The sequence below is a fragment of the Bacillus sp. 9.4 genome (assembly GCF_055486415.1).
The window spans coordinates 1-55,968 of the sequence record NZ_JBVFMU010000008.1 but is presented as its reverse complement, the minus strand read 5'-3'; the positions used below and the strand labels follow the sequence as shown (position 1 = coordinate 55,968).

The 55,968-nt window shown below is 42.5% G+C and carries 71 protein-coding genes, 1 rRNA gene, 1 pseudogene and 2 other annotated features (1 of these 75 only partly in view); all 73 genes and pseudogenes read right to left on the bottom strand.

Annotated elements, in window-relative coordinates:
- Positions 1–457, bottom strand: the 5' portion of a protein-coding gene (gene cwlD, locus ACZ07B_RS21635; RefSeq protein ID WP_004399672.1) for an N-acetylmuramoyl-L-alanine amidase CwlD. It extends 257 nt beyond the left edge of the window; the window shows 457 of its 714 coding nt (coding positions 1–457); the start codon lies at positions 455–457; its stop codon lies beyond the left edge, outside the window.
- A 59-nt stretch (positions 458–516) separates the two neighbouring features.
- On the bottom strand, positions 517–960 hold the full coding sequence (locus ACZ07B_RS21630) for a YbaK family protein (RefSeq protein ID WP_003235118.1): 444 nt from the start codon (positions 958–960) through the stop codon (positions 517–519).
- Between the two features lie 185 nt (positions 961–1,145).
- A complete protein-coding gene (locus ACZ07B_RS21625) occupies positions 1,146–1,913 on the bottom strand; it encodes a class I SAM-dependent methyltransferase (RefSeq protein ID WP_024571498.1) in 768 nt (255 codons plus the stop codon).
- A gap of 462 nt (positions 1,914–2,375) precedes the next feature.
- The gene (rpsI, locus tag ACZ07B_RS21620; protein WP_004399691.1) at positions 2,376–2,768 is read right to left on the bottom strand and encodes a 30S ribosomal protein S9; all 393 of its coding nucleotides are present in this window, start codon (positions 2,766–2,768) and stop codon (positions 2,376–2,378) included.
- A 20-nt stretch (positions 2,769–2,788) separates the two neighbouring features.
- Positions 2,789–3,226, bottom strand: a complete 438-nt coding sequence (gene rplM / locus ACZ07B_RS21615; RefSeq protein WP_003241966.1) for a 50S ribosomal protein L13 — start codon at positions 3,224–3,226, stop codon at positions 2,789–2,791.
- Positions 3,227–3,387: 161 nt separating this feature from the next.
- Positions 3,388–4,131, bottom strand: a complete 744-nt coding sequence (truA, locus tag ACZ07B_RS21610; protein WP_004399657.1) for a tRNA pseudouridine(38-40) synthase TruA — start codon at positions 4,129–4,131, stop codon at positions 3,388–3,390.
- 9 nt (positions 4,132–4,140) lie between these two features.
- Entirely contained in the window at positions 4,141–4,938 is a 798-nt protein-coding gene (locus ACZ07B_RS21605; protein ID WP_004399656.1) for an energy-coupling factor transporter transmembrane component T family protein, read from the bottom strand.
- On the bottom strand, positions 4,935–5,804 hold the full coding sequence (locus tag ACZ07B_RS21600; protein WP_003235106.1) for an energy-coupling factor ABC transporter ATP-binding protein: 870 nt from the start codon (positions 5,802–5,804) through the stop codon (positions 4,935–4,937). Before ACZ07B_RS21600 ends, ACZ07B_RS21605 begins: the two co-directional genes overlap by 4 nt.
- Positions 5,780–6,625 (bottom strand): energy-coupling factor ABC transporter ATP-binding protein, encoded by an 846-nt coding sequence (locus ACZ07B_RS21595; RefSeq protein WP_046159978.1) that lies wholly within the window; start codon positions 6,623–6,625, stop codon positions 5,780–5,782. Before ACZ07B_RS21595 ends, ACZ07B_RS21600 begins: the two co-directional genes overlap by 25 nt.
- A 127-nt stretch (positions 6,626–6,752) precedes the next feature.
- On the bottom strand, positions 6,753–7,115 hold the full coding sequence (rplQ, locus tag ACZ07B_RS21590) for a 50S ribosomal protein L17 (RefSeq protein ID WP_003225836.1): 363 nt from the start codon (positions 7,113–7,115) through the stop codon (positions 6,753–6,755).
- A gap of 77 nt (positions 7,116–7,192) precedes the next feature.
- Entirely contained in the window at positions 7,193–8,137 is a 945-nt protein-coding gene (locus ACZ07B_RS21585; protein ID WP_003225835.1) for a DNA-directed RNA polymerase subunit alpha, read from the bottom strand.
- 176 nt (positions 8,138–8,313) lie between these two features.
- On the bottom strand, positions 8,314–8,709 hold the full coding sequence (gene rpsK, locus ACZ07B_RS21580) for a 30S ribosomal protein S11 (RefSeq protein WP_009966385.1): 396 nt from the start codon (positions 8,707–8,709) through the stop codon (positions 8,314–8,316).
- A 20-nt stretch (positions 8,710–8,729) separates the two neighbouring features.
- Positions 8,730–9,095: a 30S ribosomal protein S13 gene (gene rpsM, locus ACZ07B_RS21575; protein ID WP_003235095.1), complete on the bottom strand. Its 366-nt coding sequence runs from the start codon at positions 9,093–9,095 to the stop codon at positions 8,730–8,732.
- 22 nt (positions 9,096–9,117) lie between these two features.
- Positions 9,118–9,231: a 50S ribosomal protein L36 gene (gene rpmJ / locus ACZ07B_RS21570; protein WP_003156543.1), complete on the bottom strand. Its 114-nt coding sequence runs from the start codon at positions 9,229–9,231 to the stop codon at positions 9,118–9,120.
- Between the two features lie 33 nt (positions 9,232–9,264).
- Complete coding sequence (gene infA / locus ACZ07B_RS21565; protein WP_003156508.1) at positions 9,265–9,483, bottom strand: translation initiation factor IF-1; 219 nt, start codon at positions 9,481–9,483, stop codon at positions 9,265–9,267.
- Positions 9,461–9,729, bottom strand: a pseudogene (locus tag ACZ07B_RS21560) (ribosome-binding protein ybzG). Before ACZ07B_RS21560 ends, infA begins: the two are co-directional and overlap by 23 nt.
- A gap of 65 nt (positions 9,730–9,794) precedes the next feature.
- Positions 9,795–10,541: a type I methionyl aminopeptidase gene (gene map / locus ACZ07B_RS21555; RefSeq protein WP_003225828.1), complete on the bottom strand. Its 747-nt coding sequence runs from the start codon at positions 10,539–10,541 to the stop codon at positions 9,795–9,797.
- Positions 10,538–11,191, bottom strand: a complete 654-nt coding sequence (locus ACZ07B_RS21550) for an adenylate kinase (RefSeq protein ID WP_004399686.1) — start codon at positions 11,189–11,191, stop codon at positions 10,538–10,540. The genes map and ACZ07B_RS21550 overlap by 4 nt, the downstream gene beginning before the upstream one ends.
- A 54-nt stretch (positions 11,192–11,245) precedes the next feature.
- The gene (secY, locus tag ACZ07B_RS21545; protein WP_024571501.1) at positions 11,246–12,541 is read right to left on the bottom strand and encodes a preprotein translocase subunit SecY; all 1,296 of its coding nucleotides are present in this window, start codon (positions 12,539–12,541) and stop codon (positions 11,246–11,248) included.
- A gap of 1 nt (position 12,542) precedes the next feature.
- Positions 12,543–12,983, bottom strand: coding sequence for a 50S ribosomal protein L15 (gene rplO / locus ACZ07B_RS21540; protein ID WP_003225819.1), 441 nt, complete (start codon positions 12,981–12,983; stop codon positions 12,543–12,545).
- Positions 12,984–13,013: 30 nt separating this feature from the next.
- The gene (rpmD, locus tag ACZ07B_RS21535) at positions 13,014–13,193 is read right to left on the bottom strand and encodes a 50S ribosomal protein L30 (protein ID WP_003156497.1); all 180 of its coding nucleotides are present in this window, start codon (positions 13,191–13,193) and stop codon (positions 13,014–13,016) included.
- Between the two features lie 13 nt (positions 13,194–13,206).
- Positions 13,207–13,707 (bottom strand): 30S ribosomal protein S5, encoded by a 501-nt coding sequence (gene rpsE / locus ACZ07B_RS21530; RefSeq protein ID WP_003328273.1) that lies wholly within the window; start codon positions 13,705–13,707, stop codon positions 13,207–13,209.
- A 24-nt stretch (positions 13,708–13,731) separates the two neighbouring features.
- Complete coding sequence (gene rplR / locus ACZ07B_RS21525) at positions 13,732–14,094, bottom strand: 50S ribosomal protein L18 (protein ID WP_003225816.1); 363 nt, start codon at positions 14,092–14,094, stop codon at positions 13,732–13,734.
- Between the two features lie 32 nt (positions 14,095–14,126).
- A complete protein-coding gene (gene rplF / locus ACZ07B_RS21520) occupies positions 14,127–14,666 on the bottom strand; it encodes a 50S ribosomal protein L6 (RefSeq protein ID WP_004399690.1) in 540 nt (179 codons plus the stop codon).
- A gap of 29 nt (positions 14,667–14,695) precedes the next feature.
- A complete protein-coding gene (rpsH, locus tag ACZ07B_RS21515) occupies positions 14,696–15,094 on the bottom strand; it encodes a 30S ribosomal protein S8 (RefSeq protein ID WP_003241998.1) in 399 nt (132 codons plus the stop codon).
- Between the two features lie 31 nt (positions 15,095–15,125).
- Complete coding sequence (gene rpsN / locus ACZ07B_RS21510) at positions 15,126–15,311, bottom strand: 30S ribosomal protein S14 (protein WP_003156488.1); 186 nt, start codon at positions 15,309–15,311, stop codon at positions 15,126–15,128.
- Between the two features lie 22 nt (positions 15,312–15,333).
- Positions 15,334–15,873 (bottom strand): 50S ribosomal protein L5, encoded by a 540-nt coding sequence (rplE, locus tag ACZ07B_RS21505; RefSeq protein ID WP_003225809.1) that lies wholly within the window; start codon positions 15,871–15,873, stop codon positions 15,334–15,336.
- Between the two features lie 26 nt (positions 15,874–15,899).
- Positions 15,900–16,211 carry a 50S ribosomal protein L24 gene (gene rplX, locus ACZ07B_RS21500; RefSeq protein ID WP_003156486.1) on the bottom strand — a complete coding sequence of 104 codons (312 nt, stop codon included), beginning with the start codon at positions 16,209–16,211 and terminating at the stop codon, positions 15,900–15,902.
- 36 nt (positions 16,212–16,247) lie between these two features.
- Entirely contained in the window at positions 16,248–16,616 is a 369-nt protein-coding gene (gene rplN, locus ACZ07B_RS21495; protein ID WP_003225805.1) for a 50S ribosomal protein L14, read from the bottom strand.
- A 40-nt stretch (positions 16,617–16,656) separates the two neighbouring features.
- Entirely contained in the window at positions 16,657–16,920 is a 264-nt protein-coding gene (rpsQ, locus tag ACZ07B_RS21490) for a 30S ribosomal protein S17 (protein ID WP_003225804.1), read from the bottom strand.
- Between the two features lie 22 nt (positions 16,921–16,942).
- Positions 16,943–17,143 carry a 50S ribosomal protein L29 gene (gene rpmC / locus ACZ07B_RS21485; protein WP_003156482.1) on the bottom strand — a complete coding sequence of 67 codons (201 nt, stop codon included), beginning with the start codon at positions 17,141–17,143 and terminating at the stop codon, positions 16,943–16,945.
- Positions 17,133–17,567, bottom strand: coding sequence for a 50S ribosomal protein L16 (gene rplP / locus ACZ07B_RS21480; RefSeq protein ID WP_003225801.1), 435 nt, complete (start codon positions 17,565–17,567; stop codon positions 17,133–17,135). Before rplP ends, rpmC begins: the two co-directional genes overlap by 11 nt.
- A 1-nt stretch (position 17,568) precedes the next feature.
- Positions 17,569–18,225 (bottom strand): 30S ribosomal protein S3, encoded by a 657-nt coding sequence (gene rpsC, locus ACZ07B_RS21475; RefSeq protein ID WP_003242001.1) that lies wholly within the window; start codon positions 18,223–18,225, stop codon positions 17,569–17,571.
- Between the two features lie 3 nt (positions 18,226–18,228).
- On the bottom strand, positions 18,229–18,570 hold the full coding sequence (rplV, locus tag ACZ07B_RS21470; RefSeq protein WP_003156475.1) for a 50S ribosomal protein L22: 342 nt from the start codon (positions 18,568–18,570) through the stop codon (positions 18,229–18,231).
- Positions 18,571–18,586: 16 nt separating this feature from the next.
- Positions 18,587–18,865 (bottom strand): 30S ribosomal protein S19, encoded by a 279-nt coding sequence (rpsS, locus tag ACZ07B_RS21465; protein WP_003156472.1) that lies wholly within the window; start codon positions 18,863–18,865, stop codon positions 18,587–18,589.
- A 57-nt stretch (positions 18,866–18,922) separates the two neighbouring features.
- On the bottom strand, positions 18,923–19,756 hold the full coding sequence (rplB, locus tag ACZ07B_RS21460) for a 50S ribosomal protein L2 (protein WP_003225795.1): 834 nt from the start codon (positions 19,754–19,756) through the stop codon (positions 18,923–18,925).
- A 31-nt stretch (positions 19,757–19,787) separates the two neighbouring features.
- Positions 19,788–20,075 (bottom strand): 50S ribosomal protein L23, encoded by a 288-nt coding sequence (gene rplW, locus ACZ07B_RS21455; RefSeq protein WP_003156467.1) that lies wholly within the window; start codon positions 20,073–20,075, stop codon positions 19,788–19,790.
- Complete coding sequence (gene rplD / locus ACZ07B_RS21450; RefSeq protein WP_004399658.1) at positions 20,075–20,698, bottom strand: 50S ribosomal protein L4; 624 nt, start codon at positions 20,696–20,698, stop codon at positions 20,075–20,077. The genes rplW and rplD overlap by 1 nt, the downstream gene beginning before the upstream one ends.
- Before the next feature lie 27 nt (positions 20,699–20,725).
- A complete protein-coding gene (gene rplC / locus ACZ07B_RS21445; RefSeq protein WP_004399671.1) occupies positions 20,726–21,355 on the bottom strand; it encodes a 50S ribosomal protein L3 in 630 nt (209 codons plus the stop codon).
- Positions 21,356–21,394: 39 nt separating this feature from the next.
- Positions 21,395–21,703: a 30S ribosomal protein S10 gene (rpsJ, locus tag ACZ07B_RS21440; protein WP_003156464.1), complete on the bottom strand. Its 309-nt coding sequence runs from the start codon at positions 21,701–21,703 to the stop codon at positions 21,395–21,397.
- A gap of 236 nt (positions 21,704–21,939) precedes the next feature.
- Positions 21,940–22,896 carry an alpha/beta fold hydrolase gene (locus ACZ07B_RS21435; protein ID WP_137200532.1) on the bottom strand — a complete coding sequence of 319 codons (957 nt, stop codon included), beginning with the start codon at positions 22,894–22,896 and terminating at the stop codon, positions 21,940–21,942.
- A gap of 98 nt (positions 22,897–22,994) precedes the next feature.
- Positions 22,995–24,185, bottom strand: a complete 1,191-nt coding sequence (tuf, locus tag ACZ07B_RS21430) for an elongation factor Tu (RefSeq protein ID WP_017695827.1) — start codon at positions 24,183–24,185, stop codon at positions 22,995–22,997.
- A 119-nt stretch (positions 24,186–24,304) separates the two neighbouring features.
- A complete protein-coding gene (fusA, locus tag ACZ07B_RS21425) occupies positions 24,305–26,383 on the bottom strand; it encodes an elongation factor G (protein WP_003235056.1) in 2,079 nt (692 codons plus the stop codon).
- 53 nt (positions 26,384–26,436) lie between these two features.
- On the bottom strand, positions 26,437–26,907 hold the full coding sequence (gene rpsG / locus ACZ07B_RS21420) for a 30S ribosomal protein S7 (RefSeq protein ID WP_003225784.1): 471 nt from the start codon (positions 26,905–26,907) through the stop codon (positions 26,437–26,439).
- 41 nt (positions 26,908–26,948) lie between these two features.
- Positions 26,949–27,365: a 30S ribosomal protein S12 gene (gene rpsL / locus ACZ07B_RS21415; protein ID WP_003225781.1), complete on the bottom strand. Its 417-nt coding sequence runs from the start codon at positions 27,363–27,365 to the stop codon at positions 26,949–26,951.
- A 113-nt stretch (positions 27,366–27,478) separates the two neighbouring features.
- Positions 27,479–27,727: a 50S ribosomal protein L7ae-like protein gene (locus tag ACZ07B_RS21410; protein ID WP_003225778.1), complete on the bottom strand. Its 249-nt coding sequence runs from the start codon at positions 27,725–27,727 to the stop codon at positions 27,479–27,481.
- A 178-nt stretch (positions 27,728–27,905) separates the two neighbouring features.
- Positions 27,906–31,505 carry a DNA-directed RNA polymerase subunit beta' gene (gene rpoC / locus ACZ07B_RS21405; protein WP_004399688.1) on the bottom strand — a complete coding sequence of 1,200 codons (3,600 nt, stop codon included), beginning with the start codon at positions 31,503–31,505 and terminating at the stop codon, positions 27,906–27,908.
- Positions 31,506–31,566: 61 nt separating this feature from the next.
- Positions 31,567–35,148: a DNA-directed RNA polymerase subunit beta gene (gene rpoB, locus ACZ07B_RS21400; protein WP_009966326.1), complete on the bottom strand. Its 3,582-nt coding sequence runs from the start codon at positions 35,146–35,148 to the stop codon at positions 31,567–31,569.
- Positions 35,149–35,393: 245 nt separating this feature from the next.
- Positions 35,394–35,999: a class I SAM-dependent methyltransferase gene (locus ACZ07B_RS21395; RefSeq protein ID WP_003235045.1), complete on the bottom strand. Its 606-nt coding sequence runs from the start codon at positions 35,997–35,999 to the stop codon at positions 35,394–35,396.
- Between the two features lie 89 nt (positions 36,000–36,088).
- Positions 36,089–36,460 carry a 50S ribosomal protein L7/L12 gene (rplL, locus tag ACZ07B_RS21390; protein ID WP_003156436.1) on the bottom strand — a complete coding sequence of 124 codons (372 nt, stop codon included), beginning with the start codon at positions 36,458–36,460 and terminating at the stop codon, positions 36,089–36,091.
- Between the two features lie 45 nt (positions 36,461–36,505).
- Complete coding sequence (gene rplJ / locus ACZ07B_RS21385; RefSeq protein ID WP_003235042.1) at positions 36,506–37,006, bottom strand: 50S ribosomal protein L10; 501 nt, start codon at positions 37,004–37,006, stop codon at positions 36,506–36,508.
- A gap of 65 nt (positions 37,007–37,071) precedes the next feature.
- Positions 37,072–37,212: a sequence feature (ribosomal protein L10 leader region), on the bottom strand.
- Between the two features lie 45 nt (positions 37,213–37,257).
- Complete coding sequence (gene rplA / locus ACZ07B_RS21380; RefSeq protein ID WP_003235040.1) at positions 37,258–37,956, bottom strand: 50S ribosomal protein L1; 699 nt, start codon at positions 37,954–37,956, stop codon at positions 37,258–37,260.
- A gap of 94 nt (positions 37,957–38,050) precedes the next feature.
- Entirely contained in the window at positions 38,051–38,476 is a 426-nt protein-coding gene (gene rplK / locus ACZ07B_RS21375) for a 50S ribosomal protein L11 (RefSeq protein ID WP_003156430.1), read from the bottom strand.
- Positions 38,477–38,643: 167 nt separating this feature from the next.
- Positions 38,644–39,177: a transcription termination/antitermination protein NusG gene (nusG, locus tag ACZ07B_RS21370; RefSeq protein ID WP_003225764.1), complete on the bottom strand. Its 534-nt coding sequence runs from the start codon at positions 39,175–39,177 to the stop codon at positions 38,644–38,646.
- 178 nt (positions 39,178–39,355) lie between these two features.
- The gene (gene secE, locus ACZ07B_RS21365) at positions 39,356–39,535 is read right to left on the bottom strand and encodes a preprotein translocase subunit SecE (protein WP_004399676.1); all 180 of its coding nucleotides are present in this window, start codon (positions 39,533–39,535) and stop codon (positions 39,356–39,358) included.
- Between the two features lie 33 nt (positions 39,536–39,568).
- The gene (gene rpmG / locus ACZ07B_RS21360; RefSeq protein ID WP_003156421.1) at positions 39,569–39,718 is read right to left on the bottom strand and encodes a 50S ribosomal protein L33; all 150 of its coding nucleotides are present in this window, start codon (positions 39,716–39,718) and stop codon (positions 39,569–39,571) included.
- 92 nt (positions 39,719–39,810) lie between these two features.
- The gene (gene sigH, locus ACZ07B_RS21355; RefSeq protein ID WP_003225758.1) at positions 39,811–40,467 is read right to left on the bottom strand and encodes an RNA polymerase sporulation sigma factor SigH; all 657 of its coding nucleotides are present in this window, start codon (positions 40,465–40,467) and stop codon (positions 39,811–39,813) included.
- 62 nt (positions 40,468–40,529) lie between these two features.
- A complete protein-coding gene (rae1, locus tag ACZ07B_RS21350) occupies positions 40,530–41,042 on the bottom strand; it encodes a ribosome-dependent mRNA decay endonuclease Rae1/YacP (protein WP_003235032.1) in 513 nt (170 codons plus the stop codon).
- Positions 41,043–41,048: 6 nt separating this feature from the next.
- A complete protein-coding gene (gene rlmB / locus ACZ07B_RS21345; protein WP_014478620.1) occupies positions 41,049–41,798 on the bottom strand; it encodes a 23S rRNA (guanosine(2251)-2'-O)-methyltransferase RlmB in 750 nt (249 codons plus the stop codon).
- Positions 41,782–42,213: a mini-ribonuclease 3 gene (locus tag ACZ07B_RS21340; RefSeq protein WP_004399685.1), complete on the bottom strand. Its 432-nt coding sequence runs from the start codon at positions 42,211–42,213 to the stop codon at positions 41,782–41,784. The genes rlmB and ACZ07B_RS21340 overlap by 17 nt, the downstream gene beginning before the upstream one ends.
- 3 nt (positions 42,214–42,216) lie before the next feature.
- Complete coding sequence (cysS, locus tag ACZ07B_RS21335; RefSeq protein WP_464877667.1) at positions 42,217–43,617, bottom strand: cysteine--tRNA ligase; 1,401 nt, start codon at positions 43,615–43,617, stop codon at positions 42,217–42,219.
- The gene (cysE, locus tag ACZ07B_RS21330; protein WP_003225749.1) at positions 43,614–44,267 is read right to left on the bottom strand and encodes a serine O-acetyltransferase; all 654 of its coding nucleotides are present in this window, start codon (positions 44,265–44,267) and stop codon (positions 43,614–43,616) included. The genes cysS and cysE overlap by 4 nt, the downstream gene beginning before the upstream one ends.
- Positions 44,268–44,335: 68 nt before the next feature.
- Positions 44,336–44,566 (bottom strand) — a binding site (T-box leader).
- 2 nt (positions 44,567–44,568) lie between these two features.
- Positions 44,569–46,020 (bottom strand): glutamate--tRNA ligase, encoded by a 1,452-nt coding sequence (gene gltX, locus ACZ07B_RS21325; RefSeq protein ID WP_464877666.1) that lies wholly within the window; start codon positions 46,018–46,020, stop codon positions 44,569–44,571.
- 90 nt (positions 46,021–46,110) lie between these two features.
- On the bottom strand, positions 46,111–46,587 hold the full coding sequence (gene ispF / locus ACZ07B_RS21320) for a 2-C-methyl-D-erythritol 2,4-cyclodiphosphate synthase (RefSeq protein ID WP_003225745.1): 477 nt from the start codon (positions 46,585–46,587) through the stop codon (positions 46,111–46,113).
- Positions 46,580–47,278, bottom strand: a complete 699-nt coding sequence (gene ispD, locus ACZ07B_RS21315; RefSeq protein ID WP_014478616.1) for a 2-C-methyl-D-erythritol 4-phosphate cytidylyltransferase — start codon at positions 47,276–47,278, stop codon at positions 46,580–46,582. Before ispD ends, ispF begins: the two co-directional genes overlap by 8 nt.
- Before the next feature lie 14 nt (positions 47,279–47,292).
- Entirely contained in the window at positions 47,293–48,393 is a 1,101-nt protein-coding gene (locus ACZ07B_RS21310; RefSeq protein ID WP_003235014.1) for a PIN/TRAM domain-containing protein, read from the bottom strand.
- 115 nt (positions 48,394–48,508) lie between these two features.
- Positions 48,509–49,591: a DNA integrity scanning diadenylate cyclase DisA gene (gene disA, locus ACZ07B_RS21305; RefSeq protein ID WP_003225736.1), complete on the bottom strand. Its 1,083-nt coding sequence runs from the start codon at positions 49,589–49,591 to the stop codon at positions 48,509–48,511.
- Between the two features lie 3 nt (positions 49,592–49,594).
- Entirely contained in the window at positions 49,595–50,971 is a 1,377-nt protein-coding gene (radA, locus tag ACZ07B_RS21300) for a DNA repair protein RadA (RefSeq protein ID WP_015252992.1), read from the bottom strand.
- A 91-nt stretch (positions 50,972–51,062) separates the two neighbouring features.
- Positions 51,063–53,495, bottom strand: a complete 2,433-nt coding sequence (gene clpC, locus ACZ07B_RS21295; RefSeq protein WP_014475592.1) for an ATP-dependent protease ATP-binding subunit ClpC — start codon at positions 53,493–53,495, stop codon at positions 51,063–51,065.
- Entirely contained in the window at positions 53,492–54,583 is a 1,092-nt protein-coding gene (locus ACZ07B_RS21290) for a protein arginine kinase (protein ID WP_003235007.1), read from the bottom strand. Before ACZ07B_RS21290 ends, clpC begins: the two co-directional genes overlap by 4 nt.
- Positions 54,583–55,140 (bottom strand): protein-arginine kinase activator protein McsA, encoded by a 558-nt coding sequence (mcsA, locus tag ACZ07B_RS21285; protein ID WP_015252993.1) that lies wholly within the window; start codon positions 55,138–55,140, stop codon positions 54,583–54,585. The genes ACZ07B_RS21290 and mcsA overlap by 1 nt, the downstream gene beginning before the upstream one ends.
- Before the next feature lie 13 nt (positions 55,141–55,153).
- Entirely contained in the window at positions 55,154–55,618 is a 465-nt protein-coding gene (ctsR, locus tag ACZ07B_RS21280; RefSeq protein WP_003225724.1) for a transcriptional regulator CtsR, read from the bottom strand.
- A 241-nt stretch (positions 55,619–55,859) separates the two neighbouring features.
- Positions 55,860–55,968 (bottom strand): 5S ribosomal RNA (gene rrf / locus ACZ07B_RS21275); the annotation flags it as partial.

Sequence of the window (55,968 nt, the reverse complement as noted above, 5' to 3'; positions counted from 1 at the left end):
TTTCCGCATATTTCCCGTAATAAAAGCTTTGGGCTCCGCTCCATTTTTGTGACGGAATCGCATTAAGATGAATGCTGATATAGAGCTCCGCCTCTGAATGGTTTATTAATTTGACTCGTTGTCTTAGATCCTCAGCTTTTCGTCGGCTATAGCCTTTTGTTCCTTCTGGAGCGAGATCAGTATCACTTTCTCTGGTCATGATAACAAGCGCTCCTTGTTCTTGAAGATAATCCCTGACTCTAAAGGCCACTTCCAGGGTAACATCCTTCTCTAACAGCTTTCCGCCGACTGCTCCGCCGTCAGGCCCGCCATGACCTGGATCTAGATAAATGATTTTACCGCTCAAGGGCAGGCTCCACGGCTTCCAAGAGTCGTTATTGCTGAACTGATACTTGAACAGAAATAGTAATATGATGAAGCCTAGCAAAAAACTGAGCCATTTAAGCTTTTTCCTCATCCCTTCCCCTCCCGCTTGTCCGTTATTACATAACTATGGGACAGGGCCGGGAAATATGATTACCGCATGCGAAGCTTACACTGTTTTTCTCTTTGAACAAACCCTGCTGTCCACCAATCCTTAATGAACTTGCGTGCCGCTTCATAAACAGTGTTTTTATCAAATGTTGCGTATTGCTCGTGTATCCAATTATAGAGATAATCAAAAAACTCCATACGCAGCTCTTCTTCTTCTCTTGCAGAGCGGGCACTGATACTCTGCATGGATTCTCCGTAATAGCCGAATATCCCAAAACGCCCGCCTAACAAATAGGCTTCTATAGCAAAATCAATACAGCCTTCGGTAATAATATCTCGTTCATCATGTAAAAATGGAAATAATGGTTCCAAACAATCCTTAACAGACTGGATAATTTGTCTCAGAGAGAGTTCTTTGAGCAAGTTCTTTTCTAATTCAAAATCCTTTTGGCGTTTCACATCCATAAAAGACAGTACTTCTGCCATATAAATTCACTCTCCTTTTACCGATTATTTTGAGGTTTGGATGATGAAACAATGCCCGAATTCGGTTGGAAATTCGCCCAAATGAAGGTGTAAAATTGATAAAAAATCAGCTTTCCGCAGGATCCGGAACAAATGTTCTGTAAGTAGTTATGAAAAAAGCAGCCCCTCTAACAGGTCGCTGCTTTTCATACTTTCATGCTTCTTGTTGCAGAATATGTATGGATATATTGGTCTAATACAAACCCGCCTTTATCTTCATAAAAACCAGTAACGATAAAACCGGCATCAATTTGGCCTTTGATTTGGTCTTCTAAGGAATGGCCGAATTCCAGAGCCTCATTATTTTCGATCAGTTTTTTCACTTTATGTTTCGGAAGATCTTCTGGGTCAGCGTATGGAATGGAGTGTTTTACTTTTAAAACACCTTGCTGTTCTAATTCTGTATCAAACAGAAATACAACAGGATTGACAAAACCCGAGATTAGAATGCCGTTCCTTTTCAACACACGGTGCGCTTCCTTCCATACCGGGAGGACATTCTCAACAAAAACATTGGCAACAGGATGTACAATGACATCAAATGATTCATCATTAAATACACTTAAATCGTCCATGCTTCCTTTGACAGTGTGTATCGTGAGACCATCTCGCTCAGCAATCATTCTATCCTGATTCAGCTGTTTTTCTGAGTTATCTAGTACGGTGACATCCGCGCCTGCGGCTGCCAAAACTGGACCCTGCTGGCCGCCGCCTGATGCTAAACAGAGTACTTTCAGTCCTTCGACAGGCGGAAACCAATCCTTCGGTACATCTTTCATTGGTGTTACCCTTATATCCCAATTGCCTTTTTTTGCTTGTTCGATAACCTGCTGCTCAACAGCAACAGTCCATTCATTGCCTGTTTCTACTTTTTTATCCCAGGCTTTGCTATTATGAGCTACTAACGCATTCATGAATCTTCTCCTTACTTTAATGTATAGAGTATAACAAATATTTCTAGATTGATATCGCTTTCCCTTTGCATATTTAGAAAAAAGTTCATAAAAACGCAAAAAAATCACAAAGGAGATATGTGATTTATATCATCAGATTTACTTTTACTTCGTTACATAAAGCCATTAGCAATGAGAGCTATTGTTTCTCCGGGTTAAGAATCAGCAGTGAACTTTAACGGATGAGATACAGTGGTTAGATGGAGCTGGGCTGATCACATAACGATAATAAACATTGACCGAACTTCCAATTGAATAAGAATGAAAGCTATCATGATTATTACAGTGAGACTGTTTATAAACAAACAATTTGCTTAACCCCGTCAAGCGTCCATTCAGTGTTATTTTTATGCGAAGCTGCCACGTTTTATTGAAAGAAAAAAGCTCCCAACCCAAGGTCGAGAGCTTTTTGAAAACGTAAAATTAACGTTTTGAGAACTGAGGTGCACGACGAGCGCCTTTAAGACCGTATTTTTTACGTTCTTTCATACGAGCGTCACGAGTCAGAAGACCTGCACGTTTAAGAGTTGTACGGTATTCTGGATCTGCTTCAAGCAAAGCACGAGCGATACCGTGACGGATTGCTCCAGCTTGACCAGATAAGCCGCCTCCATGTACGTTTACTAAAACATCATAAGTGCCAGCTGTTTCAGTCAAAGTTAATGGTTGTTTGATATCTTCGATTAAAGCTGCAGATGGGATGTGTTCGCTGATTTCACGATTATTAACGACGATACGGCCTTCTCCTGGAACTAAACGCACACGCGCTACAGAGCTTTTACGACGGCCAGTACCGTAATATTGAACCTGTGCCAAATTGGTAACCTCCTTTTTAATTAACCGCGAAGTTCGTAAACTTCAGGTTTTTGTGCTTCGTGTGGATGCTCAGAACCACGGTATACGTTCAATTTTTTGAACATTTGACGACCTAGAGAACCTTTTGGAAGCATGCCTTTGATAGCAAGCTCAAGCATTTTCTCAGGGTAGTTTGTACGCATTTCAAGAGCAGTTCTTGATTTTAATCCGCCTGGATGTTGAGTGTGACGGTAGTAGATTTTGTCAGTTAACTTTTTACCAGTTAACTCGATTTTTTCAGCGTTGATGATGATCACATGATCTCCAGTATCAACGTGTGGTGTGTAAGTTGGTTTGTGTTTTCCGCGAAGGATAGCTGCAACTTCTGAAGAAAGACGACCTAAAGTCTTGCCAGCAGCATCAACAACTAACCACTTGCGTTCAATAGTACTTGCGTTAGCCATAGGTGTTGTACGCATTGAATTTCCCTCCTAAATGATCTGTCATTTTCAATAAACTTCGATTACGTTCTATTTCACAACACAATAAGTTCCGGGGCTTATCGTGGGGTTGAAATACATACCATATGATATCTTATAACTTTATGCAGACTCTGTCAAGAAAATATTATACACCTGGTTTAGTTGTCATAGTAAACGTTCCATAAATATAGCCCGTGCCCCGGCGCTGTGCGCCCTGCCGCTTCGCGATCCTTCGCTTCCAGCATGGATTTCACCTCATCGGGAGAAATTTTTCCAATACCTGCATCAAGCAAAGTACCCGCAATAATTCTGACCATATTATATAAGAAACCGCTGCCTGTGATCCGCATTTGCAGGCCGTCAGCCGTCTCAGTCCAATCAAGTTCGTATATCGTTCTTACCTTGTCCTGCACTTCTGTTTTAGCCGCGCAAAAGCTCGTAAAATCATGTGTCCCTATAAGATGCTTTGCCGCTTCTCTCATGTCCTGCACATTAAGGCGATATGAAAAATGGTAAGCGTAATGCCGTTTAAATACGTCCGGGTGTTTCTCCGTGTATACAAAGTAGCGATATTCTTTTTTGACTGCGCTAAATCGTGCATGGAACCCATCATCCGCAATTTCTGCCTGTTTGACTGCGATATCGTCCGGAAGCAGTGCATTTAAGGCATATGGCCATCTCTCAGCCGGGATAGACAGCGGAGTGTCAAAATGAATCACCTGTCCGGCTGCGTGAACCCCGCTGTCTGTTCTTCCAGACGAAACGACCGGAATTCTGTCTTTTGACTTATGCAGGACAGCCAATGCCTTCTCCAGTTCATCCTGAACCGTTCTTTTGCCCGGCTGAACCTGATAACCGTTAAACAAATGTCCGTCATAAGAAATCGTGCATTTCAGTCTCATACAGCACCTCTAAGCCCTTAAGAAAAATAACAAAGCAGCTAATACAATTAAGCTGACAATGACAGAAGTGTCTTTTCCTGTCCATACAAGCTTTCTATATTTCGTACGTCCTTCTCCGCCTTGATAGCCTCTTGCTTCCATTGCCACCGCAAGCTCTTCGGCGCGTTTAAATGCGCTGACGAAGAGCGGGACAAGAAGCGGGACAATAGCCTTCACTCTTTCTTTGACAGGCCCGCTTGTAAAATCAACGCCTCGCGCCATCTGAGCCTTCATGATCTTATCTGTCTCCTCCATCAGTGTCGGAATAAACCGTAAAGAAATTGACATCATAAGAGCCAGCTCATGAACAGGAAGCTTTAATTTTTTCAATGGGTTCAGCAGCTGCTCCATTCCATCGGTAATCTCAATCGGTGTAGTCGTAAGCGTTAATAAGGTTGTGATTAAAATCAAATAGACGAATCTAAGAGAAATGAATATCCCCTGAACCAGACCGCCCTCATAGACTTTGAAAAAACCTATTTGAAAGATAATCGGTCCTTCATGTGTCATAAGAATGTGAAGAAGGAACGTAAAAAGGACAATCCAGATGATTGGCTTCAGCCCTTTCATTAAAAAAGAGAAAGGAACTCTTGTTAAAGAAACGACGCCAATTGTAAATAAACCAAGCAACGCATATGTCTGAACATTATTGGCTAAGAATACAATGCAGACAAATAAAAAGATCGTGATCAGTTTTGTTCTGGGGTCAAGCCGGTGCACAAGTGAAGTCCCCGGTACATACTTGCCGATAATCATGCTGTCCATCATAAAGTCTTCTCTCCCTGAAAAAGAGCACGGATTTCGGCAGCAGCATCTTCGATTGTGAGCATAGGCTCATTAAATCTCACACCCAGTGCAGCTTCAAGGTGTCTTTGGAATTTTATTGTTTCAGGAAGATCCAGCCCCCAGCCGGCCATCTCTTCACCCTTTAAAAACAGATCACGCGGACTGCCTGATGCTTGTATCGTTCCTTTATGCATAACAATCATTTCATCAGCGTATGCAGCTGCATCCTCCATGCTGTGTGTCACAAGGATCGTCGTCAAGTTCCCACGTTGATGAAGCTCATAAAACATGTCCATAATCTCTTTTCGCCCTCTTGGGTCCAATCCTGCAGTCGGTTCATCCAGAACAAGCACTTCAGGGTCCATTGCAAGTACGCCGGCAATTGCAACTCTGCGCATTTGTCCCCCGCTTAATTCAAAGGGTGACCTGTCCAAAAGCTCTTCTGATAAACCTACAAGCTGCAGCATCTCTCTCGCTTTTTGTTCAGCATCTTCTTTTTTAACACCAAAGTTCATCGGTCCGAATGAAATATCTTTAAGAACTGTTTCTTCGAATAATTGATGCTCAGGAAATTGGAAAACGATTCCGACTTTTTTACGAAGTTTTTTCAGATCTTTATTCTTTTTCCCTGCCTGAATGACAGTGCTGCCTAGTGATATCTGTCCCTTCGTCGGCTTCAGGAGACCATTTAGGTGCTGTAGAAGAGTGGACTTGCCAGAGCCTGTATGCCCGATAACGGCTACGTAGCTTCCTTCTTTAATCGATGCATTGATATCATACAGTGCTAGGCGCTCAAACGGCGTCTTCATCTGATAGCGATGCTCTACATCTTTGATTGTAATGTCCACAGCTCTTTCACCAGCCCTTCCTGAGTCAAATGGTTTTCTTCCAAAGCCAGTCCATTTTCTCTTAAAAGCTGGCTAAGCTGGAATGAGAAGGGTAAATCAAGCCCGATTCGAACAAGTTCTTTATTCAATTTAAAAATCTCTTTGGGCGGCCCTTCAGCATATTTTTTACCGCCATTCATGACAATGATCCTGTCTGCTTTTGCTGCCTCATCCAGATCATGTGTAATGGATATGACAGTCGCCATGCCCTGCTCTTTTAAATGTCTTACCGTTTCAAGCACTTCTTCTCGCCCGATCGGATCAAGCATGGATGTTGCTTCATCTAAGATAATAATATCAGGACGTGCGGCAATAACCCCCGCAATCGCAACTCTCTGCTTTTGGCCTCCGGAGAGATGGTGCGGCTCTTGATCGAGAAAATCTTGCATATTCACCTGTTTTACTGCCCAGTCTACTCTCTCAATCATTTCTTCCCGCGGTACACCATTGTTTTCTAAACCAAAAGCCACATCATCGCGAACAGTCGTTCCGACAAATTGGTTATCCGGATTTTGAAAGACCATACCTATCTTCTTACGCACTTCCCAAACGGATTCCTCTGTCAATTGAATCCCGGCAACCTCAATGTCGCCTGATTCAGGAAGAATTAAACCATTCAATGCCCGGGCCAGTGTTGATTTCCCTGAACCGTTATGACCTACGATTGCAAGCCATTCACCCTCATACACCTGCAGGGAGACGCCGTCTAGTGCTCGTCTTTCTGCGTCCTTCCGATATCGAAATACGATATCCTCTACCGATATCAACTGATTTTGATTCATGGAAAACCGGCCTCCTCTCAGCTAATGCTCTGCTTTTCTCTCTATTAAAAGTTGCAGTATCTAAAAAAAGGGCATAGATCCAGTTAGAAACTGTCCCGCCCTTCTTTAGATACACAAAAATATGTGATTAAACCAATTCGATAATTGCCATTGGTGCTCCGTCACCACGGCGAGGACCAAGCTTCATAATACGTGTGTATCCGCCTTGGCGCTCCTCGTAACGAGTTGCAATGTCAGAGAATAATTTTTGAAGTGCATCTTGGTTATTTTCTTCGTTTGCAACCTCGTTGCGGATGTATGCAGCAGCTTGACGGCGAGCGTGAAGATCACCGCGTTTGCCAAGCGTGATCATTTTTTCAACTACAGAGCGAAGTTCTTTCGCACGTGTTTCAGTTGTTTCGATTCTTTCGTTGATGATCAAATCAGTTGTAAGATCACGAAGCATAGCTTTACGCTGTGCACTCGTACGTCCTAGTTTTCTGTATGACATGTGATGTCCCCTCCTTTATTGGAATGCTGTTTCTGAATAATAAACACACGAAAATCCTAGTTCACAAGGGAAACTAGTCAATCGTCTTTGCGAAGTCCGAGTCCAAGTTCTTCTAGTTTCGCTTTCACTTCTTCAAGTGATTTGCGTCCTAGATTTCGAACTTTCATCATATCTTCTTCCGTCTTGTTCGCAAGCTCTTGAACCGTGTTAATACCCGCACGCTTTAAGCAGTTGTAAGAACGAACAGAAAGATCCAATTCTTCAATTGTCATTTCAAGAACTTTCTCTTTTTGATCTTCTTCTTTTTCAACCATGATTTCAGCATGTTGAGCTTCGTCAGTTAAACCAACGAATATATTAAGGTGTTCAGTTAAAATCTTTGAACCAAGCGCAATTGCTTCTTTCGGTCCAGTGCTTCCATCAGTCCAAACATCAAGTGTAAGTTTATCATAGTTTGCAACTTGGCCTACACGAGTGTTCTCTACCTGATAAGATACACGAGAAACTGGCGTATAGATAGAATCGATCGGAATCACGCCGATTGGCTGATCGTCTCTCTTGTTTGCGTCAGCAGGCGTATACCCACGTCCTCTTTGAGCAGTAAGGCGAACTCGGAAACTCGCATTCTCACCAAGAGTCGCGATATGAAGATCAGGATTTAAGATCTCTACATCACTATCGTGTGTAATATCAGCTGCCGTTACAGTTCCTTCACCCTGTACATCAATTTCTAGCGTCTTCTCTTCATCAGAGTAGATTTTCAATGCAAGCTTTTTAATGTGTAAGATAATCGTTGTAACATCTTCCACAACGCCTTCAATTGTCGAGAATTCGTGCAGTACACCATCTATCTGGATTGATGTTACAGCGGCACCAGGGAGTGAGGATAAGAGGATACGACGTAAGGAGTTACCCAGAGTTGTACCATATCCACGCTCAAGTGGCTCTACGACAAACTTACCAAATTTGGCATCGTCGCTGATTTCAACCGTTTCGATTTTTGGTTTTTCAATCTCGATCATTACTTAAAACCCTCCTTCAAAACGTCGAAACCTCGAATAGAATCATATGAGATTCCATCCGAAATTCCCCATTGTTTAGTCCCGTATGTGCTCAGGCAACGAGTCGGTGCATTCGTTTCATAAATAACTGTATCATAACCCATTATTGACAGGGACACAAAATCTATACAAACAAATTACACGCGGCGACGTTTTGGTGGACGGCATCCGTTATGAGGAACAGGAGTTACGTCTCTGATAGCAGTGACTTCTAGTCCAGCAGCTTGAAGTGCACGGATTGCAGCTTCACGGCCTGAACCAGGTCCTTTAACAGTAACCTCTAGAGTTTTAAGACCATGTTCGATTGAACCTTTAGCAGCTGTTTCTGCAGCCATTTGCGCAGCAAAAGGAGTAGATTTACGAGAACCTCTGAATCCTAAAGCTCCGGCACTAGACCAAGAAATAGCATTACCATGAGTGTCAGTGATCGTAACGATCGTGTTATTGAAAGTTGAACGAATATGAGCAATTCCAGACTCAATATTCTTTTTCACGCGACGTTTACGCGTGTTAGATTTACGAGCAGCAGCCATTGTTTAAGAACCTCCCTTACTTATTTTTTCTTGTTAGCTACAGTACGACGCGGACCTTTACGAGTACGCGCGTTGTTTTTAGAGTTTTGTCCGCGAACAGGTAATCCTCTGCGATGACGGATTCCGCGGTAGCTTCCGATTTCGATCAGACGTTTGATATTAAGAGAAACTTCACGGCGAAGGTCACCTTCTACTTTCAGTTTGTCAATAATATCACGGATTTTACCAAGTTCTTCTTCAGTAAGATCGCGCACACGAGTATCTTCTGAAACTCCAGCTTCTTTTAAAACTTGCTGAGCCGTTGTGCGGCCAATTCCGAAGATGTATGTTAAAGAAATAACAACACGTTTGTCACGTGGGATATCTACACCAGCAATACGAGCCATTCTCTGGGCACCTCCTTATAAATTATCCTTGTTTTTGTTTATGCTTTGGATTTTCACAGATCACCATTACTTTTCCTTTTCTGCGAATAACTTTACATTTTTCGCAGATTGGTTTAACTGATGGTCTCACTTTCATGTGTTTCCAACCTCCTTCAGTTTCCGGAGTGCTTTATTTGTAACGGTACGTAATCCTGCCACGAGTTAAGTCATATGGAGATAATTCTACCGTAACTTTGTCTCCAGGTAAAATGCGAATGAAGTGCATGCGGATTTTACCAGATACATGAGCCAAAACAGTGTGGCCATTTTCAAGTTCAACTTTGAACATCGCGTTTGGCAGTGTTTCGACTATAGTACCTTCCACTTCAATTACATCGTCTTTCGCCATTCAAGTGTTCTCCCTTCTTCAAATCAGTAACTTGCTTTCTGACAAATTTCAAAAGAAGTTTGTCACACGCCCTGTTTCGTTTATACTGTTCTGAACTTCCGGAGATACGCAATCATAAAGGGTTAAATGATTGATATTCTTTTTCTTAGGAGAATGAAATGTACGCTTTTCTCCGTCTGCTGTTAGTACATTGATGATGGTTAAAATTCCAACGACAAGCAGCAAGATGAATTCGGTCTTGCCAATGTTCACCCAAGCTTTCTGCCCTATCAAGCTTGAAAAACATCTGTCTTCGGAATTATTTTCATCATCTAGACTCTCGTCAGTATATCAAAACCCGTTTCCGTAATCGCAATCGTATGTTCAAAATGAGCACACTTTTTCCCATCTACCGTTACAACCGTCCAGTTATCAGCCAATGTTTTCACGTAGCGGCTGCCAGCGTTCACCATAGGTTCAATAGCGAGAACCATGCCAGGTTTAAGCCGTGGTCCTTTGTTGGGCGGACCGTAATGAGGAATTTGCGGGTCCTCATGCAAGTCTTGACCAACACCATGTCCGACATACTCCCTAACAACTGAAAACTGCTCATTTTCGACATACGTTTGTATTGCGTGGGAAATATTCGACAAACGTTCACCTGGTTTTGCTTCCTGCAAGCCTTTATATAAAGACTCCTCTGTCACTTCCAGAAGTTTTTTGTCATCATCGCTGATGTTTCCTACCGGATATGTCCATGCAGAGTCACCATGATAACCATTTAATTTAGCACCGATATCAATACTGATGATGTCACCGTCCTTCAGCACCCTGCTGCCAGGTATGCCGTGAACGAGTTCTTCATTAACTGATACGCAAATGCTCCCGCGAAACCCATTATACCCCTTAAAAGATGGGATTGCACCCTGCTTCTTAATAAAACGTTCGGCAATTTGATCCAATTCTTTTGTCGAGATTCCTGGTTTAATGTGCTTTTTTAACTCTTCATGAGTTAAAGCCACGATTCGCCCTGCTTCCCGCATGATACCAAGTTCACGTGGGGTTTTACAGATAATCATTTTTTTAATCCTCCAAGAAGATCCTTCACATCTGCATACACGTCTTGAATGTCCTGCTGGCCATTCACGTTTGCAAGATAACCTTTCTCTGAATAGAAATCGAGTAAAGGCTGAGTTTGCTTCATGTTTACCTCAAGCCGTTTAGAGACGGTTTCCTCATTATCATCTGCCCGTTGATAGAGTTCGCCTCCGTCTTTATCACAAATACCCGGCGTTTTCGGCGGATTAAAGACTAAATGATAGGTTGTGCCGCAAACACTGCAAATTCTGCGTCCAGTCAGACGTTCCATCAGAACATCTTTGTCGACTTCAATGTTAATGACATAATCAATCGGCTTGCCGTATTCCTCAAGAATTTCTTCAAGAGCTTCGGCTTGAGCGACTGTTCGCGGAAATCCGTCCAGAAGAAAACCTCTTTCACAATCATCTTTGCCAAGTCTCTCTTTTACAATTCCGATTGTGACTTCGTCAGGTACGAGCTCTCCCTTATCAATATAAGATTTTGCTTCGAGTCCGAGTGGTGTTTCTTCTTTCATAGCAGCACGGAACATATCTCCTGTTGAGATATGAGGAATCCCATAATCCTCAACAATTCGTTCGCCCTGTGTGCCTTTACCGGCACCAGGAAGCCCCATTAAGACTAAGTTCATTCGGATTTCCCCCGTCCTCTCTTTATTAAGAGGGAATGGATAAATCCATTTCCTCTAGTTTTTCATAAATCCACGGTAGTTTCGTTTCACCAACTGGCTTTCTAGTTGTTTCATTGTCTCCAAGGCTACCCCGACAACAATTAACAAAGATGTTCCGCCAATTTGTGCACTTTGAGGCAATCCAGCGAATTGAATGAAAAAGATAGGAAGAATGGAAATCACGGCTAAGAATATAGAACCCACAAACGTAAGTCGATACAAAATGCTCGTAATTCTATCTTGAGTCATTTTCCCTGGACGAACCCCCGGGATATAGCCACCCTGTTTTTTAAGGTTATCAGCCATTTGTTCAGGGTTTACCTGTACAAATGCATAAAAGTACGTAAAGGCAATAATCAACGCAACATATATCGCCATACCCACCGGATGCGTATTATCAAAGTTGTTTTGAATCCACTTTGTCACATCGTTTGTTCCAAAGAATGACGCGATCGTCCGCGGCGTTATCAAAAACGCAACCGCAAAGATTACCGGAATAACCCCTGCAGGATTCACTTTCAATGGAAGGTGTGTAGACTGACCTCCGCCAGCAGGTGAACGACCTGTGCCTTTAGCATATTGAATCGCAATTTTCCGTACGGCTTGCTGAATGAAAATAACTCCAACAATAACTGCTAAAATCGCAATCACAAGAAGTGCGATTTTCACAATATGAATAAACAACTGATCGTTGCTACCGACAAATTGAGTCTCATATATTTGCCCAATTGTTTTTGGAATACTAGACACAATCCCCGCGAAGATAATGATCGATATTCCGTTGCCTACTCCATGAGAAGTAATTTGTTCCCCAAGCCACATTAAAAAGGCAGTTCCGCCAGTGAGTACTAAAGCAATGATAAGATATGTCGATACACCGGATTTTTCGATCAGCATACCGTTTGCCAGATTGTTAAATCCATATGACATACCTAATGCTTGGATGAAACCAAGCACAATCGTAAAGTACCTTGTGAACTGAGCTAATTTACGGCGGCCAACTTCACCTTGCTTAGACCACTCGGTAAACTTCGGTACAACATCCATCTGAAGCAGCTGAATGATGATCGAAGCCGTGATATAAGGAGTAATTCCCATTGCGAAAATGGAAAATTGGTAAAGCGCACCGCCGCCAAATGTATTAAGGAGATCAAAAACACCCATTTGAGACTGCGCCTGTAACGCTTCAGCGTTAACGTAAGGCACAGGAATAAACGCACCTATGCGAAAGACGATAAGCATGAGTAAAGTGAATATGATTTTATTCCTGATATCACTCACACGCATAAAGTTGGAGATTGTTTTAAACAAGTTAGATCACCTCAGCTGTACCGCCAGCAGCTTCAACAGCTTCTTTCGCAGAAGCAGAGAATTTATTGGCTTTTACAGTTAATTTTTTCTCTAATTTACCGTTGCCAAGAATCTTTACTCCTGCATTAAGTTTGCTAATAACACCAGTCTCTAGAAGAAGTTCAGGAGTGACTTCCGTTCCTTCTGCAAAACCGTTCAATTTGTCTAGGTTGACTACAGCGTATTCCTTGCGGTTGATGTTAGTGAAACCGCGTTTAGGAAGACGTTGGAATAAAGGCATTTGTCCCCCCTCGAATCCAGGGCGTACACCGCCGCCAGAACGAGCGTTTTGACCTTTGTGACCTTTACCAGCTGTTTTACCGTTGCCAGAACCAATACCACGACCTACGCGATTACGCGTTTTGCGTGAACCTTCTGAAGGTTTTAATTCATGAAGTTTCATTAGGACACCTCCTTATCCGATCAAATATTTTTATTGTTCTTTAACAGAAACTAAATGAGATACTTTATTAATCATACCACGGATCGCAGCGTTGTCTTCATGAACAACAGTTTGGTTTGTTTTCTTTAAACCAAGTGTTCTTACAGTAACGCGTTGGTCTTCCGGGCGACCGATTACACTTCGTTTGAGGGTAATTTCTAATTTAGCCATTAATGTTCCCTCCTTATCCTAACAGTTCTTCTACAGATTTTCCACGAAGCTTCGCAACGTCTTCAGCACGTTTAAGTTCACTTAAACCTTGAAGTGTTGCACGAATCATGTTGATCGGTGTGTTAGAACCTAAAGACTTAGAAAGGATATCAGCTACACCAGCTAGCTCAAGTACCGCACGTACAGGGCCTCCAGCGATAACTCCAGTACCTTCAGAAGCAGGTTTTAACAAGATGTTACCTGCACCGAAACGTCCGATGATTTCGTGTGGAATTGTAGTTCCAACCATTGGTACTTCAATCAAATTCTTTTTCGCATCTTCAACAGCTTTGCGGATCGCTTCTGGTACTTCTTGTGCTTTACCAGTACCGAATCCTACGTGTCCGTTTTTGTCACCGACAACGACTAGAGCTGCGAAGCGGAAACGACGACCACCTTTAACAACTTTCGCTACGCGGTTAACCGTAACTAAGCGTTCTTCTAACTCTAATTTGCTTGGGTCAATACGACGCATAATCATGTGTCCCTCCTTCTTTTATTAAAATTTAAGTCCAGCTTCACGAGCGGCATCAGCCAAAGCTTTTACACGTCCATGGTATAAGTATCCGCCACGGTCAAATACTACGTCAGAAATGCCTTTTTCAGCAGCGCGTTTTGCAACTAATTCTCCAACTTTAGTAGCAGCAGAAGTATCTCCAGTGCTTTCAACGTTCAAGTCTTTATCGAGAGTAGATGCACTAGCAAGTGTTACACCATTTACATCATCGATGATTTGAGCGTAAATGTGCTTGTTAGAACGGAAAACGTTCAGGCGCGGTCTTTCAGCAGTACCGGAAAGTTTAGCGCGAACACGAGCGTGTCTTTTAAGACGAGCAGCATTTTTGCTAGTTTTCGTAATCATCTAGGTCACTCCTTTCTTCACTTTAAGCGATCTTACTTAGCAGATTTACCTTCTTTACGGCGAACAACTTCACCTTCGTAGCGGATTCCTTTACCTTTGTAAGGCTCTGGAGAACGTACAGCGCGGATGTTAGCAGCAATAGCTCCTACGCGTTCTTTGTCTGTACCTTTTACAACTACTTTTGTTTGAGAAGGAACTTCGATTTCGATGCCTTCTTCAGGAACGATCTCAACAGGATGAGAGTATCCAACGTTTAAAACAAGTTTATTTCCGGATTTAGAAGCACGGTAACCGACACCGACTAATTCCAAACCTCTTTCAAATCCTTTAGATACACCTTCAACCATGTTGCCAAGCAGACTGCGAGTCGTACCATGCAGGGCACGGTGCTCTTTTTGATCAGAAGGACGAGCGACTGTAAGCACATTGTCCTCTACTTTAATCTCCATATCAGGGTGAAACGTACGAGTTAATTCTCCTTTTGGTCCTTTCACAGCTACAGTGTTGTTATCATTTAACGTTACTGTAACATCAGAAGGAATCTCAAGTAGCTTCTTACCTACACGAGACATACCAAACACCTCCATTCATGTTAAACTTCTTACCAAACGTATGCTAGAACTTCTCCACCAGCTTGTTTTGCACGGGCTTCTTTGTCCGTTAAAACACCTTGTGATGTAGAAATAATCGCGATTCCAAGACCGTTAAGTACGCGAGGTACTTCATTAGATTTAGCATAAACACGCAAACCAGGCTTGCTGATTCTTTTAAGACCAGTGATAACGCGCTCGTTGTTTTGTCCGTATTTCAAGAAAACGCGGATGATACCTTGTTTGCTGTCTTCTACGAACTCAACGTCACGAATGAAACCTTCACGCTTTAAAATTTCAGCAATTTCTCTTTTCAATTTAGAAGCAGGAATTTCAAGCTTCTCATGACGTACCATGTTTGCATTGCGAATACGAGTTAGCATATCTGCAATTGGATCTGTCATAACCATTATATAATTACCTCCTTCCCTTTCTTGGGGATTACCAGCTGGCTTTTTTCACGCCAGGAATTTGTCCTTTATATGCAAGCTCACGGAAACAAATACGGCAAAGTTTAAATTTACGAATGACTGAATGCGGACGTCCGCAGCGTTCACAGCGTGTGTACTCTTGTACTTTAAACTTTGGTGTACGTTGTTGTTTCGCAATCATAGACTTTTTAGCCACGATTTCGCCTCCCTTTCATTGATTATTTCTGGAACGGCATACCTACTTGAGTTAATAGCTCACGAGCTTCTTCGTCAGTATTAGCTGTTGTTACGATAACGATGTCCATTCCGCGAACCTTTGTTACTTTATCGTAGTCAATTTCAGGGAAGATTAACTGTTCTTTGATACCAAGTGTGTAGTTACCGCGACCATCGAAAGATTTTTTAGAAACCCCGCGGAAGTCACGTACACGCGGTAAAGATACAGAAATAAGTTTATCAAGGAAATCATACATGCGCTCTCCGCGAAGAGTTACTTTCGCACCGATAGGCATTCCCTCACGAAGACGGAATCCAGCAATTGATTTCTTCGCACGAGTAACGACAGGTTTTTGACCTGCGATAAACGTTAATTCTTCAACAGCACTGTCGATTGCTTTGGCGTTTTGAACAGCGTCACCAACACCCATGTTGATTACGATTTTTTCGATTTTAGGCACTTGCATGACTGAATCATAATTGAACTTAGTCATTAAAGCAGGTGCAATTTCTTTATTGTACTTTTCTTTAAGGCGGTTCATGAGATAGACCTCCCTTCCTTTTAATACTATTTATCTAGAACTTGCCCAGATTTTTTTGCTACACGAACTTTTTTGCCATCTTCCACTTTGTATCCTACGCGAGTCACTTCACCTGTTTTAGGATCGAGCGGCATAACGTTTGATACATGAATTGGCGCCTCTTGATTAGAAATACCGCCTTGAGGGTTAGCTTGAGTTGGTTTAGAGTGTTTCTTTACCATGTTAACACCTTCAACTAAAACGCGGTCCTTTTTAGGGAAAGCAGCAAGGATTGTTCCTTGTTTGCCTTTATCTTTACCAGAGATAACCATAACTTTATCGCCTTTTTTTACATGCATCCTGATCGCACCTCCTTGAGTAAGGCATTTATTTCATTAGATAACTTCTGGAGCTAGAGAAACAATTTTCATAAAGTTGTTTTCACGCAATTCACGAGCAACTGGTCCGAAGATACGAGTTCCGCGTGGGCTCTTGTCGTCACGGATGATAACACATGCATTCTCATCGAAGCTGATGTATGAACCGTCACTTCTGCGCGCTCCGCTTTTAGTGCGAACGATAACAGCTTTTACGACTTCACCTTTTTTGACAACGCCTCCTGGTGTTGCTTGTTTAACCGTGCAAACAATTACATCACCAATGTTAGCTGTTTTACGTCCAGAACCACCAAGAACTTTAATAGTAAGTACTTCACGTGCGCCAGAGTTGTCAGCTACTTTTAAACGAGTCTCTTGTTGAATCATTATTTGTTACCTCCCTTCGGAAAAAGAATTCCGAACTTTATTAGATAATAACAGCTTCTTCGACAACTTCAACTAGACGGAAACGCTTAGTTGCAGACAAAGGACGAGTTTCCATAATCTTAACGATGTCACCGATTTTAGCTTGATTATTTTCATCATGTGCTTTGAATTTTTTTGAGTATTTTACGCGTTTACCGTAAAGTGTATGTTTTTTGTATGTCTCAACAACAACAGTAATGGTTTTATCCATTTTGTCAGAAACAACACGGCCTTGGTAAACTTTGCGTTGGTTACGTTCGCTCATGCTCACGACCTCCCCTCAGTGATTATTTATTAGCAGCAATTTCTCTTTCACGAATCACAGTTTTCATGCGCGCGATAGCTTTGCGCACTTCACGAATGCGAGCAGTATTTTCAAGTTGTCCTGTCGCTAATTGAAAGCGAAGATTGAAAAGTTCTTCTTTAAGAGACTTTACTTTTTGTTCAATTTCAGCAGTGGTAAGGTCACGAATTTCATTAGCTTTCATTTGATTCACCACCAATTTCTTCACGTTTTACGAACTTCGTTTTAATTGGCAATTTGTGAGATGCAAGGCGAAGCGCTTCACGAGCAACCTCTTCAGACACACCAGAAATTTCAAATAAAACTTTGCCCGGTTTTACAACAGCTACCCAACCTTCTGGAGCCCCTTTACCGGATCCCATACGTACCTCAAGTGGTTTAGCAGTGTAAGGTTTAGAAGGGAAAATTTTGATCCAAACTTTACCGCCACGTTTCATGTAACGAGTCATCGCAATACGTGCAGCTTCGATTTGACGGTTAGTAATCCAAGAAGCTTCAAGAGCTTGGATACCGAATTCTCCGAAATGTACTTCAGTACCGCCTTTCGCACGGCCACGCATTTTTCCGCGATGCTCTCTGCGATATTTAACGCGTTTTGGTAATAACATATTATTTTCCTCCTTCCTCAGTTTTCTTCTTAGTAGGAAGAACCTCTCCACGATAGATCCAGACTTTTACACCAAGCTTACCGTAAGTAGTATCAGCTTCAGATGTTGCATAGTCAATGTCCGCACGCAATGTGTGCAATGGAACAGTTCCTTCACTGTAGTATTCAGAACGAGCGATATCTGCACCGCCAAGACGACCAGAAACCATTGTTTTCACACCTTGTGCTCCAGCACGCATAGTACGTTGGATTTGTTGTTTCTGCGCACGGCGGAAAGAAACACGGTTTTCTAATTGACGAGCGATGTTGTCAGCAACTAGCTGTGCATCAAGATCTGCTCTTTTGATTTCAAGAATGTTAATGTGTACACGCTTGCCAGTAAGGCTGTTAAGGGCTTTGCGAAGTGCTTCGACTTCAGAACCGCCTTTACCGATAACCATACCAGGCTTAGCTGTGTGGATCGTAATGTTAACGCGGTTTGCTGCACGCTCAATTTCTACTTTAGAAACAGAAGCGTCAGAAAGGCGTTTGCTAATGTATTCACGAATTTTTAAATCTTCGTGCAGGAAGTCAGCGTAATCTTTACCAGCGTACCACTTAGATTCCCAATCACGAATGACTCCGATACGAAGACCGACTGGATTTACCTTTTGACCCACTACTTATCCCTCCTTCTTTTCTGATACAACGATTGTAATGTGGCTCGTACGTTTGTTGATTTGACTCGCACGTCCCATAGCACGTGGGCGGAATCTTTTTAACGTAGGGCCTTCGTCAACGAATGCTTGAGAAATAACCAGGTTGTTAGCGTCCATTTCATAGTTATGCTCAGCATTTGCAATAGCGGATTTTAATACTTTCTCGATAATTGGAGAAGCAGCTCTTGGTGTAAGGTTCAAGATTGATACTGCCTCACCTACTTGCTTGCCTCGAATCAGGTCCATTACTAGACGTGCTTTACGAGGAGCAATACGGACTGTTCTTGCAACAGCTTTAGCTTGCATTTAAAAGCCTCCTCTCTTAGCGTCTTGTTTTTTTGTCATCACTAGCATGACCTTTGTACGTACGAGTTGGAGCGAATTCACCCAACTTGTGCCCTACCATATCTTCAGAGATGAATACAGGCACGTGTTTACGTCCGTCATAGACTGCGATTGTGTGACCAATAAACTGTGGGAAAATAGTAGAACGACGAGACCAAGTTTTTACGACTTGTTTCTTGTCAGTTTCATTTAATTTCTCGATTTTAGTCATCAAGTGTCCATCGACAAATGGTCCTTTTTTTAAGCTGCGAGCCATTTTGGAACCTCCCTTCGTGATTGCACTACGGTCCGAAAAGAACCGTAGACAACCCCGTTATTTATTTTTACGACGACGTACGATAAATTTATCGGATTTGTTCTTTTTCTTACGAGTCTTGAATCCAAGAGTTGGTTTGCCCCATGGAGACATTGGTGATTTACGTCCGATTGGCGCACGTCCTTCACCACCACCGTGTGGGTGATCGTTAGGGTTCATTACAGAACCACGAACTGTAGGACGGATGCCTTTCCAGCGAGAACGTCCAGCTTTACCAATGTTGATAAGTTCGTGCTGTTCGTTACCTACTTGACCGATAGAAGCACGGCAAGCAGAAAGGATCATGCGAACTTCACCAGAGTTAAGACGTACAAGAACGTATTTACCTTCTTTACCAAGAACCTGAGCAGATGTACCAGCTGAACGTACAAGCTGTCCGCCTTTACCAGGTTTTAATTCAATGTTATGCACAACTGTACCAACAGGGATGTTGATAAGTGGAAGTGCATTACCTACTTTAATGTCAGCTTCAGGACCTGACATGATTTCAGTACCTACTTGAATTCCTTTAGGAGCAAGAATGTAACGTTTTTCTCCGTCTGCATAGTTGATTAGAGCGATGTTAGCTGAACGGTTTGGATCGTATTCAACTGTAGCAACGCGTCCAGGTATACCATCTTTATCGCGTTTGAAGTCGATAACACGGTATTGGCGTTTATGTCCGCCACCTTGGTGACGTACAGTCAATTTACCTTGGTTGTTACGTCCGCCTTTTTTGTGAAGGGGAGCAAGCAAGGATTTTTCCGGCTTGTCAGTCGTGATTTCAGCAAAATCAGAAGTTGTCATGCCACGACGTCCATTAGAGGTCGGTTTATACTTTTTAATCGCCATTTTGAATTTCCCTCCTTCTTTTTACAGATAATTAAGCTTCAAAAATTTCGATTTCTTTGCTGTCTGCAGTAAGTTTTACGATCGCTTTTCTGCGACGGCTAGTCATACCAGTGTAGCGTCCGACACGTTTTGATTTGCCTTTGTAGTTCATGATGTTGACTTTATCAACTTTCACTCCAAAGATGCTTTCAACCGCGTCTTTCACTTCTGTTTTGTTAGCTCTTACATCAACTTCAAAAGTATATTTTTTTTCAGTCATTAAATCAGCAGAACGTTCAGTAATGACGGGGCGCTTTAGAACATCACGAGGATCTTTCATTATGCAAGCACCTCCTCTACTTTTTCAACCGCTGCTTTTGTAATCAGAAGCTTCTCGTGGTTGACAACGTCTAAAACGTTGATTCCGTTAGCTTCAACAACAGTAACTCCAGGAATGTTGCGAGCAGATAATGCTACTGCTTCGTTTGCATCCGCAGTTACGATTAAAGCTTTTTTCTCAACAGATAATCCTTTAAGGATAGCTGCCATTTCTTTTGTTTTAGCCGTATCAAGAGTAAGATCTTCAAGAACGATGATGTTGTTGTCGATCACTTTAGAAGACAATACTGATTTGATTGCCAAGCGGCGAACTTTTTTAGGTAATTTATAAGAATAGCTGCGTGGTGTTGGGCCGAATACGACACCACCTCCGCGCCATTGCGGTGAACGGATTGAACCTTGACGGGCACGTCCAGTACCTTTTTGACGCCATGGTTTACGACCTCCGCCGCGTACTTCAGAACGATTTTTTACTTTGTGAGTTCCTTGACGTAAGGAAGCTCTTTGCATAAGAATAGCGTCGAATACAACACTCTCATTTGGTTCGATACCAAATACAGAAGCGTTTAATTCGATGTCACCAGCAGTAGAACCGTTTTGGTTGTATAATGCTACTTTTGGCATAATCAATTTCCTCCTTTCCTAAGAGAATTATTTAGATTTAACAGCACTTTTAACAGTGATTAAAGATTTCTTCGCACCAGGTACGTTACCTTTGATCAAAAGAAGATTGCGTTCTGCATCAACTTTTACGATTTCAAGGTTTTGAACAGTGATTTGCTCTCCGCCCATACGTCCAGGTAATAATTTACCTTTGAATACACGGTTAGGATCTACAGGTCCCATTGAACCAGGACGACGGTGGTAGCGTGAACCGTGAGACATAGGTCCGCGAGATTGTCCGTGGCGCTTGATCGCACCTTGGAAACCTTTACCTTTAGATACTCCTGTTACATCTACGATTTCTCCAGCAGAGAAAATTTCAACCTTGACTTCCTGACCAACTTCATACGCATCCATTTCCACTCCGCGTAATTCTTTAACGAAGCGCTTAGGAGCAGTTTCCGCTTTTGCAACGTGCCCTTTTTCAGGTTTGTTAGAAAGCTTTTCACGCTTGTCGTCAAAACCAAGCTGGATTGCTTCGTAACCGTCGTTTTCAGCTGTTTTCTTTTGAAGAACAACGTTTGGAGCAGCCTCGATAACAGTTACCGGAATAAGATCACCATTCTCAGCGAATACTTGCGTCATACCAATTTTTCTTCCTAAGATTCCTTTGGTCATTCGTCACACCTCCTATTAAGATCATTCTATATTTTAGAATTAAAGTTTAATTTCGATATCGACACCAGATGGTAAGTCTAATCGCATAAGAGCATCAACAGTTTGTGGTGTTGGGTTCACAATGTCGATTAAACGTTTATGTGTACGCATTTCAAATTGCTCACGAGAATCTTTGTATTTGTGCACCGCACGAAGGATTGTGTAAACTGATTTTTCAGTTGGCAACGGAATCGGACCAGATACGCTGGCACCAGAACGTTTTGCCGTTTCAACAATCTTCTCTGCAGATTGATCAAGGATTCTATGATCATATGCTTTCAAACGAATACGAATTTTTTGTTTTGCCATTATTTTCCCTCCTTTTCGCCTACATCACGTTAGACAGTTCTCCGTGAGAAAAACCTGAACACCTTGCCATGGCAAAGCGGCCGGGTGTGTCAGCAACCTCTCACTTCATCGCAGTCAAAGACCAACATACACCATTATACAGAAAATAGGCGCATGTTGCAAGACTTATTTAAAATATGCATGGTTTGCACACTTTTTTTATTATACAGGGGTTTTTCTTATTTATCAAGGATCTATCATAAATGGTGTCGTGCATGCCGACTTAATGTGTTCGCGAATAATGATGGCTCCTCAATATGCGGGGTGTGAGCTGAATTCTCAAATTGAAACCAGCGCTTTTCAGGTGCCTCAAGTTCTTGATAATACTGTTTCGATATTTCAGCAGGAACAATTAAGTCATGTTTCCCTGAAATGAAAACACACGGTACTTTAATAGAAGGAACTGATGTAAAAGCATTAAACCGGTACAACTCATCAGTTAAATGTTTTTTACTGAAGCGCAATCCATTGAGGAAGCTGTGCATGTTCCGCACTCCATACTCATTGCCAGTAAGCATTTGAAATAATACAGCTAGAGATTGACGATGACGGTGAGTGAATCCTCCCCTGCTTAGCTCAACACAAAACCGATAGATAAGGTGCTGGATATCCTGCTTCCAAGGCGGAGCACCAATGAAACGTGTGAGGAAAGATAATATGCTGGCTTTTTTTGATTCGGAAATTTCACGAATATGTTGATAAGCAGTTGATTCTTCATCTTGCGGGTTAACAACCTGGCTGATTCCATAATACGTGTAAAATAAATCAGGACGCTGCTGCAGCACATGAAGCGCCAGTATTGATCCCCAAGAATGACCGGCTAGGTAAAGTTTTGATTTTGAAAAATGAGCTAAAAGCCATTGAGTGACTTGGATTGTATCTTTAATGAAGTGATTTATTGTCATAGAGTGATGCGAAATTCGCTTAGAATAAGAAAGCCCCGATCCTCTCTGATCCCAATGAACTACTGTAAAATACTGTTCCAGCTCTTTTTGATAATGTCTAACATATCCGATTTGCGACGTTCCCGGCCCGCCATGTAAAAAAAGCAGCAATGGATTTTTCACGTCAACTCCATTAATCATCAGCATTTGCCTTGTATTTCCAATGCTTAGTTCTTTCATGATTGCGATTGATTTCTTTTCAGGAATCATAAATATTAACCCCTCGAATATGATAGATCCTATTATACAAGAAAAAGATAAGCAAACAAAAAACGAGACCCGCAGGGGTCTCGTTTAAAATCATACTATTACTCAGTGATTGTAGAAACAACGCCTGAACCAACAGTACGTCCGCCTTCACGAATAGAGAAACGAGTTCCTTCTTCGATAGCGATTGTAGAAATAAGTTCAACGTTCATTTCAGTGTTATCTCCAGGCATAACCATTTCTACGCCTTCTGGAAGATGGATGATACCAGTTACGTCAGTTGTACGGAAGTAGAACTGAGGACGGTAGTTAGAGAAGAATGGAGTATGACGTCCACCCTCTTCTTTAGATAGAACGTAAACTTCAGCTTTGAATTTGCTGTGTGGAGTGATTGTACCTGGTTTAGCAAGTACTTGACCACGTTGGATTTCTTCACGAGATACACCGCGAAGAAGGGCACCAATGTTGTCACCAGCTTCAGCGTAATCAAGAAGCTTACGGAACATTTCAACACCTGTAACAGTTGTTTTCTTGTTCTCATCTTGAAGACCGATGATTTCAACTTCGTCACCGACTTTAACTTGTCCGCGTTCTACACGGCCAGTAGCAACTGTACCACGACCAGTGATTGAGAATACGTCCTCAACTGGCATCATGAATGGTTTTTCAGTGTCGCGTTCTGGAGTTGGGATGTACTCATCAACCGCATCCATAAGTTCGAAGATTTTCGCTTCGTACTCAGCGTCACCTTCAAGAGCTTTAAGAGCAGAACCTTTGATTACTGGTACATCATCACCAGGGAAGTCGTATTCGCTAAGAAGATCGCGAACTTCCATTTCAACTAGTTCAAGAAGCTCTTCGTCGTCTACCATGTCGCATTTGTTTAAGAATACAACGATGTATGGTACACCAACGTTTTTAGAAAGAAGGATGTGCTCACGAGTTTGTGGCATTGGGCCATCAGCAGCAGATACTACAAGGATAGCTCCGTCCATTTGCGCAGCACCAGTGATCATGTTTTTAACATAGTCAGCGTGTCCTGGGCAGTCAACGTGTGCATAGTGACGAGTTTCAGTTTCGTACTCAACGTGTGCAGTAGAGATTGTGATACCGCGCTCACGTTCTTCTGGAGCACCATCAATTTGATCGTACGCCATAGCTGTACCTTTACCAGATTTCTTATGAAGTACTGTTGTGATAGCAGCAGTTAAAGTTGTTTTACCATGGTCAACGTGTCCAATTGTACCAATATTGGCATGTGATTTGGAACGGTCGAATTTTTCTTTAGCCATTCTAAAATCCTCCTTAAGAGCTTTTAATTAGTAATGTATAGAGTGATAGGAAGTGAAAGAAAGCTTTCACTTCCTCATCTTACAATAGTAGTTATACTTGAGTTAAGAGGCAAAATCAATTATTCGCCTTTATTTTTTTTGATAATTTCTTCTGCGACGCTCTTCGGCACTTCTTCGTAGTGATCCATGTGCATAGTGAACGTACCGCGACCTTGCGTATTAGAACGAAGTGCAGTAGCGTAACCGAACATTTCAGCAAGAGGAACCATAGCGCGAACAACTTGAGCGTTACCGCGTGCTTCCATACCTTCTACGCGTCCGCGACGTGAAGTGATATCACCCATGATATCTCCCATGTATTCTTCTGGAATAACCACTTCTACTTTCATGATTGGTTCAAGAAGAACTGGGTTACATTTGCTGACTGCATTTTTCAATGCCATAGAAGCAGCAACTTTAAATGCCATTTCGTTTGAGTCAACATCATGGTAAGAACCGTCGAAAAGTTTAGCTTTAATGTCGATAAGCGGGAAGCCTGCTAGTACACCATTTTCAAGTGCATCTTCCAGACCTGCTTGAACAGCTGGGATATATTCACGAGGAACGACCCCACCGACAATCGCATTTTCAAATTCAAAGCCAGCGCCTTCTTCGTTTGGTTCGAATTCGATCCAAACGTGTCCGAACTGACCGCGTCCACCAGACTGACGTACGAATTTACCTTCAACTTTTGCACCGGTACGGAATGTTTCACGGTACGCAACTTGAGGAGCACCAACATTGGCTTCTACTTTAAATTCGCGTTTCATACGGTCAACAATGATATCAAGGTGAAGTTCACCCATACCAGAGATGATCGTTTGGCCAGTTTCTGGGTTTGTTTGAGTACGGAATGTAGGATCTTCTTCAGCAAGTTTCGCTAAAGCGATACCCATTTTATCTTGGTCAGCTTTTGATTTAGGCTCAATAGCAACGTCGATAACTGGTTCTGGGAATTCCATTGACTCAAGGATAACAAGATCCTTCTCATCACATAGAGTATCTCCAGTAGTTGTATCTTTTAGACCTACAGCAGCTGCGATATCCCCTGCGTATACAGTAGAGATTTCTTCACGGCTGTTAGCGTGCATTTGAAGAATACGTCCAACACGCTCACGTTTGCCTTTAGTAGAGTTTTTCACGTATGAACCAGAATCAAGTGTTCCAGAGTACACACGGAAGAACGTCAACTTACCAACATAAGGGTCAGTCATAACTTTAAATGCTAATGCAGAGAATGGCTCTTCGTCAGAAGAATGACGCTCAATCTCTTCATTTGTATCAGGACGTGTACCTTTGATTGCAGCAACGTCAGTTGGTGCAGGAAGGTAGTCAAGAACAGCATCAAGTACTAGTTGAACACCTTTGTTTTTGAAGGCAGAACCAACAAGAACAGGGTAGAATTCAACATTTAATGTACCTTTACGAATTCCTGCTTTTAACTCGTCAATTGTGATTTCTTCACCCTCAAGGTACTTATCCATAAGCTCTTCATCAAGCTCACATACAGCTTCAATAAGGCTGTTGCGAAGCTCTTCAGCTTGCTCTTTGTACTCTTCAGGGATCTCTTTTGCATCAGAACGAGTTCCGAGGTCATCTTCGTAGAAATACGCAACGTTTTCTACAAGGTCGATGATACCTTCGAAGTTATCTTCAGCACCGATCGGCAATTGAATTGCATGAGCGTTTGCTTGAAGACGGTCTCTTAAAGTTCCTACAGAGTAAAGGAAGTCTGCACCGATTTTGTCCATTTTGTTAACAAAAACGATACGCGGTACTCCATAAGTTGTTGCCTGACGCCAAACAGTTTCTGTTTGAGGCTCAACGCCTGATTGCGCGTCAAGTACAGCAACAGCACCATCAAGTACACGAAGAGAACGTTCAACTTCAACTGTGAAGTCTACGTGTCCTGGAGTGTCGATGATGTTTACGCGGTATCCTTTCCACTGTGCAGTTGTCGCAGCGGAAGTGATTGTGATACCACGTTCTTGTTCCTGCTCCATCCAGTCCATTTGTGAAGCTCCTTCATGAGTTTCACCAATTTTGTGGATACGACCAGTATAGAACAAGATACGTTCTGTAGTAGTCGTTTTACCGGCATCGATGTGAGCCATGATACCGATATTACGAGTTTTTTCTAAGGAGAACTCTCTTGCCATTGGGTAATTTCTCCTTCCTTATTAGGAAATTGTGTTTTGTTAATCTATAAATCCTACCAACGATAGTGAGCAAATGCTTTGTTTGCTTCAGCCATCTTATGAGTGTCTTCACGTTTCTTAACGGCAGCACCAGTGTTGTTAGCTGCGTCAAGGATTTCGTTAGCTAAACGCTCTTCCATCGTTTTTTCTCCGCGAAGACGAGCGTAGTTAACTAACCAGCGAAGTCCAAGAGTCGTACGACGTTCAGGACGAACTTCTACAGGAACTTGGTAGTTCGCACCACCTACACGGCGTGCTTTTACTTCAAGTACAGGCATGATGTTTTTCAATGCTTGTTCGAAAACCTCCATTGCATCATTGCCAGTACGTTCTTTAATGATATCGAATGACTTGTATAGGATTGTTTGAGACTTACCTTTTTTACCATCGATCATCATTTTATTGATTAGACGAGATACAAGCTTAGAGTTGTAAATCGGATCAGGTAAAACATCTCTTTTTGCTACAGGACCTTTACGTGGCATCTGAATATCCTCCCTTCATCAATTATGCGTATTTTCGTATATTATTTTGCTTTAGGTTTTTTCGTACCGTATTTAGAACGGCCTTGTGCACGGTTTTCAACTCCAGCAGTATCAAGCGCACCACGAACGATGTGGTAACGTACCCCTGGTAAGTCTTTTACACGTCCGCCGCGGATAAGTACAACACTGTGCTCTTGCAGGTTGTGACCGATACCAGGAATGTAAGCAGTAACCTCGATTCCGTTAGTCAAACGAACACGAGCATATTTACGAAGTGCTGAGTTCGGTTTTTTCGGTGTCATTGTACCAACACGAGTACATACCCCGCGTTTTTGTGGAGAAGATACGTTAGTGTGCTCTTTTTTAAAGCTGTTGTATCCTTTGTTAAGTGCAGGAGACTTTGAGTTTTCTACTTTACTCACGCGTCCTTTGCGAATTAGCTGATTAATTGTAGGCATGAATTTTTCCTCCCTTCATTACGTTTTATAACCCACATACCCAGGTGGTTCATCAAAAGGCAAAAAACAAGGTCTTTACACAAGATGGAATCTTACGCAAAAACAAAAGTACGTTATAAAATAATGGCAACAGCGGCTGCTCCTACCTCAATTCCGCAGGCTTTGCCGAGCTTTTTCATGGATTCAACCATTGAGACAGAGATACCTTGATCTTCAGCAAGTGAAACAACACTTGACGTGAGTATCGGATCTGCGTCTTTTGCAACGACTACTTCCTTTACTGAACCTCGCTTTAGAGCTTTCACTGTTTGCTTCGTACCAATAATAATTGATTTGGCCTGTGATACTTTATCATAAGACATAAACATATCCTCCAAAGTAACAGGTTTATTTCGAGCACCTTGGTTATATTATCATTCTAGGAGACGAATGTCAACAAGGTATGACATTTTTTAGATTCGTTCTTCTCATAGAGTGACTTTTTCATAAATATATCTGCTGAAAGACTGTTTTTGCAGTCTTTCAGCAGAATTAAATCAGTTATTCAACCGGAACCATATCGTCAGTCGGCTGAACATTTGATACTGGTTTTACTTTACGGTATTTCATCATTCCTGTACCAGCTGGAACAAGCTTACCGATGATAACATTCTCTTTCAAGCCGAGAAGCTCGTCACGCTTACCTTTGATCGCTGCATCTGTAAGGACACGTGTTGTTTCCTGGAAGGAAGCAGCAGATAAGAATGAATCAGTTTCAAGAGATGCTTTTGTAATACCGAGTAAGACAGGACGGCCTGTAGCAGGTCGATTGCCTTCAAGTAATACCTTTTTATTCGCTTCAGTAAATTGGTGAATATCAAGCAATGTACCTGGAAGCACATCAGTGTCACCGGCATCAATCACGCGTACTTTGCGAAGCATCTGGCGAACCATTACTTCTACGTGTTTATCACCAATTTCAACACCCTGCATACGGTAAACCTTTTGAACCTCATGGAGAAGATACTCTTGAACAGTCGTCAGGTCAGTCACTTTAAGAAGTTCTTTCGGATCGATTGAACCTTCTGTCAGTACTTGGCCTCGAGTAATTTTATCTCCTTCCGCTACTTTCAGGCGGGAGTTGTAAGGTGCTGTATAAGAACGTGTTTCCACTGCGCCTTGAACCACAATTTCCTGTTGCTTATCACGAACTTCATTGATCTCAACGACTGTACCGTCGATTTCTGTAATTGTTGCCTGACCTTTCGGATTACGCGCTTCGAAAAGCTCTTGGATACGCGGAAGACCCTGTGTGATATCGTCTCCGGCAACCCCGCCTGTATGGAATGTACGCATTGTTAACTGTGTACCAGGCTCACCGATTGATTGGGCAGCAATGATTCCGACAGCTTCACCGACTTCAACATCGGAGCCAGTTGCAAGATTTCGGCCATAGCATCGTTTACATACACCATGAGGCGTATTACATGTGAAGGCAGAACGGATCCACACTTCTTCAATGCCGGCCTCGACAATCTCCAGTGCTTTATCTTCATCGATCAGTTCGTTTTCATTCACAAGCACTTCACCTGTTTCAGGGTGCTTCACTTGTTTTCTTGCAAAACGTCCGATTAAGCGTTCTTCTAAGCGCTCAATTGTTTCAGTTCCTTCTTTAAGAGGCTTAGCAAGAATGCCTCGGTCAGTTCCGCAATCAGTTTCACGAATGATAACATCCTGCGCAACGTCAACGAGACGGCGTGTAAGGTAACCTGAGTCAGCAGTTTTAAGAGCGGTATCGGCAAGACCTTTACGCGCACCGTGTGTGGAGATAAAGTACTCCAATACTGTCAGACCTTCACGGAAACTTGATTTGATCGGCAACTCAATGATACGTCCAGCCGGGTTGGCCATCAGGCCGCGCATTCCGGCAAGCTGCGTAAAGTTAGATGCGTTACCACGGGCACCAGAGTCACTCATCATGTAGATCGGGTTGAGTTCATCAAGTGATTTCATCAGTTTGCCTTGGATAACGTCTTTTGCAGCACTCCAGATAGAGATGACTCTCTCATAGCGTTCTTCTTCAGTGATAAGACCGCGGCGGAACTGCTTCATAACGTTGTCAACTTTGCTTTGCGCTTCTTCAAGAATTTCTTGTTTATCATCGAGTACGACGATGTCAGAAACCCCAACTGTAATACCAGCTTTTGTTGAATATTTGAAACCTAGGTTTTTCATGCGGTCAAGCATTTTAGACGTTTCCGTGATATGGAATCGTTTAAAGATTTCCGCGATGATTTTACCCAGAATGCCTTTTTTAAACGGCGCATTGATTGGCTGCTGTGCGATAACAGCTTTAACGTCAGCACCTTTTTCTAAGAAGAAACGGTCAGGTGTTTTTTCTTCAATGTTGCTCTTCGTTGGTTCATTCATGTAAGGGAATGATTCCGGAAGAATTTCATTGAAGACAAGCTTACCGACAGTTGTAATTAACAATTTTGAGCGCTGTTCTTCGGTAAATGTCACATTCTTAAGTGAGTTAGCTGCAACAGCTACTCTCGTATGAAGGTGAACATATCCGTTTTGATAAGCAAGAAGCGCTTCGTCTGTATTCTTGAAGACCATGCCTTCACCGACAGCACCGGCACGCTCAAGTGTCAGGTAATAGTTACCTAGTACCATATCCTGAGACGGTGTTACAACCGGTTTACCATCTTTAGGGTTCAAGATGTTTTGAGCAGCAAGCATCAAGATGCGTGCTTCAGCTTGTGCTTCAGCAGATAATGGTACGTGAACCGCCATTTGGTCACCGTCAAAGTCAGCGTTGTAAGCTGTACATACGAGCGGGTGAAGACGGATTGCGCGTCCTTCAACAAGCGTTGGTTCAAACGCCTGGATACCTAATCTGTGAAGTGTAGGGGCACGGTTCAGCAGTACCGGGTGCTCCTTAATAACTGATTCTAGTACATCCCAAACTTCAGGCTGTACGCGCTCAATTTTGCGTTTCGCACTCTTAATGTTGTGAGCAAGACCTTTTTCAACAAGTTCTTTCATAACGAAAGGTTTGAAAAGTTCAAGCGCCATTTCCTTCGGTAATCCGCATTGGTACATTTTCAAATGAGGACCAACAACGATTACAGAACGTCCGGAGTAATCGACACGTTTACCAAGAAGGTTTTGACGGAAACGGCCTTGCTTCCCTTTCAGCATGTGAGAAAGAGATTTTAACGGTCTGTTACCAGGACCTGTTACAGGGCGTCCGCGGCGGCCGTTGTCAATTAGGGCATCGACAGCCTCTTGAAGCATACGCTTTTCGTTTTGAACGATGATGCTAGGCGCACCAAGGTCCAAAAGGCGTTTCAAACGATTGTTACGGTTGATGACACGACGATAAAGGTCATTCAAATCAGAAGTCGCAAAACGTCCGCCATCTAGCTGAACCATCGGTCTAAGCTCCGGAGGAATAACAGGAAGCACATCAAGGATCATCCAAGAAGGCTTGTTTCCTGAGTTACGGAAGGCTTCTAAAACTTCAAGACGTTTGATCGCACGAGTACGGCGTTGTCCTTGTGAAGTTTTCAGCTCTTCTTTTAACATATCAACTTCTTTTACAAGATCGATATCTTGAAGAAGTTTATGAATTGCTTCAGCACCCATAGATGCTTGGAATTTATTACCGTATTTATCAAGATAAGCACGGTATTCTTTCTCAGACAGAAGCTGTTTCTTTTCAAGCGGTGTATTCGCCGGATCAGTTACAACGTAAGAAGCAAAGTAAATGACTTCTTCTAAAGCACGAGGTGACATATCCAGCACAAGACCCATACGGCTTGGAATACCTTTGAAATACCAAATGTGGGAAACTGGGGCAGCCAGTTCAATGTGCCCCATTCTCTCACGACGGACTTTAGCCCGTGTTACTTCGACTCCGCAGCGGTCACAAACTACGCCTTTATAACGAACTCGCTTGTACTTCCCGCAATGACATTCCCAGTCCTTAGTCGGTCCGAAAATGCGTTCGCAGAATAGACCGTCCTTTTCAGGTTTTAACGTACGATAGTTTATCGTTTCAGGCTTTTTCACTTCACCAAAAGACCATGAACGGATTTTATCTGGTGAAGCAAGACCGATGTTCATATACTCAAAATTGTTCACATCTAGCAAGGGGCCTACCTCCCTTTTTATCTTCGGATTAACCGATGTCACTTGCCTTTATAACTAGAGATTATTCTTTTGTTACTACATCGCGTTCAACGTCTGCAGATGCTGTTTCTTCCGGCTCTTCATCACCTGATAATGCCAGGCCGTCAGCTTGTTTCGCATCTTCTTCGTCTTCTAAATCTCTCATTTCTATTTCTTCTTCATCACCAGAAAGGATTTTGACATCCATACCTAAGCTTTGAAGTTCTTTGATTAATACTTTGAATGATTCCGGAACACCTGGTTCAGGAACATTGTCGCCTTTAACGATGGCTTCGTATGTTTTCACACGTCCAACCACGTCATCAGACTTAACAGTCAGAATTTCTTGAAGAGTGTAAGCCGCACCGTAAGCTTCAAGTGCCCAAACCTCCATCTCACCAAAACGCTGTCCGCCAAATTGCGCTTTACCGCCAAGAGGCTGCTGCGTAACAAGTGAGTAAGGACCTGTAGAGCGTGCATGAAGTTTATCGTCAACCATGTGAGCTAGTTTGATCATGTACATGATACCGACAGATACACGGTTATCAAACGGCTCTCCAGTACGTCCGTCGTAAAGCACTGTTTTGGCGTCACGAGACATGCCGGCTTCTTCAAGTGTTTCCCAGACATCCTCTTCTCGCGCTCCGTCAAATACAGGAGATGCAATGTGAATGCCAAGGTAACGAGCGGCCATACCCATGTGAAGTTCCAATACCTGCCCGATGTTCATACGTGATGGTACGCCCAGCGGGTTAAGCATGATATCAATTGGTGTGCCGTCAGGAAGGTAAGGCATATCCTCTTCAGGAAGAATCTTAGAGATAACACCTTTGTTACCGTGACGACCGGCCATTTTATCCCCTTCAGAAATCTTACGTTTCTGAACGATATATACGCGTACTAACTGGTTAACACCTGGAGGAAGTTCGTCTCCGTCTTCACGGTTGAAGACTTTAACGTCATGGATAATTCCGCCGCCGCCGTGAGGCACACGAAGAGAAGTATCACGAACCTCGCGGGCTTTCTCGCCAAAGATGGCGTGAAGAAGGCGTTCTTCTGCAGTCAGTTCAGTTACGCCTTTAGGCGTTACTTTACCAACAAGAAGATCTCCGTCTTTTACTTCTGCCCCAATACGGATGATTCCGCGGTCATCAAGATTGCGAAGCGCATCTTCACCGACGTTTGGAATATCGCGAGTGATTTCTTCAGGTCCAAGTTTCGTATCACGTGCTTCTGATTCGTATTCTTCAATGTGGATAGATGTATAAACATCATCCTTCACTAGGCGTTCACTCATGATGATGGCATCCTCATAGTTGTAGCCATCCCATGTCATGAAGCCGACCATTACGTTACGGCCAAGTGCAAGTTCACCAAGCTCCATAGAAGGACCGTCAGCAAGGATTTCTCCTTTTACCACTTCATCGCCGACACTTACGATCGGACGCTGGTTGTAGCACGTACCTTGGTTAGAGCGGACAAATTTCAGCAGGCTGTATTTATCCAGGTTTCCTTTTACTTTTTGACCGTCTACTTCTTCATAACGGCGAACCCAAACGTTTTTCGCTTCTACGCGTTCAACGATACCAGGGTGTTTACAAATAACAGCGGCACCAGAGTCTTTTCCTGATACGTATTCCATACCAGTTCCAACAAATGGCGCTTCCGGCTGCATCAAAGGCACAGCCTGACGCTGCATGTTCGCTCCCATGAGGGCACGGTTGGAGTCATCGTTTTCTAAGAACGGGATACATGCTGTCGCAGCAGATACAACCTGCTTAGGCGATACATCCATGTAGTCTACACGATTTCTGGAAACAACGGTGTTCTCCCCGCGGAAACGAGCTACGATGCTGTCATCAATAAAGGCGCCTTCGTCATCAAGACGAGCATTCGCTTGAGCGACAACATAGTTATCCTCTTCATCAGCAGTTAAGTAATCGATTCTGCCCGTTACCTTCCCTGTTTCAGGGTCAACGCGGCGATATGGCGTTTCAATAAAGCCAAAACGGTTTACTTTTGCATAAGATGATAGTGAGTTGATCAAACCGATGTTCGGGCCCTCAGGCGTTTCAATCGGACACATACGGCCATAGTGGGAGTAGTGAACATCACGCACTTCCATTCCGGCACGCTCACGTGTCAATCCGCCCGGTCCTAATGCTGACAGACGACGCTTGTGCGTTAATTCAGCAAGCGGGTTCGTCTGATCCATGAATTGAGAAAGCTGTGAGCTTCCAAAGAACTCTTTAATGGACGCAATAACAGGACGAATATTGATCAGCTGCTGAGGCGTAATTGTATTCGTATCTTGAATTGACATTCTCTCACGAACCACACGCTCCATACGGCTTAAACCGATACGGAATTGATTCTGGAGAAGCTCGCCTACAGAACGTAAACGGCGGTTTCCAAGATGATCGATATCATCTGTGTCGCCTACTCCGTGCAGCAGGTTGAAGAAGTAGCTGATTGAAGAAATAATATCAGCAGGCGTGATGTTTTTAATCTCTTCTTCGATGTAAGCATTGCCGATTACATTAATAACCTGTTCTCCTTCTTGATCAGTCGGAGCAAAGATTTTAATTGATTGAAGAGTCACTTCATCTTCAACAACGCCGCCATTCGGATACAGCTTTCTGAAACCGATTCCGTTTTCTAAGTATGGCAGTACTTTATCAAGTGTTCTTCTATCAAGAATCTGGCCTTTTTCAGCAAGGATTTCTCCTGTTTCAGGATCAACAAGCGTTTCAGCAAGTCTCTGATTGAAGAGGCGATTCTTAATATGAAGTTTTTTATTAATTTTATAGCGTCCTACATTGGCAAGATCGTATCGTTTCGGATCAAAGAAACGAGAATCAAGCAAGCTTTTCGCATTTTCTACTGTAGGCGGCTCTCCAGGACGGAGACGCTCGTAAATTTCCAGCAACGCTTTGTCGCTGTTTTCTGTGTTATCTTTATCAAGCGTATTTCGCAGGTATTCGTTTTCTCCTATGAGATCAAGAATCTCTTGATCGGAGCCGAAGCCGAGAGCACGCAAAAGAACCGTAACCGGCAACTTACGTGTGCGATCAATGCGGACATAAACAACATCTTTCGCATCAGTTTCGTATTCTAACCATGCGCCACGGTTTGGAATGACAGTTGCGGTAAAACCTTTTTTACCGTTTTTGTCTACTTTACCACTGAAATATACACTTGGAGACCGAACAAGCTGGGAAACGATAACGCGTTCCGCACCGTTAATGATAAAAGTACCTGTATCTGTCATAATAGGGAAATCACCCATGAAGACATCTTGGTCTTTTACCTCTCCAGTTTCTTTGTTAATTAAACGAACCTTCACTCTTAGCGGAGCTGAGTAAGTCACATCACGTTCTTTTGATTCCTCTACAGGATATTTAGGCTCACCTAAACTATAATCAATGAACTCAAGAGAGAGGTTACCAGTGAAATCCTCAATTGGTGATATGTCTTGAAACATCTCTCTAAGACCCTCATCAAGAAACCACTGATAAGAAGAGGTTTGAATTTCAATGAGATTTGGTAATTCTAACACTTCGCTAATGCGAGCATAGCTTCTGCGCTGGCGGTGTCGTCCATACTGAACTAGTTGACCTGTCAACTGATTCACCCCTCAAATCATGCGTATTATATGTGTAATAAGCATTTCTTCCAAAGAAAGAAAATACTTTTACAAGACAAAAGAAAAAAGGGTTTCTAATTAAGAAAACCACATCCAAAAACAAATACCGATTTTATTAGCATTTCCATACTTGTATAATTTATACATAGATATTGACAATTCATCATATCAAGCAAAATATATACATTGGCATTTTACAATATTAACATAGTTAAAATACCGAGTCAAACTTTTTTTGCTTTTATGATATAATAGCCTTTCTTTTTTTGAACGACAGAAACTTCATCGAACAGTTCCTCGAGCTTTTCAATGGCAGAAGGCGCGCCTTGCTTTTTCTGTATGACGATCCACAACTCACCTGAAGCTTTTAAGTGTTCAGCGCTTTTCTCAAAGATAGCATGGACAACTTTTTTTCCGGCTCGGATTGGGGGATTTGTAAGAATAGAAGCAAATGTTTGAGCAGAATCAACGTTTGAAAACAAATCGCTTTGATAAATCTTAACGTTTGTTATTCCGTTTTGTTCCGCATTTTCATTTGATAGTTCTACGGCTCTCTCATTAACGTCAATCATGTGGATAGTCCGGTCTTTAAAGTCGCTGGCGAGCGATAAACCAATCGGGCCGTATCCGCAGCCTACATCCAAAATGCCGCCCTCAACCTCAGGCTCTTCAAAAGAATCAATCAGCAGGCGGGAGCCGAAATCAACTTCTTTTTTAGAAAAAACCCCGCTGTCGCTGGTAAACGTGAAATCTTTATTCCGAAGCCTAAAAGACCAGGTTTGCTTGTTGCTTTTTACTGAAGGTTTTTCTGAATAATAGTGCTCACTCATTATTAGAACCTCCTTTTTTCATGGCTTAAAGAATGGCAAAGAAAAAGCTCGCCTCATAAAAGCGAGCTTCCCCTACAGGTAAGTGAAGATTACTTAACTTCTACAGAAGCGCCAACTTCTTCAAGTTTAGCTTTAAGCTCTTCAGCTTCTTCTTTAGCAATACCTTCTTTAAGTGGTTTTGGAGTGTTGTCAACAAGTTCTTTAGCTTCTTTCAAGCCAAGACCAGTGATTTCACGTACAACTTTGATAACTTTGATTTTTTGAGATCCTGCACCAGCAAGGATAAGATCGAATTCGCTTTGCTCTTCAGCAGCTCCGCCTGCAGCAGCTCCGCCAGCTACAGCTACAGGAGCCGCAGCAGTTACGCCAAATTCTTCTTCGATTGCTTTTACTAGGTCGTTCAATTCAAGTACAGTTGCTTCTTTAACGGAAGCAATGATTTCTTCGATATTTAAAGCCATTTGTAATTCCTCCATTTTGTTTTAATTTATGAAAAACTGATTAGATTAAGCGCCTTGTTCTTCCTTTTGTTCTGCCACAGCTTTTGCAGCAAGAGCAAGGTTGCGAACTGGAGCTTGAAGTACGCTAAGCAACATAGAAAGCAAGCCTTCGCGTGATGGAAGTTCAGCAAGAGCTTTCACTTCTTCAACAGTAGAAACTTTACCTTCGATAACGCCAGCTTTGATTTCAAGAGCTTCGTGATTTTTAGCGAAGTCATTAAGAACTTTAGCCGGAGCGACAACATCTTCAGTGCTGAATGCGATCGCGTTCGGTCCAGTTAAGAAATCATTCAAACCATTAAGCTCAGCTTGTTCAACCGCACGGCGAGTCATCGTATTTTTGTAAACTTTGAACTCAACGTTAGCTTCGCGAAGCTGTTTACGAAGTTCAGTTACTTCAGAAACGTTAAGTCCGCGATAGTCAACGATGATCGTTGATTTACTTTCTTTCAGTTTAGAAGCAATTTCTTCAACAACAACTTTTTTTGTTTCAATTGCGCTGCTCATGGTTACACCTCCTGTAGATTCTTGTGTAACACTTATACCGTTAGGTGATCACGACTGAGACGACGGATTCCATATAAAAAGCCTCCATGAGACATGGAGGCTGTATATACAAGCATACGTAACGTAATAGCTGTGATAATATACACCTCGGTAGGATAATTAAGCGGTTAGGCCCCTACTGTCTACGGTATAAATGATATTCTATTTTACAACATTTTGAATAATATCAGAATGTTGATGTCATGTCAATATTATTTTACGTTAAAAGTTGAAGAGTCTACTTTGACACCAGGTCCCATAGTAGAAGTTACAGCAACGTTTTTCACGTAAACGCCTTTAGCTGCAGCAGGTTTAGCTTTAAGGATTGTATCGTACATTGTTGTGAAGTTCTCAACAAGTTTTTCATCCTCGAAAGAAACTTTACCGATAGGCACATGAATGTTTCCAGCTTTATCAACACGGTATTCAACTTTACCAGCTTTGATTTCGCCGATCGCTTTTTCAACTTCGAAAGTAACTGTACCAGTTTTAGGGTTTGGCATTAAACCTTTTGGTCCAAGTACACGACCGATTTTACCAACTTCACCCATCATGTCAGGTGTAGCTACGATTACATCGAAATCGAACCAGCCTTGTTGAATTTTGTTGATGTAGTCAGTATCGCCTACGAAATCTGCACCAGCAGCTTCAGCTTCTTTCGCTTTTTCGCCTTTTGCGAAAACGAGAACGCGCTGAGTTTTACCAGTTCCGTTTGGAAGCACAACTGCTCCACGGATTTGCTGGTCGTTTTTACGAGGGTCAACCCCTAAACGGAAAGCCACTTCAACTGTAGCGTCGAATTTAGCTGTGTTTGTTTTTTTAACGAGAGCTACTGCTTCAGAGACGTCGTAAGCTTTAGAACGGTCTACAAGCTTAGCAGCTTCAACGTACTTTTTACCTTTTTTAGCCATTTTAAAATTTCCTCCTTATGTGGTTATAGCGGAATAACCTCCCACGAATAAGGGTTGCGAACTTGTTAAAACTCGCAACCCGACAAGAAACAAATTAATCCTCGATTACAATACCCATACTGCGGGCAGTACCTTCAACCATGCGCATTGCCGCTTCAACGTCTGCTGCGTTTAAGTCAGGCATTTTCGTTTCAGCGATTTCGCGTACTTTATCGCGCTTAACGGTTGCCACTTTATTACGGTTTGGTTCACCAGAACCAGACTCAATTCCAGCTGCTTTTTTAAGCAATACTGCAGCAGGTGGAGTTTTTGTAATAAATGTAAATGAACGGTCTTCGTAAACCGAAATTTCAACAGGAATGATTAAACCAGCTTGGTCAGCTGTACGAGCGTTAAACTCCTTACAGAATCCCATGATGTTAACACCGGCTTGACCAAGTGCAGGTCCAACTGGTGGCGCTGGGTTAGCTTTTCCAGCAGGAATTTGCAATTTTACAACTTTAACTACTTTTTTAGCCACGAGACACACCTCCTTAAGTCCGTGATGTGGTAATAGGGTAAACCCTCCCACTCAAGGTTTCATTCTTTATATGAATGACGAAATATCATGCTAGTTGCCTTGGATAAGTCCAAGACGTACCTTTGCTATATTATCATTTATATATAGCAATTTCAAGTTTTTTCACATTACAATTTATCGATTTGGGTAAATTCCAGCTCAACCGGCGTTTCACGGCCGAACATATTAACGAAAACTTTGACCTTGCTTTTATCATAATCAATCTCTTCAATTGATCCTGTAAAGTTAGCAAAAGGTCCGTCTATTACTTTCACTGTCTCTTTCAGTTCAAAGTCAATATCAGTTTTGCGTTCATCCATGCCCATTCTCTTCAGAATGGTTTCTGCTTCGCCCGGAAGAAGCGGCGTCGGTTTTGAACCTGACCCGGCAGATCCTACGAATCCAGTAACGCCCGGCGTGTTTCGGACAACATACCAAGAGTCGTCTGTCATTACAATTTCAACAAGCACATAACCAGGGAACACTTTCTTTTTCACGACTTTTTTCTTGCCGTTTTTGATATCCGTTTCTTCTTCTTCGGGTACGACTACACGGAAAATTTTATCCTGCATCCCCATTGATTCAACACGTTTTTCCAAGTTGGCTTTTACTTTATTCTCATAACCAGAGTACGTGTGAACAACATACCAATTCTTTTCCATTCTATTCAGGACTGTCCAGTCCTTCCCTCCCCGCATTTGGTTTTAGTGAATTACCATAACGCTTCAAAAAATAGGCGGCAAGCCTATGATAACTATCATTTTAAGCCACAATAAAAAACCCGCTGAACGGGTTTTGGCAAGTAATATTATGATCTATTATAGCACGTATTGCTGATCATTATTCAACTATTAAACGAATTAATTGAGAAATTCCTGTGTCAAGGAGGGCAAAAAAGATAACAAAAAAGATAACTGTTGAAATTACCGTAATGGTATAACGCGTTAACTCTTTTCCTTTAGGCCAGCTTACCTTTTTCATTTCTTTCCCAACATCTTTAAAGAATTTCATAATACGCATGTAAAAGACCTCCACAATTTAAAAGCGCAAAAACTATTTTGTTTCAAGATGAGCTGTATGTGAATTGCAAGTACTGCAGTATTTCTTTACTTCTAATCGCTCAGCCGCTGATGCAGAGCTCTTCATTGTCGTATAATTACGGTTTCCGCATGTCTTGCATGCTAACGTAATCTTTTTTCTCATGTCATTACACCTTTTTCTAAATAGACATTAGTTCTTATCTTTAGTAACATATCATAGTCAGAAAAATACTGTCAATATAGCATAAATTCCTATTACAAACTGATTTCGCGAATTTCCAAGTACTTCTCCAGCTTGCGTTTCACACGCTGAAGGGCATTGTCGATCGATTTCACATGTCGGTTCAGTTCATCAGAAATCTCTTGGTAACTTCTCCCATCGAGATATAAGACGAGTACTTTTCTCTCTAAATCACTTAATAGTTCTCCCATTTTCATTTCAATATCATCAAATTCTTCCTGATTAATGATCATTTCCTCAGGATTTAAGGTTTTCGCTCCTGAAATGACATCCAGCAGCGTTCGGTCTGATTCTTCATCAAAAATCGGTTTATCTAATGAGACGTAGGAATTCAAAGGAATGTGTTTCTGGCGAGTAGCTGTCTTTATTGCGGTAATAATTTGGCGGGTAATACATAATTCTGCGAAAGCTTTGAATGAGGTAAGCTTGTCCTCTTTGAAGTCACGAATAGACTTATAGAGGCCTATCATGCCTTCCTGAACAATATCCTCTCTGTCCGCCCCTATTAAGAAATAGGATCTTGCTTTTGCCCGAACAAAGTTTCGGTACTTCGTAATCAAGTAATCTAACGCATCACTGTCCCCAACATGAACCTTTTCAATGACCTGCTCGTCCTCCAACTGGCAAAACTGCTCTTTGTTGAATTTTCCCTTGTTGTTCTGTAGATTCACTCCGATCCCCCCGGCGCACGTAGATAGAAATATTATACAGTATTGGGCAAAAAAGCGTCAACTTAATCTAAGTCTCCCCGCCTCCACTTTTCAAACGTTTTCAAAACCTCTTCCGATAAAGCAATTTTACCCGCCGGCTTTTCGGAAGTGATTTTTCTTACCCGTCTCTCTATTCGCCTTTCAATCGTTTCTACCTCTCTCAAAAGCTCCCGGGCCGATTTCCGCAATGCCCCCTGTCCGAAAATCGCCCACTGCTCAGTATAGTCAGAGGTCGCAACGTGAATTTGAGTCGCAATATTATTCAAAGCCTGAGCGAGCTTTTCTATCCGCTCATCAGCCGTCTCATTTTCTTTTGTAAAAATTACTTCAACTCTATGGTTGGTCTGTTTTTTCTCAAGCCCTTTTACGAGATGCGCGTCAAAAACAACAATAACCCTGTTTCCTGTATACGATTGATATTCCGCCATTTTCTGAATCAGTACGTCTCTCGCCTCTTCAAAACTGTTCGCTTTTAAATCCTTCAGCTGCGGCCAGGCTCCAATCATGTTGTACCCGTCTACTAACAGGATATCCATGGGTCTTTATTCTCCCACAGGGTTTCGTTTCCGGTAGACTTCATACATCAAAAGACCAGCCGCGACAGATGCATTTAGTGAAGTTACCTTTCCGGCCATCGGGAGTTTAATGAGAAAATCGCACTTTTCCTTCACAAGACGGCCCATCCCTTTTCCTTCACTTCCGATGACTAGAGCCAAAGGCATATTGCCGTCCATATTACGGTAATCCTCACGCGCGGACGCATCCGTTCCGACAACCCAGATTCCCCGCTCTTTCATCTCTTCTAACGTCCGTGCCAAATTGGTGACTCTTGCTACAGGAATGTGCTCAATTGCTCCTGTTGAAGCTTTTGCCACTGTTGTTGTCAGCCCGACAGCTCTCCGTTTTGGAATGACGATGCCATGAGCGCCGACCGCATCTGCTGTCCTCATAATGGAACCAAGATTATGAGGGTCTTCAAGCTCGTCCAGAATGAGGAAGAAAGGCTGTTCATTTTTTTCTTCGGCTGCTTTATATAAATCGTCCAGTTCTGCATATTCATACGCTGCAACCTGTGCCACTACGCCCTGATGCTGTCCTGTCACCATCTGATCGAGTTTTTTTCTCGGGACGTATTGAATCGTGATTCCCTGCTTTTTGGCAAGCTCAATCACTTGCTGTGCTTGTCCCTTTACGGTGTTTTCCGCCATCCACAGCTTATACAGCTTCCGATCAGATTTTAACGTCTCGATCACTGCATTTTTCCCTATGACGTAATCATGTTGCTGACTCATTTGTTTTCCTCCCTGACGTCCCGAATTGTATAGCTTCGGCTACGAGCTGACTAAGTCGTTCCTCTTTTTTCTCTAGAAAAAGGTAGCCCAGAAGCGCTTCAAATGCTGTACTGTAGCGGTACGTCTGAACATCTGTATTTTTAGGTGTTGTCCCTGACTTGGCATTTCTACCTCTTTTCAGCACCGCTTCCTCTTCTTCCGTAAAAAATGATTGATTCTGCAGAAAAAATAGGATCTCAGCCTGTGACTTTGCTGAAACAATCCGGCTTGATTTCTTATGAAGATCATTTGGTTTGGTAAAGCCCTGCTTAAGCAGGTGATGCCTGACATACACTTCAAAAATGGCATCACCTATATAAGCAAGCGCAAGACCGTTAAGCTGCTTAGAATCTTTTATCGTATCAAATTCAAGCATCTGTTATTCTCCCCGTTTCCAGCGAGTGCCTTGAGCCGTATCTTCAAGAATGATATTCATGCTTTTCAGCTGGTCGCGGATCTGGTCTGACAATGCAAAATCGCGATTCCGGCGCGCTTCATTTCGCTTTTCGATTAAGTCTTCAATCTCTTGATCGAGAAGTTCCTGCTCACCCAACGAAAAACCGAGGACAGAAACAATGCGGTCAAACATCTCAATAAACGCCGTAATCACATGATCAGCCGTATGATCTTTCTGAAGATAATAATTGGCGTGTTTCGCTAAGTCAAACAAGACTGAAATGGCATTCGCCGTATTAAAATCATCGTCCATCGCTTCTTCGAATGCTTTACGGTGTTCTTCAACTTTTTCAAGCCATTGATCGTCATCTTCGGTTAAATTCGTACTGCTGTTCAGACGGTGCTGAAGATTGCTGTACGCTGTTTTTAAGCGGTTGAACGCGCTTTTCGTATTCTCCAGAAGCTCTTCTGAATAGTTAATCGGATGGCGATAATGAACAGATAGCATAAAGAATCTCAAAAGCTGCGGATCATGCTGTTTAATGATGTCATGGACAAGCACAAAGTTGCCTAGTGATTTTGACATTTTTTCATTATCAATATTGATATAACCATTATGAAGCCAGTACTTCGCAAACGTTTTGCCTGTCAGCGCCTCAGATTGCGCAATTTCGTTTTCATGGTGAGGGAATGTTAAATCCTGTCCGCCCGCATGGATATCAATCTGGTCACCGAGATACTTTTTCACCATTGCTGAGCATTCAATGTGCCAGCCCGGACGTCCTTTTCCCCAAGGGCTATCCCAAGAGATTTCTCCTTCTTTTGCCGCTTTCCACAGTGCGAAATCAAGAGCATCTTCTTTTTTCTCGCCGACTCGGATGCGTGCACCTGATCTAAGTTCATCGATTGATTGCTGAGAAAGCTTTCCGTACCCTTCAAACGCTCTGGTTTTGAAATATACGTCACCTTCTGATTCATATGCGTAGCCCTTTTTCACGAGCTGATCTACGAATTCGATAATGGCATCCATGTTCTCCATTACTCGCGGATGAAGGTCGGCTTTTCGGCAGCCGAGCGCACCTACGTCTTCAAAGTATGCTTTAATAAAACGCTCTGAAATGGTGGGTACATCATCACCGAGTTCATTTGCCGCTTTAATTAATTTATCGTCTACGTCTGTGAAGTTAGAGACATACTGCACATCATAGCCTTTATACTCTAAATAGTTTCGAACCGTATCGTAAACGATTGCCGGACGCGCGTTCCCGATATGAATGTAATTGTAAACCGTGGGTCCGCATACATACATTTTCACTTTTCCCTCTTCAAGAGGAACGAATGTTTCCTTCTGTCTAGTCAATGTATTATAAAGTGTGATTGTCATTTTTGATTGATCCTTTCTTTTCTGTCTTCAAGTTCTGCCTTCAGCTCTAAAATCTGCTGTTCCAAAGACTTAAAGCGGTCAGCAACTGGATCGGGCAAATCCTGATGGTTTAAATCGCGTCTTACTTTCTTGCCATTTTGTACAACGACCCGTCCAGGGATACCGACAACTGTTGAAAAATCAGGAACATCATGCAGCACTACTGAACCAGCGCCAATCTTTGAGCCTTCACCGACCGTAATAGAACCGAGCACTTTAGCACCTGTGGCTATCAATGCGTCATCTTTAATCGTTGGGTGCCTTTTTCCCTTTTCTTTCCCCGTTCCCCCGAGGGTAACCCCCTGAAAAACGGTTACGTTATTGCCGATTTCACATGTCTCCCCAATGACAACCCCCATGCCGTGGTCTATGAAAAATCTTCTCCCGATTGTAGCGCCGGGGTGGATTTCTATCCCGGTAAAAAATCGGCTTACTTGAGATATAAGGCGTGCAAGGAAATAAAATTTTCGTTTATATAAAGCATGTGCAATCCGATGCGCCCATATAGCATGTAAACCGGAATAAGTTAAAATCACTTCAAAATAGCTTCTTGCTGCGGGATCTTGATCGAACACAGTATCAATGTCTTCTTTGAGCATTCTAAAAAACACATGCTTCCCCCCGTTTCTCTATCTGATTTCCTCTACCCAATAAAAAAAGCGTCTCTGCATGTAAACATGACAGAGACGCTTTAACCGCGCGGTTCCACTCTGTTTGAAAAGCAGACTTCTGCTCTCCCAACTTCAGCCTGTAACGGCGGCGGCCGCCTTTGAATACTGATTTCAAAAAATGTTCTTCAAAGGTCTTAAGGGCGCACTTCTAAAACCCGGCTCATGGATCTCTCTCAGCCAATGGAGATCCTTTCTGTAATGGCCTAAAGCTTTATACTCTTCCCTGTCAACAATCATTTATTTAGATATTCTTTAAACGCTGAATTGCAGTCTCTTTACCGATCAATTCAATTGATTGCGGCAGTTCCGGACCGTGAGTTTGCCCTGTTACAGCAACACGAATCGGCATAAACAGTTTTTTCCCTTTATGGCCAGTTTCTTTCTGCACTGCTTTGATTGATGCTTTGATATTATCCGGAGTGAACTCCTCAAGCTCTTCAAGCTTCGCTGCGAATGTGCTGAGCACTTCAGGAACCTGTTCTTCTTCCAGAACAGCTTTCGCTTCTTGATTATACTCGATCTCATCCGTAAAGAACAAATCAGTCAGCTCAACAATTTCCGCACCGTAGCTTAATTGCTCATGATACAGGGAAATCAGTTTACGAACCCACTCTTGTTCTTCAGCAGAAAGCTCAGTGCCAACTTTGCCCGCTTTTTGCAAATGCGGAAGCGTCAGTTCAACAACCTGATCAAGATCCAGCTGCTTCACATATTGGTTGTTAACCCATTTTAGCTTATGCATATCAAACAAAGCTGGTGATTTAGATAAACGATTTACATCAAAAATTTCAATAAACTGCTCTTTTGTGAAAAGCTCTTCTTCTCCAACCGGTGACCAGCCTAACAGGCCGATAAAGTTGAACAGCGCTTCTGGCAGGTAGCCAAGCTCTTTGTACTGCTCGATGAATTGAATAATGGATTCATCACGTTTGCTGAGCTTTTTACGGCTTTCGTTTACAATCAGCGTCATGTGTCCGAACTGAGGAATATCCCACCCGAATGCTTGATAGATCATAATCTGTTTCGGTGTGTTAGAAATATGATCCTCACCGCGCAGCACGTGTGTCATTTTCATTAAGTAGTCATCAATCGCTACCGCGAAGTTGTAAGTTGGCGTCCCGTCCTTTTTCACAATAACAAAGTCGCCGATGCCATCTGATTCAAAAGAAATTTCACCTTTTACGATGTCGTTGAAGGCGATGACTTTTCCTTCTGGCACACGGAAACGAATACTTGGTTTTCTGCCTTCGGCGATAAATTTCTCCTGTTCTTCCTGAGTCAGGTCTCTGTGTTTTCCGGAATAACGAGGCATTTCTCCGCGGGCAATCTGTTCTTCACGCTCTTTTTCAAGCTCTTCTTCCGTACAGTAACATTTATAAGCAAGCCCTTTTTCAAGAAGCTCTTCATAGTACACTTTATAGATATCGTTACGCTCTGACTGACGGTATGGACCGTACTCTCCTCCGACATCCACACTCTCATCCCAGTCAATACCTAGCCACTTCAGATAATTCAGCTGGCTTTGTTCTCCGCCCTCAATATTGCGCTTTTTATCAGTATCCTCAACTCGAATGATAAACTTACCGCCTTGATTGCGGGCAAATAAATAATTAAAAAGCGCCGTTCTGGCATTTCCAATATGCAAATGTCCGGTTGGACTCGGTGCATAACGGACGCGTACTTCGTTTCCCATTTTCAAATACTTCCTTTCATGTCATGTATGGCCTCAGGCAAAAATGTATGAATCTATTCTACCACCAAATAGACCCGGCATCAAAACAAGTTAGCCTTTTTGTATCAGTACTGTCGCCTGAGCCGCTATTCCTTCCGCCCGGCCTGTAAATCCAAGCTTTTCTGTCGTTGTTGCTTTTACATTTACTTGAGAAACATCTGCCTCAAGGCCTTCAGCAATTCTTTTTCTCATATCTTCTATGTACGGCAGCATCTTCGGCTTTTGCGCTATGATGGTGCAATCAATGTTCCCAAGGACATACCCCTTCTGTTTCACGATTCCCCAGACATGCTGAAGTAATTTGAAAGAATCTGCGTCCTTGAACTCGGGATCTGTGTCAGGAAAATGCTTGCCGATGTCTCCTTCACCCACAGCTCCCAGGCAGGCGTCAGCGACAGTATGCAGCAAAACGTCTGCATCAGAATGGCCAAGCAGCCCTTTTTCGTACGGGATTTCAATTCCGCCAATAATGAGAGGACGGCCCTCCACTAATTGATGCACATCAAATCCTTGTCCAATTCTAAACATGTTTATTCCCACTTTCTGATTCCATGATAGCTTCAGCTGACGTCAAATCGTCTGGCGTCGTCAGCTTAATATTTGTATAGCTGCCTTCTACAACACGGACCGAACCGCCCTCCATCTGTTCAACGAGGCTGGCGTCATCCGTCCCTAAAAATCCCTTGCGCTCGGCCTCAGCGTGAGCCTTCATCAATAAAGAAAGACGAAAAGCTTGTGGCGTTTGGACAGCCCACAAGCTTGAACGTTCAATCGTCTCACTGACTTGTAAATCTTGAACGCGTTTAATCGTATCTTTTACCGGAACAGCAAGGATGGCCGCTCCTGTCTGTTCCGCCTCTGCGATCAGTTCGTCAATTTGTTCATGTTTTATAAATGGGCGGGCACCGTCATGTACAAGGACAATCTTTTCCTGCTTTACGGCTTTCAGCCCCTTATACACACTGTGCTGACGCTCTTCTCCGCCTGCAACAAGCTCAATTGAAGTTTGAAACGGGTAATCGCACAGCAATTGCTGAAAGTGCTCCCGCTCCTGCTCGTTAATCACCAAAATGATTTTATCGCACTGCCGGTGGCTGTCAAACACTCTTAACGTGTGTATGATCACCGGGTCTCCTTTCAGCTCAATGAACAGTTTATTTCTCCCTGCCTTCATCCGCTTTCCCTGTCCGGCTGCAGGAATCACCACATCATAACTCATTGTTTCTTCTCCCTTTACAGCGCCTTCTCCAACAGCTTAGGCTTCGCAAAAATCATTCGTCCCGCTGCTGTCTGCAGCACACTTGTGACGAGTACATCAATATGCTTGCCGATATAATTTCGTCCTTCTTCAACGACAATCATCGTACCGTCATCCAAGTAGGCAACTCCCTGATTATGCTCTTTCCCGTCCTTAATGACCTGAACATTCATTTCCTCGCCAGGAAGCACAACAGGCTTGACCGCATTGGCAAGGTCATTAATGTTTAATACTGCTACCTTCTGAAGCTCGCACACTTTATTTAAATTAAAATCATTCGTCACAACGACCCCGGATGTCAGCTTAGCAAGTTTGACGAGCTTGCTGTCAACCTCCTGAATATCTTCAAAGTCGCCTTCGTAAATTTCAACTTCAATGTCTAATTCTTTCTGAATGCGGTTCAGGATATCAAGACCGCGGCGTCCTCTGTTTCGTTTTAAAACATCTGAAGAGTCTGCAATATGCTGCAATTCCTCAAGGACAAACTGCGGAATCACGATAACTCCCTCTAAAAAACCAGTCTGACAAATATCTGCTATTCTCCCATCAATAATAACACTAGTGTCCAAAATTTTCAGCTTCTTGTCTTGAACCTCATGTTCTTCATCAGCTGTTCCTTTTTTCTTTTGCATTCTGGCGGAAATGGAAAACAGGCTGATCAATTCATCCTTTTTCTTAAAGCCCACCTGGAAGCCGAGATAACCGAGGAAGAAAGCCAAAAATACAGGAATTATTGTGCTGAATATGCGGTAAGGTATATTGTCTAAAGGAATAACATTTACGATAAGATAAGCAATTATAAGTCCAAAAACTAAGCCAAGACTTCCAAATAACAAATCTGGAACCGGCGCTTTTAACAATGAATCCTCTATCCACTTCACCCAGTTCACAACGTATTCTGTACCCCATATACTGATGAGAAAAAAGATAATTGCTCCTATTGCCGCAGACGTATATGCGTTTGTTATTAAAGGTATGTCCTGTATATTTAACAGTACAAACAATTCAGGTATCAAAAATATACCAACAACGCCGCCAAAAATAATGAAGAACGCCTGAACTATTCGTTTTAACATACCCCCACCTCCTTTTTTAACATTTTAATTTCACAAAGTCTTATGCATCCTACGAATATCAGAATAAACAAAAACCAACATTAATATACCCGTATTCATAAGGTTTTAACCGAAATCACAGTTGTCTGTCTAAATAATGCTTCTCTTGCAGGCGTTTTAATCCTTTTTTGATTTTTTGGGCTCGTACTTCACCGATTCCCTCTACTTCATCTAATTCTTCTGCACTCGCCTCAATAATCCTTGGTAGGACTCCAAATGCTTCTACAACATTTTCAACAATCGGCATCGGAAGACGCGGTATCTTATTTAACAGCCTGTATCCTCTCGGCAATACATAATCATCAAGATTAGTAGAAGCAGGGTAACCGAGAAGCTTATACACAATGGAATCATCCAGCAGATCATAACTGGACATATCCTGCAGCTCCTTCAAGAGAACAAACGGATCTTTAATCTTTTCTTTTACATAGTCCTTAATAAATAAAGCGGCCTCTTCTTCCATATCCGTAATCAATTCAATGACTTGCAGTTTGATCAGATGCCCTTCTGTCCCCAGCTCTTTGATATACATATTAATTTCGTTTTTGATTCTCAGTACCATTTCATAACGATGCATGACAGACAAGACATCACTGAAGGTAACAAGTTCCTCAAACTCTAACGCGTTCAGTGCATTAATCGTTTTATCGAGGATTGTCTTATATTTTTCAAGTGTTTGAATGGCTTGGTTCGCCTTGGTTAAAATAAATCCTATGTCTTTTAGTGTATACTTCATGTTTTCCTGATATAACGTTATGACATTTCTTCTTTCAGAAATAGCGATTACAAGACAGCCAGTTTGCTTAGCTACTCTTTCGGCAGTTCTGTGCCGCATTCCTGTTTCTGATGAAGAAATTGTGGCATCCGGCATCAGCTGAGTATTCGCGTAGAGGATCTTTTGACCAGAATCACTTAAAATGATCGCTCCATCCATTTTAGCCAGCTCATATAAATGCGCCGGAGAAAAAGCCGTGTTTATGTGAAAGCCGCCGTCCACTACTTCTTTTACTTTATCATTATATCCAACAACAATCAGACCGCCTGTATTTGCTCTCAAGACGTTTTCCATCCCCGCTCTGAGCGGTGTACCCGGAGCAACAAACTGCAATATAGATGACAGGTCTAACTCGTGTTTCGCCCCTTTTTTCTCTTTTTCCATCTATTATCCTCCTAATGAAGTACGAAGCGCTTCTGCAACATTTGCTACTCCGATAACCTCAATCCCTTTTGGTTTTGTCCATCCATCCAGATTTGCCGCGGGTATGATCATGCGTTTAAAACCAAGCTTTGCCGCTTCTTTCACACGCTGTTCAATTCTTGAAACCCGCCGGACTTCTCCGGTTAATCCCACTTCTCCAATAAAACAATCTGCAGGATTTGGAGGTGTGTCTCTAAAGCTTGATGCGATACTAATCGCAATGGCAAGATCAATTGCCGGTTCATCAAGCTTAACGCCGCCAGCCACTTTCAAATAAGCATCCTGATTTTGCAGCAGCAGTCCAACTCTTTTTTCTAACACAGCCATTAACAGAGAGACCCTGTTATGGTCTATTCCCGTTGCCATACGCCTTGGGTTGCCAAAGCTTGTTGGCGAGATGAGCGCCTGAATTTCAACGAGAATCGGTCTAGTGCCCTCCATAGAGGCAGTGATACTCGAGCCTGCGGAACCAGCAGAGCGTTCTTCTAAGAAAATTTCCGAAGGATTCAAAACCTCAGTGAGCCCCTCTTCCCGCATTTCGAAAATGCCCATTTCGTTTGTAGATCCGAAACGGTTTTTTACAGCCCGCAAAATACGGAAAGTATGGTGGCGTTCTCCTTCAAAATATAAAACAGTGTCAACCATATGCTCCAACAGTCTCGGACCTGCAATAGACCCTTCTTTCGTCACGTGCCCTACGATAAAAATCGGAATACCTTTTGTTTTTGCAATTTTCATCAGCTCAGCGGTACACTCTCTGACCTGCGACACACTGCCTGGAGCCGATGTAATATCGCTTTGGTAAACCGTTTGAATAGAGTCAACAACGACAAACGCTGGATTCATCTCTTGTATAGCAGACGAAATATACTCCATATCGGTTTCAGATAAAACATGCAGTGACGGATTATTAATGCCGAGACGGTCTGCTCGCAGCTTCGTTTGCTTTACAGATTCTTCTCCCGAAATATACAGGACACTGTTTGATGAGCCTGATAATTGAGCGGAAACCTGCAGTAATAGCGTTGACTTTCCGATACCAGGATCACCGCCAATTAAAACGAGGGAGCCTTTAACGACACCTCCGCCGAGTACTCTGTTAAACTCGCCAAGCTGGGTTTTGACGCGGGGTTCTTCTGATGTTTCGATTGATGTAATAGGTGAAGGTTTCTGTACAGTTTGAACAGAATGAGAAAAAGCCGCTCTCCGATTGGCCGGTGCTTTTTTAATCATTTCTTCCACCATTGTATTCCAAGCACCGCAGCCCGGACATTTCCCCATCCATTTTGGAGACTCGTAGCCGCAGGATTGGCAGATGAATTTCGATTTTGTTTTAGCCATATATAGTGTAAGACCTCTCCCTTGTTCTATTTCTTGATATGAAAGTGAGGCATACACTTACATGCTGTATGCCTCATTTCCGTCTTCTATATTAATTCGTTTTAGCAGTCGTTTTTACGACAAATTCGCCATCTTCTACATCAAGAACAATATGCTGTCCTTTATGAATATTTCCTCTGAGGAGTTCTTCAGATAAACGATCCTCGACATGTTTTTGGATCGCTCTTCTTAACGGACGGGCACCGTATTCCAGGTCAACGCCCTCTTCCGCGACTTTCGCTTTTGCAGCATCTGTCAATTCGATAGAAAGATCTTGTTCTTTCAGGCGTTTCGTTAATTGATCAGACATTAATGACACAATTTCAGTAAGATGTTTTTTCTCAAGTGAATGGAAGACAATGATTTCATCAATACGGTTGATGAACTCAGGTCTGAACGCTCGTTTCAATTCACCCATCACTTTATCTTTCATGTCTTTATGATTTTGAGTTTCATCCTGAACGTTAAAGCCGACATATTTATTGCGTTTCAGCTCACTTGCTCCAACGTTTGATGTCATGATCAGAATGGTATTGCGGAAATCGACTGTGCGTCCTTTAGAATCAGTCAAACGCCCGTCTTCAAGAACTTGCAGAAGGATATTGAAGACATCAGGGTGCGCTTTCTCGATCTCATCAAGAAGCACGACAGAGTAAGGTTTTCTTCTGACTTTCTCTGTCAATTGACCGCCTTCATCATATCCCACATATCCCGGAGGTGAACCAACAAGTCTTGAAGTTGAGTGTTTTTCCATGTATTCAGACATATCAATTCTGATCATGGATTCTTCATCGCCAAAAATGGATTCAGCGAGTGCTCGTGCAAGCTCTGTTTTACCTACACCTGTAGGGCCTAAGAAAATGAATGAGCCGATTGGGCGTTTAGGATCTTTCAACCCTGCTCTCGCACGTCTAACGGCTTTTGCAACAGCTACAACTGCCTCATCCTGGCCGATGACGCGGGAATGAAGAATGTTTTCCATATTGAGAAGCTTATCAGTTTCAGTTTGGGCGATTTTAGATACAGGCACACCGGTCCAGCTGGATACAACCATCGCAATATCATCCACAGTAACCTCTGAGTTTTCCTGCCCTTGCTTCTCTTTCCATGATTTCTTCGTATCCTCTACTTGCTCGCGCAGGCGCTGTTCAGTATCACGCAAGGAAGCAGCTTTTTCAAACTCTTGGCTTTGCACTGCCGCATCCTTCTCTTTACGAACCTCATCAAGCTTCTGCTCAAGCTCTTTTAAGTTAGGAGGCGTTGTAAATGAGCGCAGTCTCACCTTTGAACCTGCTTCATCGATCAAGTCAATTGCTTTATCCGGAAGGAAGCGGTCAGAAATATATCTGTCAGAAAGCTTAACCGCAGCTTCAATGGCATCATCAGTGATAGAAACGCGGTGGTGGGCTTCGTATCTGTCACGCAGACCTTGTAAAATTTGAATACTTTCATCTACAGATGGCTGATCAACCTGAATCGGCTGAAAACGGCGTTCCAGTGCTGCATCTTTTTCAATATATTTACGGTACTCATCAAGAGTCGTTGCACCAATACATTGGAGTTCGCCACGAGCAAGTGAAGGTTTTAAAATATTAGATGCATCAATAGCACCTTCTGCTCCGCCTGCCCCGATTAATGTATGGAGCTCATCGATGAATAGAATGATATTTCCTGCCTGGCGAATTTCATCCATGACCTTCTTCAGGCGATCCTCAAATTCTCCGCGGTATTTTGTGCCGGCAACAACTGTGCCCATGTCTAATGTCATCACGCGTTTGTCACGCAAAATTTCGGGTACTTCATTATTGATAATTTGCTGTGCCAAACCTTCTGCGATAGCCGTTTTACCTACACCTGGTTCCCCAATGAGAACAGGGTTGTTTTTCGTTCTGCGGCTTAATACTTCAATGACACGCTGGATCTCCTTGCTTCTGCCGATTACAGGGTCAAGGCTGTCTTCCTTCGCAATAGCAGTTAAGTCTCTTGCCAAGCTGTCAAGCGTAGGCGTATTCGCATTGCTGTTTGTTCCTGCCGCTGATGATCCTGTTTCATTACTTCCTAGAAGCTGGAGCACCTGCTGTCTTGCTTTATTTAAGCTGACACCGAGATTATTCAGAACTCTCGCAGCAACACCTTCTCCTTCACGAATCAGACCAAGAAGAATATGTTCTGTTCCGACATAAGAATGACCGAGTTTTCTTGCCTCATCCATTGAAAGCTCAATGACTTTTTTAGCTCTAGGAGTATAATGAATCGTTTGAGACATTTCCTGCCCGCGCCCGATCAAACTTTCTACTTCTTTCTGAATTTTATCTGAACCGAGTCCAAGCGCTTGAAGAGCTTTAGCAGCAATGCCCTCTCCTTCTCTTACCAGTCCTAATAAAATATGCTCAGTGCCAATGTTATTATGACCTAACCGAAGTGCTTCTTCCTGTGCTAGCGCCAGTACTTTTTGAGCTCGTTCTGTAAATCTTCCAAACATCATATCGATTCATCCTCCTGTCTTTTCCCATTCATTTCTAAGTGAAGCCGTTCTCTGATGAGAGCCGCTCTTCGAATGTCCCTTTCGTTCGGACGCAAAGCGCCTCCCGAGTATTGCTGTAAAAATCCTGGCTGCGTCAAAATCATAAGTTCGTTAAGTATGTTGCTTGAAAGTCCTTTTATAATGCCTAGGTCTATGCCTAACCGTACATCTGAAAGGCACTTTGCAGTTTCTTTCGATTCTATCATCCGGCAATTAGACAAGACCCCATAAGACCGATATACCCGATCCTCAAGTTCGATTTTAGAAGTTTGATAAATCGCTTCTCGGGCAGATCGTTCTTGTTCAATCAACTGAGCAGCAACACTGTTAAGATCCTCTACAATATCCTGCTCTGACTTACCAAGCGTGATCTGATTTGAAATTTGAAAGATATTCCCTACTGCTTCGCTGCCTTCCCCATAAATTCCTCTAACAACTAAGCCTAATTGATTAATTGCCGGTATAATTCGATTTATTTGCCTAGTTAAAACCAGTGCCGGCAGATGCATCATGACCGAAGCCCTTAAACCTGTACCTACGTTTGTAGGACAGCTGGTTAAGTATCCTCTTTGCTCATTGAATGCATAATCAACTTTTTCTTCAATCCAGTCGTCGACCTGGTTTGCGGCTTTCATTGCTTCTAAAAGCTGAAATCCAGGGAAAAGACACTGAATTCTAATATGGTCCTCTTCATTTAACATGACGCTTACTTCCTCATTTTCAGAAAGCAAACAGCCGCCAAAAGGAGACTCTGTCAGATTAGGACTGATTAGATGTTTTTCAACAAGTACACGTTTTTCTAAAGGCTGTGCATCATTCATTCTAATCAAAACAAATTTGCCGATTCCGGGAATTTCTTGCTCTGAAAACTGATCTTCAAATTGCTGTATGATGGATGAGGCTTCTTCATTGGAATACCGCGTAGGGAACCGAATATGCTCAAAGTTCCTTGCTAAACGTATGCGGCTGCTGAGTACAATGTCACTTTCAGGTCCTTTCTGCTTCATCCAACTGCTTAGTGCGTCCTGAATAAAATGCTTTAGCGACATTACTCCTGTTCCTCCTCACTATCTGTACTTTTGAGTGATTGTTCTAATGAACGAATTTGATCTCTTACATGAGCTGCATTTTCAAATTCTTCTTGATGGATTAAGGATTCTAATTCCTTTTTTAGCATATCAATCTGCCGTCTGACATGAAGATTGCCGCCTATTCGTTTCGGTATCTTACCTGCATGCACAGTGTTTCCGCTGTGCACTTTACGTAGGATTGGTGTAATGTTGCTATGAAATGTTTTGTAACATTCAGAACATCCAAAACGGCCAATTTTTCTGAATTGCTGAAAAGTCATTCCGCATTTCGGACAAGCAGATATTTGCTCCGAGTGACTGAACATTTGAGTTCCTGCATTTTGAAATGAAGAATCCATGTTCAGTAAACCCGAAAGTAAATTATGAATAGAGAAACCCTGATTTGCACTTATACCATATGAATCACTATTTTCTTTGGCACATTGTTCACAAATATGAACTTCTATTTTTTCTCCGTTAACAACCTTTGTAAAGTGAAAAGTGGCTGGTCTCTCGTGGCACTCTTGACAAATCAATCTTTTCACCCGCTTATTTTAATTTTAAAGAAGTCAGCATTGCCTTCATCATTCTCGCTCTTAATTCATCACGTTCAGGTAAGTCAATGTGTAAAACTGAGCGGTCCATTACGCTGACCATCATTTTTGCTTCTCTTTCTGAAATTACCTTGTCTTCTAATAGCCTTAAAATAATGTCATCAGAGGCTGCTTGAGACAAATGGGTATTAATTTGAGAAATTATATTATTGATCAGGACAACTTCATTGTTCATTTTAATTTTAATGATTCTGATGTAACCGCCGCCCCCGCGTTTGCTCTCAACAATATATCCTCTTTCGCTTGTAAATCTGGTGTTGATGACATAATTTATTTGGGAAGGAACGCATTGAAATTTATCTGCAATTTCACTTCGTTTAATCTCTAAAATTTCCTTGCCATTTTGATCTAACACTCGTTTTAAATATTGTTCAATGATGTCAGAAATATTATGTCCCACTCAACCCCCTCCTTTACTGACTTTGACTATATTTGACTATAATCTTACTATAAGCCGTTTCTCGAGAATTTTCAACTTTCTCGCTCTATCCTTTATTATTTCCATTTTCCCGGTCCACAAAACCTGATTGCTGATTTAAAATTCGGTATAAAGTTATTATATTATACAGTTAAGTGGAATTTTATGATACCAATAAACCAAAATACAAAAAAACCCAGCTCAATGAGCTGGGTTTAAGCTTGCTTGGCGGCGTCCTACTCTCACAGGGGGAAACCCCCGACTACCATCGGCGCTGAAGAGCTTAACTTCCGTGTTCGGTATGGGAACGGGTGTGACCTCTTCGCTATCGC

Coding starts and splice junctions, on each gene's coding strand:
- clpC (WP_014475592.1), bottom strand. CDS start 53,495: ATGATGTTTGGAAGATTTACAGAACGAGCTCAAAAAGTACTGGCGCTA.
- ACZ07B_RS21595 (WP_046159978.1), bottom strand. CDS start 6,625: ATGAATCAAAATCAGTTGATATCGGTAGAGGATATCGTATTTCGATAT.
- ACZ07B_RS21605 (WP_004399656.1), bottom strand. CDS start 4,938: ATGATGGACAGCATGATTATCGGCAAGTATGTACCGGGGACTTCACTT.
- rpsK (WP_009966385.1), bottom strand. CDS start 8,709: ATGGCTGCTGCTCGTAAATCTAACACGCGTAAACGTCGCGTGAAAAAG.
- rplL (WP_003156436.1), bottom strand. CDS start 36,460: ATGGCTTTAAATATCGAAGAAATCATTGCTTCCGTTAAAGAAGCAACT.
- rplW (WP_003156467.1), bottom strand. CDS start 20,075: ATGAAAGATCCTCGTGATGTTCTAAAGCGCCCCGTCATTACTGAACGT.
- ACZ07B_RS21340 (WP_004399685.1), bottom strand. CDS start 42,213: ATGCTTGAATTTGATACGATAAAAGATTCTAAGCAGCTTAACGGTCTT.
- disA (WP_003225736.1), bottom strand. CDS start 49,591: ATGGAAAAAGAGAAAAAAGGGGCGAAACACGAGTTAGACCTGTCATCT.
- rplE (WP_003225809.1), bottom strand. CDS start 15,873: ATGAACCGCCTTAAAGAAAAGTACAATAAAGAAATTGCACCTGCTTTA.
- ACZ07B_RS21310 (WP_003235014.1), bottom strand. CDS start 48,393: ATGTTAAAACGAATAGTTCAGGCGTTCTTCATTATTTTTGGCGGCGTT.
- ispF (WP_003225745.1), bottom strand. CDS start 46,587: ATGTTTAGAATTGGACAAGGATTTGATGTGCATCAATTAGTGGAGGGC.
- rplF (WP_004399690.1), bottom strand. CDS start 14,666: ATGTCTCGTGTAGGTAAGAAGCTACTTGAGATTCCTTCTGATGTTACA.
- secE (WP_004399676.1), bottom strand. CDS start 39,535: ATGCGTATTATGAAATTCTTTAAAGATGTTGGGAAAGAAATGAAAAAG.
- fusA (WP_003235056.1), bottom strand. CDS start 26,383: ATGGCAAGAGAGTTCTCCTTAGAAAAAACTCGTAATATCGGTATCATG.
- ACZ07B_RS21585 (WP_003225835.1), bottom strand. CDS start 8,137: ATGATCGAGATTGAAAAACCAAAAATCGAAACGGTTGAAATCAGCGAC.
- ACZ07B_RS21290 (WP_003235007.1), bottom strand. CDS start 54,583: ATGTCGCTAAAGCATTTTATTCAGGACGCACTAAGCAGTTGGATGAAG.
- rpsG (WP_003225784.1), bottom strand. CDS start 26,907: ATGCCACGTAAAGGTCCTGTAGCAAAAAGAGATGTTTTACCTGATCCG.
- ACZ07B_RS21395 (WP_003235045.1), bottom strand. CDS start 35,999: ATGAGTGAGCACTATTATTCAGAAAAACCTTCAGTAAAAAGCAACAAG.
- ispD (WP_014478616.1), bottom strand. CDS start 47,278: ATGAGTTATGATGTGGTGATTCCTGCAGCCGGACAGGGAAAGCGGATG.
- rpsL (WP_003225781.1), bottom strand. CDS start 27,365: ATGCCTACAATTAATCAGCTAATTCGCAAAGGACGCGTGAGTAAAGTA.
- rplM (WP_003241966.1), bottom strand. CDS start 3,226: ATGCGTACAACACCTATGGCTAACGCAAGTACTATTGAACGCAAGTGG.
- rpmD (WP_003156497.1), bottom strand. CDS start 13,193: ATGGCTAAATTAGAAATTACCCTCAAACGAAGTGTAATCGGTCGCCCG.
- rpsH (WP_003241998.1), bottom strand. CDS start 15,094: ATGGTTATGACAGATCCAATTGCAGATATGCTAACTCGTATTCGCAAT.
- gltX (WP_464877666.1), bottom strand. CDS start 46,020: ATGGGAAACGAAGTACGCGTCCGTTATGCACCGAGTCCAACCGGACAT.
- rplB (WP_003225795.1), bottom strand. CDS start 19,756: ATGGCGATTAAAAAGTATAAACCGACCTCTAATGGACGTCGTGGCATG.
- rplP (WP_003225801.1), bottom strand. CDS start 17,567: ATGTTATTACCAAAACGCGTTAAATATCGCAGAGAGCATCGCGGAAAA.
- rplV (WP_003156475.1), bottom strand. CDS start 18,570: ATGCAAGCTAAAGCTGTTGCAAGAACAGTCCGTATTGCTCCTCGTAAA.
- rpmJ (WP_003156543.1), bottom strand. CDS start 9,231: ATGAAAGTGAGACCATCAGTTAAACCAATCTGCGAAAAATGTAAAGTT.
- rpsM (WP_003235095.1), bottom strand. CDS start 9,095: ATGGCTCGTATTGCTGGTGTAGATATCCCACGTGACAAACGTGTTGTT.
- rplR (WP_003225816.1), bottom strand. CDS start 14,094: ATGATTACGAAAACTAGCAAAAATGCTGCTCGTCTTAAAAGACACGCT.
- rlmB (WP_014478620.1), bottom strand. CDS start 41,798: ATGAGTCAGCAACATGATTACGTCATAGGGAAAAATGCAGTGATCGAG.
- ACZ07B_RS21435 (WP_137200532.1), bottom strand. CDS start 22,896: ATGATTCCTGAAAAGAAATCAATCGCAATCATGAAAGAACTAAGCATT.
- rae1 (WP_003235032.1), bottom strand. CDS start 41,042: ATGGATATCCTGTTAGTAGACGGGTACAACATGATTGGAGCCTGGCCG.
- rplO (WP_003225819.1), bottom strand. CDS start 12,983: ATGAAACTTCATGAATTAAAACCTTCAGAAGGTTCACGCAAAACGCGT.
- rplQ (WP_003225836.1), bottom strand. CDS start 7,115: ATGTCATACAGAAAACTAGGACGTACGAGTGCACAGCGTAAAGCTATG.
- rplC (WP_004399671.1), bottom strand. CDS start 21,355: ATGACCAAAGGAATCTTAGGAAGAAAAATTGGTATGACGCAAGTATTC.
- rpsQ (WP_003225804.1), bottom strand. CDS start 16,920: ATGAGCGAACGTAACCAACGCAAAGTTTACCAAGGCCGTGTTGTTTCT.
- rpsS (WP_003156472.1), bottom strand. CDS start 18,865: ATGGCTCGCAGCTTAAAAAAAGGACCATTTGTCGATGGACACTTGATG.
- rplN (WP_003225805.1), bottom strand. CDS start 16,616: ATGATTCAACAAGAGACTCGTTTAAAAGTAGCTGACAACTCTGGCGCA.
- rplA (WP_003235040.1), bottom strand. CDS start 37,956: ATGGCTAAAAAAGGTAAAAAGTACGTTGAAGCTGCTAAGCTTGTAGAC.
- rplD (WP_004399658.1), bottom strand. CDS start 20,698: ATGCCAAAAGTAGCATTATACAACCAAAACGGTTCTACTGCTGGTGAC.
- truA (WP_004399657.1), bottom strand. CDS start 4,131: ATGAGACTGAAATGCACGATTTCTTATGACGGACATTTGTTTAACGGT.
- rpmG (WP_003156421.1), bottom strand. CDS start 39,718: ATGAGAAAAAAGATTACGTTAGCATGCAAGACATGCGGAAACCGTAAT.
- ACZ07B_RS21625 (WP_024571498.1), bottom strand. CDS start 1,913: ATGAATGCGTTAGTAGCTCATAATAGCAAAGCCTGGGATAAAAAAGTA.
- rpsJ (WP_003156464.1), bottom strand. CDS start 21,703: ATGGCAAAACAAAAAATTCGTATTCGTTTGAAAGCATATGATCATAGA.
- ACZ07B_RS21630 (WP_003235118.1), bottom strand. CDS start 960: ATGGCAGAAGTACTGTCTTTTATGGATGTGAAACGCCAAAAGGATTTT.
- ACZ07B_RS21550 (WP_004399686.1), bottom strand. CDS start 11,191: ATGAACTTAGTCTTAATGGGGCTTCCTGGTGCCGGTAAAGGCACACAG.
- map (WP_003225828.1), bottom strand. CDS start 10,541: ATGATTATCTGTAAAACCCCACGTGAACTTGGTATCATGCGGGAAGCA.
- ACZ07B_RS21410 (WP_003225778.1), bottom strand. CDS start 27,727: ATGTCTTATGATAAAGTATCACAGGCCAAATCAATTATTATTGGTACG.
- rpsE (WP_003328273.1), bottom strand. CDS start 13,707: ATGCGTCGTATTGACCCAAGCAAATTAGAGTTAGAAGAACGCTTAGTT.
- tuf (WP_017695827.1), bottom strand. CDS start 24,185: ATGGCTAAAGAAAAATTCGACCGTTCCAAATCACATGCCAATATTGGT.
- rplX (WP_003156486.1), bottom strand. CDS start 16,211: ATGCATGTAAAAAAAGGCGATAAAGTTATGGTTATCTCTGGTAAAGAT.
- rpmC (WP_003156482.1), bottom strand. CDS start 17,143: ATGAAAGCTAATGAAATTCGTGACCTTACCACTGCTGAAATTGAACAA.
- radA (WP_015252992.1), bottom strand. CDS start 50,971: ATGGCTAAAACAAAATCGAAATTCATCTGCCAATCCTGCGGCTACGAG.
- cysS (WP_464877667.1), bottom strand. CDS start 43,617: ATGACAATCACACTTTATAATACATTGACTAGACAGAAGGAAACATTC.
- nusG (WP_003225764.1), bottom strand. CDS start 39,177: ATGGAAAAGAATTGGTATGTTGTTCACACGTACTCTGGTTATGAGAAT.
- rplJ (WP_003235042.1), bottom strand. CDS start 37,006: ATGAGCAGCGCAATTGAAACAAAAAAAGTTGTTGTTGAAGAAATTGCT.
- infA (WP_003156508.1), bottom strand. CDS start 9,483: ATGGCGAAAGACGATGTAATTGAAGTGGAAGGTACTATAGTCGAAACA.